Source organism: Corynebacterium sp. AOP40-4SA-5, from assembly GCF_052377355.1.
Lineage (GTDB): Bacteria > Actinomycetota > Actinomycetes > Mycobacteriales > Mycobacteriaceae > Corynebacterium.
This window is the reverse complement of record NZ_JBQSWS010000012.1, coordinates 1-57,671: the sequence shown is the minus strand read 5'-3', so window position 1 is coordinate 57,671 and position 57,671 is coordinate 1. Positions and strand designations below refer to the sequence as shown.

The window sequence follows — 57,671 nt, the reverse complement described above, 5'->3', positions numbered from 1 at the left end:
CCGGGCCGGTCGATCGCGTCGCCGCCGACGCGGACGGTGGCGTCCCCGTTGGCCTTGGCGTCGGCGAGGCGCTGGACGATCTCGTCGCGGGCGTCGATGGAGGACAGCGGTCCGACGTCGGCCTCCGGGTCGTCCCACGCGCCGACGGTCAGGGCACCGATGCGCTTCTCCAGGCCCTCGACCACGCGGTCGTAGAAGCCGTCCATCACGATGAGGCGCTTGGGGGCGTTGCAGGCCTGGCCGGTGTTGTACATGCGGATGCCCACGTACTGGTCGAGGACGGTGTCGAGGTTGTCGTCGTCGAGGACGATGAACGGGTCGTTGCCGCCGAGCTCGAGCAGGGACTTCTTGTAGTTCTCGCCGGCGGTCCTGGCGACCGCTGCGCCGGCGCCCTCGGAACCGGTGAGGGAGACTGCGGCGATGCGCGGGTCGGCGACGAAGGCGTCCATCTGCGAGCCGGAGGCGTAGACGTTCTGGAAGACGTCCTGCGGCAGGCCGGCGTCCTCCAGGATGTCCTGGCAGGCCTGCGAGGACAGTGGGCAGATCGACGCGTGCTTTAGCACCAGCGAGTTGCCGAGCAGGAGGTTCGGTGCCGCCCAGCGGGCGACCTGGTAGTAGGGGAAGTTCCACGGCATGATGCCGAGCAACGGGCCGATCGGGTCCTTGCGTACGTAGGTGTGGCGCGCGCCCTGGGCGGGCAGCTGCTTGTCGGCGAGAAGCTCGTGGGCGTGCTCGGCGTAGTAGCGGTAGATGTCGATGACGATGTCGAGTTCGGCCTTCGCCCAGCCGTCGAGCTTGCCCATCTCACGCCCGATGTAGGACGCGAGTTCGTCCTTCTTCTCTTCGTAGAGGTCGGCGGCGCGGTTCAGCACGGCGGCACGCTCGTCGACGGTGGTGGTCCGCCACTGCCTGTAGGCGGCGGTCGAGCGGTCGAGGATGGCGTCGCGGTCGGCGTCCTCGATCCTCGTGAACGTGTCTTCGGTCTGTCCGGTGGACGGGTTGTTCACACTGAAGTTGCTCATGTCCCCGTTGTACGCGCGGTGGTGGGGGACTGTCACCCAGGCGAGCCGCCGGCCCCGTACCCGGGTAGCTTCGGGTGTCATGGGGGCTACAGAGGATTCCCGCGCAGACGGTTTCTGGTTGGTGTCGGACCTGCATCTGGGCCACGCCAAAGTCTCGGCGCTGCGCGGGTTCCCCGATGTCGCCGCCCATGACCGGGCGATCCTGGACAACCTGCGCGAGGTGCCGGACGGGGCGACACTTATCTGCCTCGGCGACATCTCGGTGCGTGACGACGCCGGGGCGCTGAGGACGTTGGCACAGCTCAAGGCGGAGAAGGACTTCACGATGGTCCTGGTGCCGGGCAACCACGACAGGGTGCATCCCGTGTTCGGGATCGACTCGGTGGTCGAGTGGACGCCGGCGTACCGGCAGGTCTTCGACGTCATCTCCCTGGAGCTGCAGGTCAAGGTGGGCCGCTGGCTGGTGCTGCTGACCCACATCCCGGCTCCCGGGAAGGTGGAGGACGCCCATCTCACCCCGGCGTTGACGCGGTGGGCGGCGCGTGGCGGGGCGACCAGCCGTGACGGGTTCGACTGCACGGTGCACGGGCACACGCATTCGACGGTGGCGGTGAGGCCGAAGAACGTGAACGTCAGCCTCGAGGCCACCGACCTGAAACCAGTGTCATCCGGCCAGCTGCTGGATCTGGTGACCCGCGCGGTGAAATGGAAGCATTGAGGCTGTCTCTAAATGACATTGACGGGATATAAATAGATCGCTAATGGCATAATCAGCACTTCGATTGCTATAGCAGTAGAAATAGGCAGGCGACGCTGCCCTTCATTCGCTTTTAGGCTTGGAACAGGTACCGAGATGAGCCTCGGTACCGTGGCTTTTCGGGCGGTGCGGGATTACATAAATGTTACTCGCAACGCATTCAACTCCGTGGGACGCTCTACGTCGCTTCCTGAGGCGTACAAGGCTTCGCACAGTAAGAGAGAAAGGTTCCAGACCATGAGTGAAATCGCCAAGGACGTCTTCTGCCTGTCAGGCACGGACGTCAACGTCGGAATTCTGCGTGAGGGCAGCGACCTCACCATGATCGACGGTGGGTGGCCCGGCGACGTCGAGGCCATCGAGGAGGCGCTGCGGTCGATCGGGCACAAGCCCGAAGACGTCCGCGCGATCCTGCTGACCCACGCCCACGTCGACCACCTCGGTGCGGTGGACGCGTTCCACCGCCGCTTCGGCACCCCGGTGTACTCCGACCCGGTCGAGGTCCACCACGCCGCACGCGAGTACCTCGAGCAGGCCGGCACCGACGAGGTCGAGCAGGGCCCGATGCCCCAGACCATGGAATGGTGGGAGCGGGTGCAGAAGGTCGGCGCCGAGCAGGACATCAAGATCACCGACGTCCAGCCCGTCGGCGACGGTCCCATGGACATCCCCGGGCGTCCGGTCCCGGTGGCCACCCACGGCCACACCTCCGGCCACAGTGCCTTCCTGGTGCCTTCCGTCGGCGTGATCGCCACGGGCGACGCCCTGGTCACCGGCCACGCCTGCTCGACCAAGCAGGGCCCCCAGCCGTGCCCGTGGTTCTTCAACCACTCCCGCTCCGAGGCCCTCGAGGCCCTGGACCTCCTGGAGGGCGTCGACGCCGACGTCATCCTGCCGGGTCACGGCGACCCGATGAACATGAAGCTCGCCGACGCAGTGAAGGCCGCACGTACCTTCGCAGCAGACACCGGCTTCGACAACCACTAGATCGGAAAGGTCACGTCATGTCACGAATTCCTCTGTTCGACCCGTCCACCGGCACCGAGGAGGAGAAGCGGGTCTACAACCGGTTCCCCTCGAACCTCGTCGCCGGTCTGATGCGCACCACCACCGGGATCACCGACGCCTACCTGGACTACGGCAACTCGTTCCCGAACTCCCCGCTGGACCCGCAGATCCGTGAGATGGTCACCCTGCGCGTCGGTGTGATCTCGCACAGCGACTACGAGTGGATGCAGCACGCCGACAAGGCCCGCTCCGTGGGTGTCACCGAGGACGAGATCAAGGCGATCCAGTCCGGTGACTTCAGCTCCCTGAGCGATGCCAAGCAGAAGGCGATGGAGCTCACCGACGACCTGGTCGCCAACCCCAAGGCCGGCCCGACCTTCGAGGCCGTGGTCGAGGCCCTGGACGAGCAGTCCGCCGCGATCATCACGCTGCTGGTCGGTCACTACATGATGACCGCCCGGTTCCTGATGACCCTCGAGATCCCGCTGGACGACAACCCCACCAGCTGGGACGGAGCGTAGGCCGCACTCGGCCGACGCACAGCCCGCCGCGGTAGCCGCCACCGGCGAAACGCGCAGGCAACCACAGGACGTGGCCCCCGGGAGGACAATCCCCGGAGGCCACGTCCTTCTGCGCGTGCAGCTTCGTGGGACCGCGCCGGATCTGGACCGGACAACGTATGCCCTCGCTGAACGGACACGAACAATCTCCAGGGACCGCATCACCGGCGATGCGGGGGTTGTGGACACGGCGACGATGGAGGAGGTCGACCAGTGGCTGCGCGACGTCCTGTCTCTTCCTGAGCCGTCCTGGGTCCTCGGAACGCCCACCAGCCGGTCACGTTCATGTCCGGGCCCTGCACTAGACTGTCCTACCGTGACTGATCAGACCAGCTCCAGCGCAGCCAGCAGCAACCCCGACACCTCCTCCCGGGCCGACCGGCTCCCGAAGCAGTGGACCCCCGCGGACGTCGAGAACGACCTCTACCAGGGGTGGGTCGACTCGGGTTACTTCCACGCGGACGCCACCAGCGACCGCCCGCCGTTCTCCATCGTGCTGCCGCCGCCGAACGTCACCGGTCAGCTGCACATGGGTCACGCCCTCGACCACACCCTCATGGACTCCATGGCCCGGCGTAAGCGCATGCAGGGCCACGAGGTCCTCTGGCTGCCGGGCTCCGACCACGCCGGCATCGCCACGCAGACCAAGGTCGAGGGCATGCTCAAGGAGACCGAGGGCAAGGACCGGTTCGACTACGGGCGCGAGGAGTTCGTGGACAAGGTCTGGGAGTGGAAGGAACAGTACGGTGGCGTGATCCAGTCGCAGATGCGCGCGATCGGCGACTCCGTCGACTGGGAGCGCGAGCGCTTCACCCTGGACGACGGGCTGTCGCGTGCCGTGCAGACCATCTTCAAGGAGCTCTTCGACCGCGGCCTGATCTACCGCGCCAAGCGCATGGTCAACTGGTCGCCGGTGCTGCGCACCGCCATCTCCGACATCGAGGTCGTCTACTCCGACGACGAGGGTGAGCTGGTCACCCTGCGCTACGGCGACGCCTCCGGCGAGGGCGCGCACGTGGACGTCGCCACCACCCGTGTGGAGACGATGCTCGGCGACGTCGCCGTGGCCGTCCACCCGGACGACGAGCGCTACCGCGACCTCGTCGGTTCCCGCCTGCCGCACCCGTTCATCGAGGGCCACGGCATGGTCGTCATCGCCGACGACTACGTCGACCCCGAGTTCGGTACCGGCGCGGTGAAGATCACCCCGGCGCACGACCCGAACGACTTCGAGATGGGCCGCCGCCACGACCTCGACATGCCCGAGGTCATCGACCAGACCGGCCACATCGCCAACACCGGCACCCGCTTCGACGGGATGGACCGCTTCGAGGCGCGCGAGCAGATCCGCCTGGCACTGGAGGAGCAGGGGCGCGTGGTCAAGCGCATCAGCCCCTACGTGCACTCCGTGGGGCACTCCGAGCGTTCCGGCGAGGCCATCGAGCCACGCCTGTCGGAGCAGTGGTGGGTGAAGGTCGAGGAGCTGGCGAAGATGTCCGGCGACGCCGTCCGCGAGGGCGACACGGTCATCCACCCGGCCTCCCAGGAACCGCGCTGGTTCGACTGGGTCGACGACATGCACGACTGGTGCATCTCCCGGCAGCTGTGGTGGGGCCACCGCATCCCGATCTGGTACGGACCCGACGGCGAGATCGTGTGCTGCGGCCCGGATGACGAGGCCCCCACCGGCGAGGGCTGGTACCGCGAGGAGGACGTGCTGGACACGTGGTTCAGCTCCGCGCTGTGGCCGTTCTCCACGATGGGCTGGCCGGACGCCACCGACGAGCTGGCGAAGTTCTACCCGACGTCCGTGCTGGTCACCGGCTACGACATCCTGTTCTTCTGGGTCGCGCGCATGATGATGTTCGCCACCTTCGCCGATACCGTCGAGGGCTCCGTCCTCGACAACGGTGAGCCCGGCACCACCGCCGACCAGCGTGCCGGACGCCCCCAGGTGCCCTTCACCGACGTCTTCCTGCACGGACTCGTCCGCGACGAGCACGGCCGCAAGATGTCCAAGTCGCTGGGCAACGGCATCGACCCGATGGACTGGGTCCGCGACTACGGTGCGGACGCGCTGCGCTTCACGCTGGCCCGCGGCGCCAACCCGGGAACCGACCTGCCGATCGGTGAGGACTCCGCGCAGTCCTCGCGTAACTTCGCCACGAAGCTGTTCAACGCCACGAAGTTCGCCCTGATGAACGGTGCCCGCGTGCTCCCGGTGGACGGGCAGGACGCCTTCCCGTCCCGCGAACAGCTCACCGACCCGGACCGCTGGATCCTCGACAAGCTCGAGGAACTGCGCGTGCTCGTCGACACCCACCTGGACCGCTACGAGTTCGCCGTGGCCAACGAGGCGCTCTACCGCTTCACCTGGGGCGAGTTCTGCGACTGGTACCTGGAGATCGCCAAGGTGCAGATCCCGCGCGACTGGGACGCCGCCACCGAGGCCGAGCGCACCCGCGGCGAAAACACCCAGCTTGTGCTCGGCCGGGTGCTCGACACCGTCTTCCGCCTCCTGCACCCCTCGATGCCCTTCGTCACCGAGACCCTGTGGACCGTGCTCACCGACGGCGTCGACGGCTACGCCGACAGCCTCGTGGTCACCGACTGGCCCACCGCCGCCAACACCAACGGTGGGGCGCAGACGGACGTCGACGCCGTGCGTCGTCTGGACGACGTGGAGAAGCTCGTCACCGAGGTCCGCCGCTTCCGCGCCGACCAGGGTGTCAAGCCCACCCAGAAGGTGCCGGGACGTTTCGACGCCGCGGCCGCCGACCTCGCCGGGCTCGAGGACGCCGTGCGTTCCATCGTCCGACTCACCGCCCCGGCCGAGGACTTCACGCCGACGGCGTCGGTGGAGCTGCGCCTGTCGGGTGCGACGATCACCGTGGAGCTGGACACGTCCGGCACCGTGGACGTCGCCGCCGAGCGCAAGCGCCTGGAGAAGGACCTGGCCGAGGCCAACAAGGAGCTCGAGCGCGCAGACAAGAAGCTCGGCAACGACAACTTCCTGGCCAAGGCGCCGGAGAAGGTCGTCGCCGAGATCCGTGAGCGTCGCGGCATCGCCGCCGACGAGGTCGAGCGCATCAACGCCCGGCTGACCGACCTGGCAGGGAAGTGACCCCGCAACAGTGACTGACAAGCACGACGAGAACAACGACTTCGGCGAGGCCCAGCTCAACGCCACCGGCCTCGACCTGCCGATCGACCTGTCCGAACCCGCCAACACCGACGACGACGCCGCGAAACTGGCCCGCCCGGTGACCGCCGGCGACCTCGCCGCCCTCGCCGAGGTCGAGGCCGAGCTCAACGAGCGGTGGCCCGAGACCAAGATCGACCCCACCCTCGACCGCGTCCGCCGGCTCATGGACCTGCTCGGCAGCCCGCAGCGTAACTATCAGGCCATCCACGTCGCCGGGACCAACGGCAAGACCTCGGTCACCCGCATGGTCGAGTCGCTGCTGCGCGCCTTCCACCGCCGCACCGGACGGACCACCAGCCCGCACCTGCAGCTGGCCACCGAGCGCATCGCGATCGACGGCACGCCGCTGCACCCGGCGGACTACGTGGCCACCTGGCGTGAGATCCAGCCCTTCGTGGAGATGGTCGACCGCGAGTCCGAGGCCGAGGGCGGTCCGCGGATGAGCAAGTTCGAGATCCTCGTGGCCATGGCCTACGCCGCCTTCGCCGACGCCCCGGTGGACGTCGCCGTCGTCGAGGTCGGCCTCGGCGGACGCTGGGACGCCACCAACGTCATCGACGCCGACGTCGCCGTGGTCACCCCGATCGGGCTGGACCACACCGACTACCTCGGCGACACGCTGGCCGAGATCGCCGGGGAGAAGGCCGGCATCATCAAGCAGCGCTGGGACGCCGACGACCTGCTCACCCCGCCGGACAACGTCGCCGTCATCGCCGAGCAGGAACCCGAGGCCCTCGAGGTGCTGCTGCGCCAGGCAGTGGAGGCCGACTCCTCGGTCGCCCGCGCGGGCGAGGAGTTCGCCGTGGTGGAGTCCGCCGTCGCCGTCGGCGGTCAGAACCTGTCGCTCAAGGGACTCGGCGGGGTCTACACCGACATCTTCCTGCCGCTCTCCGGCGCCCACCAGGCACGCAACGCCGCCACCGCACTGGCCGCGGTGGAGGCGTTCTTCGGCGCCGGTGCCGGACGCATGCTCGACGAGGACACCGTCCGGCGTGGTTTCGCCCAGGTCAGCTCGCCGGGTCGCCTGGAGCGCGTGCGCTCGACGCCCAACGTGTTCATCGACGCCACCCACAACCCGCACGGCGCCAAGGCGCTGGCGCAGGCCGTGGACCGTGACTTCTCCTTCCGACGCCTCGTCGGCGTGGTCTCCGTGCTCGGAGACAAGGACGCCCGCGGCATCCTGGCCGCCCTGGAGCCGGTGCTCGACGAGATCGTCGTCACCCAGAACACCTCCCCGCGCGCCGTCGACGTCGAGGACCTCGCCGAGTACGCCCGCGACGCCTTCGGCGAGGAGCGCGTGCACGTGGCGGTGAACCTGCCCGGCGCCGTGGAACTGGCCGTCCAGCTCGCCGAGGACGACGGTGGCTTCGGCGACAGTCAGGTCTCCGGCGCCGGCGTACTGGTCACCGGGTCGGTCGTCACCGCCGGCGAGGCCCGCACCCTGTTCGGCAAGGACCCGGCATGAGCGGCACCGTGACCGGCACCCTCGTCGCGCCGAAACGCGTGGCGCTGTACCTCGGCTCGGCCACCGGCGACAGCCCGGCCTACCGCGAGGCCACGGTCGCCGTGGTCCGTCAGCTGGCCGAGGCCGGGCACTCCCTGGTCTACGGCGGGGGATCGGTCGGCCTGATGGGCGTGGCCGCCGACGCCGCCCTGGCCGCCGGCATGGCGGTCCACGGTGTCATCACCCGCCACCTCTACGACGGCGAGACCGGCCACACCGGGCTGACCAGCCTGGAGATCGTGGACACCATGAACGAGCGCAAGGAACGCATGGCGTCCACCGCCGACGCCATGGTCACCCTGCCCGGTGGGATCGGCACGCTCGAGGAATTCTTCGAGGTGTGGACCGGCCAGGTGCTGGGCATCCACCACAAGCCCGTCGCCCTGGTCGACGTGGACGACTACTGGGCCCCGCTGCTGGCGATGGTCGACCAGATGGTGGAGCGCGGGTTCTTCTCCGCCGAACACCGCGACAACCTGATCCACCTCACCGACCCTTGCGGACTGGCGAACGCGTTGGACTCCTGGACCCCGGCTACGGCAAAGTGGTCCCAGAAGAGCCACACCGGCACAGGCGAGATGAGGATGCAGTGAGTGAGAACACCACCCCCCTGGGGCCCGCACACGAGATGCAGGTCGACCCGTTCAAGGGGCTGAAGGGGATGATGGCCGGCATCATGCTGATGGAGGCCATCACCGTGCTGCTCGTCCTCGCCGTGGTCGGCGTGGTCGACGACGGGGCGCACGCCACCGTGTTCAACATGACCTACGTCGCCGTGCTCGGCCTGGCGATGGTCGTGGCGTCCTTCCTGCAGTTCCGCCCCTGGGCGGACAAGATGAACATCACCCTGCAGGTCTTCGCCCTGATCGGGGTGGTCGTGCACCCCACGATGCTCTTCGTGGCGATCCTGTTCATCCTCGCCTGGTGGTACACCTACCAACTGCGGGCGAACGTGAAGAGCCGCATGGACAAGGGCCTGCTGCCTGCCCAGCACTACTACGTCGCCGAGGACCGCGACTGATTCGGTCCTCCGCACGTGCGGCGGCGGGTCACACCTCGCCGGCGTGCTCCAGGACGTACTCGTCGATCTCGGTGGTGGGGGCGTCGAGCGGGCCGTCGTACCCGTTGCGCTTGATCCAGGAGGCCACGAACTGGCAGGACGGCACCACCGTGAGTCCCTGATCACGGGTGTCGGCCAGGGCCTCGCGGACCAGCAGGCTTCCCAGCCCACGGCCGGCGTAGTCGTCGGAGACGATGGTGTGGTGGAAGATCCGCTCCGGCCCGTCCGGCGCACCGTGCTCGGTGTCGCGGTCCACGAAGTAGGCTGCGCCGGCGCGGGTGCCGTCGGCGAGGTAGAGCCCGTAGGCGTTGCCCTTCGACCTCAGACGGACGGTGACGGGGTTCCCTTTCTTGTCCGTGAGTTCAGTCATTGTCTCTCCTTGTCACCAGTGTCATCTCGTTCCCGTGTTCTTCCTGTGTCGAATCTATCAGGGAAACGGCGGGGCCGACATGGCCAACCTCGCGGGTAGCATGACCTTTCGATGAATACATATCGACCCGGGGAACGGGTCCTCGCCATGTGCCTGTCGGCCGTCGCCGGCTACGCCGACTCCATCGGCTTCATGTTCTACGGCGGGGTGTTCCTGTCGTTCATGTCCGGCAACAGCACCCGCCTGGCCGTCTCCTTCGTGGAGGACGACGCCGAACTCATGCGCCTGGCGGGACGCTGCATCGTGCTGTTCATGGCCGGGGTCATGCTCGGTGCCCTGGTCCACCGCCTGGTCACCCGCCGGTGGGGACGCTACCGCTCGCGCGAGGCGGTGCTCGCCACCGTCTCGACGATCTTCGTGGCGTCCTGCGCGCTGCTGGCCCTCGACGCCGAGGTGTGGGCGGTGATGCTGCTGTCGGTGGGCATCGGTGCGCTGAACTCCGTCTTCGAACGCGACGGGGAGGTCAGCATCGCGTTGACCTACGTGACCGGGACATTGGTGAAGGCCGGACAACGGTTCGTGGACTCCTTCTTCGGCGGACGCATCTCGGCGTGGGTGTACCCGCTGCTCATGGCACTGTGCCTGTCGGCCGGGGCGATCGTCGGTGCGCTGAGTTTCTTCCACGCCGGGCTGAGTGCGGTCGTGCCGCTCACCGGCTTCCTCGTGGTCGTCACCGTGGTCAACCAGGTGCTGCGCAGTCGCCGGCGACGCCTGGGCTTGCCGCTTTAACTTGTGTTCACCCGTGTTCGGTAGGCTGATGCCCATGACTGAACGCACTCTCATCCTCATCAAGCCGGACGGTGTCGCCCGCGGCCTCGTCGGCGAGATCATCGCCCGTATCGAGCGCAAGGGCCTCACCCTCTCCGCCCTGGACCTGCGTGTCGCCGACCGCGAGACCGCAGAGAAGCACTACGCCGAGCACGCCGACAAGCCGTTCTTCGGCGAGCTGGTCGACTTCGTCACCTCCGCCCCGATGATCGCGGGCATCGTCGAGGGCGAGCGCGCCATCGACGCCTGGCGTCAGCTGGCCGGCGGCACCGACCCGGTCGCCAAGGCCACCCCCGGCTCCATCCGCGGCGACTTCGCCACGGCCGTCGCCGAGAACGTCGTCCACGGCTCCGACTCCCCGGAGTCCGCCGAGCGCGAGATCGGCATCTGGTTCCCGAACCTCTGATCCGCCGCTCCACGGCTCCCCGCCGCGACTCCTACGAGGTCGTGGCGGGGAGTTTTTCGTGCCCGTGCCTGTGTCATGTCAGCTGGGTCATGCCCCAGGTAGGAGAACACCGATTTCCCGACCTGGGGCATGACTCAGCTGACAGGGGCAGTGCCCACCGGTCCGCGCGCGAGGGCGTCGCGTCCGTCCTCGGTCAACGTCACCCACCGCACGACCGTGGTGGCGTCCTTGCGCTCACGCAGGACGACGGCCAGGCCGCGTGCGGTGAGCGAGCGCAGCGCGGCGTCCAGCGTCTCGTCGCGTGAGGCGTCCGGTGAGGCGTCCGACAGGAGCGGGGCGGAGAGGTCGGCGAGGACGTCGCGACGCACCTGGCGTCCCCCGGGGACCGCCTGGGCGGCGTAGAGGGTGGAGGCGACCGCGTCGGTGTCGTCCGACGGGGACCAGTCCGGCTCGGTGGCGAAGACCGTCGACAGTGCGACGTAGCCCTCCGGCCGGGCACCTTCGATCACGAATGCGCGCCAGAAGACCACCAGGCTCACCACCGTCACCACCGCGGCGTAGATCCACCCGACGGTGGCGGAGTCGATCAGCTGACCGATCCACATCAGCACGTAGATCCCGGGGACGGCGAAGGACAGGAACGTGCGCAGCGTCTTGTTCGGGCTCTGAGGCTCCTCCATGGTGCCGCCGACCTCCGCCGGGGAACGGTCGTCGGCACGCATCGGGGCGTACTCGTTGCTTCGCAGTCCCTTCGCCCGCAGCGACATGCCCAGGTACATTGCGCCGATGAGCAGCACCACCGCGGCGAGTGAGAGGGTCCACGGTCCTGCGATGGGGGAGGACGAGGCGCCGACGAAGGTGGCGAACAGCACGGCCGCCACCACGCGCCCGGGGAGGGCGGGGGTGACGGAGTCCTGAATCTGTTGGAGAGTGCGAAATTCGGGGCTCATATAAGCCACCGTAACGTGTTGCACAGCTCGCAGCACGGGGGGCGGTGTGGCGGGGCCCCGTCCGGCGGCCGCAGTGTGCAACAATGTGCGGAGACACGTGCAGCACCCGGGAAGACGGTGTGCTCCGAATGTCGGACAGATTTCTAGGCACGACAACCGTGCAGACAACATCGAATATGAATGCCACGGCGGCACGACCCCGTACGACTCGGGTGGACGACGCGACAGTGTGGCTGCGACCTGATCGGACCGATCACACGCGCCCGCTCTTTTCCCGGGGACCAGTTCCCGGGCCGTCCACCGGGACGTCCTTGACGGGGACGCCGCGACCGCACCACCTCGACGAGAGCGTCGGGACGTGGTGGGCGGTCGCGAACGACGTTCCGTACGTGGCAGGTCAAGAGGAGAAAGCATGGCGAAGACAGGCCAGGAACTTGCCGCAGCTGCGGCAGACGTGAAGGTCGCCGACCTGGGGGAGAAGGTCCGTGTCCACGCACTGGCCAAGGCCCTGGGGATCCCGAGCGCGCAGATGATCACCGTGCTGGGGGAGCATGGTGTGGAGAACAAGCGGGCCGCGTCGACGGTGACCAGTGCCGAGGCGGAGCGGGTGCTCGGCGAGATCGGCAAGGCCGGGAAGGCTGAGAAGGCGGAGAAGGCTCCCGCGAAGAAGGCCCCCGCGAAGAAGACCCCGGCCAAGAAGGCTCCCGCGAAGAAGCGGGCGCCGCGGACGACGGCGACGAAGACGAAGCCTGCCGCTGAGGCCGCTGCCGCGGCAGAGCCCGCGGCAGAACCCGTAGTAGAGCCCGCAGTCGAATCGGCGCAGCCGCCGAAGGAGCAGGCGGCACCGACGCGTCGTCGGGCACGTTCCGGCAAGGTGACGCGCAAGGCCGCGGCCCCCGTCGCACCTGCTGAGCCCGTCGAGGCAGTTGAGCCCCTCGCGGCTGTCGAGCCCGAGGCGAAGCCGGCACAGCAGTCGACCGCGGCAGCGCCGGAGGCATCCGAGACGCCCGAGACGAAGAACACGGGGTCGGCGTCGCGCCGTCGCCGGCGTCGGCGCGTGAGCCGTCCGGCCGGACAGGACGCCGCCATGGACACCAGGGACACCACGGATGGCACGGACACGGCAGACACCGCCGCGACCGAGCAGAAGCAGGAGCAGGCGGCCGCCCCGAAGGCGCAGGCGCCGAAGAAGCGGGCTCCGAAGCAGGCCCCGAAGAAGCAGGCCGAAAAGAAGCAGCAGCCCCAGCCCGAGCCCCAGCCGGAGCAGGTGAAGGAACCGGTGCAGGAGGCCGCGGCGGAAGCACAGCCGGAGGCAGAGGCGCCGCGTCCGGTGGTGCGTCGTCGGATCGTCCGACGTGTCGGTTCGCGCAGCGCGGCGGCCGGTGCGGAGGCACTGCGTCGCGAACGCGAGGAAGAAAACAGCGTCAACAACAGCGGCAACAACGCCGGCAGCAACGCTCCGGCGTCCGACGAGCAGGGCGAGGGGTCGGCGTCCTCCCGTCGTCGTCGCGGCAGCCGTGGTCGCGGCCGGGGCCGCGCCGACCAGCAGGACCAGAACGAGCAGCCCAAGCAGGACCAGCCGAAGCAGCAGAAGCAACAGTCCGCGCAGGACACGCAGCAGGACTCGCAGCAGGAGAAGTCCCAGGAGAAGGCCCCCGAGCAGACCCCGGTCGTCGACGAGCCGGTGAAGCTCAAGGGTTCCACGCGGCTGGAGTCGAAGCGCCGGTGGCGTCAGGAGCAGGGCAACGAGAAGCACCGGGCGGTCACCCGCGCGGAGTTCCTCGCGCGCCGCGAGAACATCTTCCGCTCCATGGTCGTGCGCGACGCCCACCGTCACGACGGCAACGGCTGGACCACCCAGGTCGGCGTCGCGGAGGACGGCTTGCTCGTGGAGCACTTCGTCACCAGCGACGACCAGCAGTCCACCATCGGCAACATCTACCTGGGGCGCGTGCAGAACGTGCTGTCCAGCATGGAGGCCGCCTTCGTCGACATCGGAACGGGCCGCAACGCCGTGCTCTACGCCAGCGAGGTCGACTGGCGCTCCGGGCACGTCCGCGGCCGTTCGCGGCGCATCGAATCGGCGCTGAAGCAGGGAGACCAGGTGCTCGTGCAGGTCATCAAGGAGCCGCTCGGGCACAAGGGCGCCCGGCTGACCAACCGCGTCAGCTTCGCCGGACGCTACCTCGTGTACGTCCCCGGCGGACGCACGCAGGGCATCTCCCGCAAGCTGCCGGAGGCCGAGCGCAAGCGTCTCAAGTCGATCCTGCAGCGCGTGGTGCCCGAGGACGGCGGCACGATCATCCGCACCGCCGCCGAGGGTGTCAGCGAGGAGAAGATCGCCGAGGACGTCGACCGTCTGCACCGCCGCTGGGTGGACATCACCGAGCGTGAGGAGAAGGAGCGCGCCAAGAAGGGCGCCTCCCCGGTGACCATGTACGAGGAGCCGAACCTACTGGTCAAGGTGGTTCGCGACATGTTCAACGAGGACTTCAACGAACTCGTCGTCGACGGCAACCGGTCCTGGCAGCGGGTGCGCGACTACGTGCACCGCATGGCCCCGGACCTGGAGTCGCGCGTGGTGCGCTGGAACCCCGAGGAGCACGGCGGCGACGACGTCTTCGCCGCCTACGAGCTCGACGCGCAGCTGTCCAACGCGCTGAGCCAGAAGATCTGGCTGCCGTCGGGTGGCTACCTGATCATCGACAAGACCGAGGCGATGACGGTCATCGACGTCAACACGGGCAGCTTCGTCGGCTCCGGCGGCAACCTCGAGGAGACGGTCACCAAGAACAACCTGGAGGCCGCCGAGGAGATCGTGCGCCAGATGCGCCTGCGCGACATCGGCGGGATGATCGTGGTCGACTTCGTGGACATGGTGCTCGAGGAGAACCGTGACCTGCTGCTGCGCCGGCTGCACGAGTACCTCGCCGCCGACCGCACGAAGCACAAGGTCTCCGAGGTCACCAGCCTGGGCCTGGTGCAGATGACGCGTAAGCGCCTGGGCGTCGGCCTGGTGGAGACCTACTCCACGCAGTGCGAAACCTGCCACGGCCGCGGCATCATCCTGCACGACGACCCGGTGGAGCACGAGGAGGTCGACGACCGCCAGGAGCGCCGCGACCATGGTGGCCGCGAGGGGCTCAAGCAGGCCCGTCACGAGCAGGAGATCCGCAAGCGCTACGAGGACAGCGCCATCGAGGACGCCCCTGCGCCCGCGCAGGAGGACCAGCACGCCACCGCCGACGCCACCGCTGACGCCACCGCCGAGGTCGCCAAGACCGTGCACGGCACCCACGCGCAGGGCGGTCGCCGACGGCGCAAGGGGTCGGCCCCGGATTCGGGTCCCGAGTCCGTGCAGGACATCGTCGCCTACGCGCTGAGCCGCGCCGGCGAGGAGGACCCGGACGAGCCCAGCGGCTCGGACTACGTGTCTGACGAGGAGTTCAGCGAGTCCGCCGACGACGCCACGGAGCAGCTCCTGCGCGGCATCGTTCAGGACGAACCCGCGCAGGACGTTCCGGCGCAGGACGAGCCGACGCAGGACGCTCCGGCGCCGGTGGCAACGTCGCGTCGCAAGGACCGTCGCGGTCGCCGCGTGGTGCGCCGCGTGGCCCCGGCCGAGCCGGTTGTTGAGCCTGCCGAGCCTGCTGTCGAGCAGGTCGCCGAGGCTGCCGCAGAGACTGCCGGCGACTACGAGTCGGCGAAGGAGGCGTTCGAGCGCTCGCCGCGTCGTCGCCGACGCGTCCGCGGCAACTCCCGCTCCGACGTCGCCCCGCGGCCGCAGGACTACGGTGCCGAGGCGTCCGACGCCGGACGTCCCGCCGAGCCCGCTGAGGCAGTACAGGACGTCGCCGAGTCGTCCTCACCCGAGCCCGCGCGCTCAGCGGTCCCGCAGGTGCGTTCGGACCGCAGGGGCCGACGCCGGGTGGTGCGTAGCGCCCGGTGAATCACCGGCGTGTCGTTCCCCGTCCGGCCCGCACCCTGTGGAAGCGGTGGAGATTTTGTTTTCCCGGGGTAGGGCGGTAGCCTTGCATAGTCGCTGTTCGACCATTGGTCGATCGTGTCCGTCGGCACCCCGGTTACAACCGGGGAGCTACGGTTGCGCCGCACGTCCGGCGCAGAATCGATCGGGTCGGACGCAGTGAAATAAGCAATGAAGTCCAGTCAGATTGCCTTTTCAGGCCGTGTCCCGCCCCGTGCGGGGATGCTCGGTGGAGGGGCGGCCTGAGCCGAGTAGAGAAACAAAGGGGTAGCCCTTCCATGTACGCGATCGTCAAGACCGGCGGAAAGCAGTACAAGGTTGCCGAAGGTGACCTCGTCAAGGTCGAGAAGATCGAGGGAGAGCCCGGTTCGTCCGTGGCCCTCACCCCGGTTCTCCTCGTCGATGGCGCTGACGTCACTTCCGGTGACAACCTCGCCGACAAGACCGTTGCTGCCGAGATCGTCGACCAGACCAAGGGTAAGAAGATCAACGGCATGCACTACCGGAACAAGACCGGTTACAAGCGTCGTTACGGCCACCGTCAGCAGCTGACCGTCCTCAAGGTCACCGGCATCAAGTAAACCCAGCGACCGCTGCGTCCCGCGCGGCGGTACGAGCTTTTCCGAGGAGGGAAAAGACCATGGCACACAAGAAGGGTGCTTCCAGCTCCAGCAACGGTCGCGATTCCGAGTCCAAGCGTCTCGGTGTCAAGCGTTTCGGTGGTCAGCAGGTCAAGGCCGGCGAGATCCTGATCCGTCAGCGCGGTACCTCGTTCCACCCCGGTGAGAACGTCGGACGCGGCGGCGACGACACCCTGTTCGCCCTGAAGGGCGGCGCCGTGCAGTTCAGCACCCGCCGTAACCGTCGTCTGGTGAACATCGTCGAGAACGAGACCGTCGAGGCCTAAACCTCCGGTCACCGCCGTCCGCGGCGGTAGAGCCCCGGGACATCCCTGATGTCCCGGGGTTTTGTTCTGCGCATTGCGCCGTGACCAATGGTGAGGCTATCTTTAGTTCTGATGAACTCACCGAACCTCACAGCATCAGCGGCGGGGATCACCCGCCGTGCCTTCTTCGCCGGGGCCCTCGGGCTCGGCGCCACCGGTCTGCTCGCGGCCTGCGGCAGCGGGGGAGACGGCGGAAGCGGCGACACCCAACCCTCCGGCGCGGCCGGCGGTTCGGAGGATCAGGGGCTGCGCGTCGTCGCGCTGAACACCGGGCAGTTCGAGACCTGCCTCGCCCTCGGCGCCCTGCCCGTCGGCATCGCCCTGGCCAGCTCCGTCGGCACGGTCTCCGACGGCATCCCCGACTTCGTCAAGGACCGCTTCGGATCGCAGTTCGACCTGGACACCGTGGAGTCGGTGGGTGAGCGCCAGGCGCCGGACCTGGAGGCCGTCGCCGCACTGGACCCCGACCTGATCCTGTCCAACAAGCGCGCCGACCCCACCCTGCTCGACCAGCTCGGCCAGCTCGCCGAGGTGGTGCTGTCCAACGGCGGGTCGGAGGAGTGGAAGGCCGACCTCGGGGTGATCGGCGACGCGCTCGGTGTCCCGGACCAGGCCGAGGAACTCCTGGAGAGCTACGAGACCCGAGCCCGTGACTGGGCGGAGCGCCGGGGCAGCGACGGCACGGTGTCGCTGGTGCGCGGCAAGGGCGACGAGTACCTCATGATGGACGCGCGGGCGCTGGCGAGCATCGTGGCAGTCGACTCCGGGCTGACCCGCCCGGAGAACCAGACCTTCGACGACGCCCCGGGCCACGACATCTCCCTGGAGAACGCCGCGGACCTCGACGCGGACTGGTTGTTCTACGGCTTCCCGCAGGGTGCGGCGGACGTGACCTCCAGCGACTCGTGGACCGCGCTGCCCGTGGTGCAGGAGGGGCGTGCCTTCGAGGTGGAGGTCGACCCGTGGTTCCTCAACGCCTCGGTCGTCGCCGCCGACCGGGTCCTGGACGACATGATGGAGCTGATCGGGGATGCCTGACCTGCGGTGCTGAGGCCCGTGTCCGGAGCGGGTGGTAGGATCGTCGGGATTCTCCAACCACCCCTTTTAACCGCCTGAACTGGAGGGCGTCCAATCATGTCACGCTTCGTGGACCGAGTCGTCCTGCATCTGCAGGCCGGCGACGGCGGAAACGGCTGCGCCTCGGTGCGCCGCGAGAAGTTCGTCCCCCTCGGCGGCCCGGACGGCGGCAACGGCGGGCACGGCGGGGACGTGGTCCTGGAGGTCGACCCGCAGGTCCACACCCTGCTCGACTTCCACTTCCACCCGCACATCAAGGCCGAGCGCGGTGCCGCCGGTTCCGGCGACCACCGACACGGCGCCCGCGGCAAGGACCTCGTGGTCCAGGTGCCCGCCGGCACCGTCGTGCTCGACGAGAAGGGCGAGGTCCTCGCCGACCTCACCACCAAGGGGCAGCGCTACGTCGCCGCCGCCGGTGGCCACGGTGGTCTGGGCAATGCCTCGCTGGTGTCCAAGGCACGTAAGGCGCCCGGTTTCGCCCTGCTGGGTGAGCCCGGTGAGATCGGCGAGATCACCCTGGAGCTCAAGTCCATGGCGGACGTGGGCCTCGTCGGCTTCCCGTCGGCCGGTAAGTCCTCGCTGGTCAGCGTGCTGAGTGCGGCCAAGCCGAAGATCGCCGACTACCCTTTCACCACGCTGCAGCCCAACCTGGGCGTGGTCAACGTGGGCCATGAGGTCTTCACCATCGCCGACGTGCCCGGTCTGATTCCCGGTGCGAGCCAGGGCAAGGGACTGGGCCTGGACTTCCTGCGCCATATCGAGCGCACCGCCGTGCTCGTGCACGTGGTGGACTGCGCGGCGCTGGAGTCCGACCGTAACCCGGTCGACGACATCCGTGCCCTGGAGACCGAGCTCAAGGACTACGAGTCTGAGCTGTCGGCGGACGCCGGCCTCGGCGACCTCAGCGACCGCCCCCGGGTGATCGTCCTGAACAAGATCGACGTGCCGGACGCCCGCGAGATGGCCGAGATGATGCGCCCCGAGCTCGAGGAGGCCTTCGGCTGGCCGGTCCTGGAGATCTCCACCGCCACCCACGAGGGCCTGGACCCGCTGCGCTACGCGCTGATGGGGATCGTCTCCGAGCACCGGCGCGCCCACCCCGTCGAGGAGGTCGCCCCGCAGGTCGTCACCCCGAAGAACCTGCGCGGCAAGGGCCGCGGCAAGTTCGCCGACTTCGAGGTCAGCAAGGACCCGGAGTTCGAGGACGCCTACATCGTCTCCGGTTCGAAGCTGGAGCGCTGGATCATCCAGACCGACTTCGAGAACGACGAGGCCGTGGGTTACCTCGCCGACCGCCTGGCCAAGGCCGGTGTCGAGGAGGCGCTGTACAAGGCCGGTGCCTCCGCCGGTGACGAGGTGACCATCGGTGCGATCACCTTCGAGTGGGAACCGCAGACCTCCGCCGGCGTGGACCTGCTGCCCTCCGGGCGCGGCACGGACCGCCGCCTGGACCGCACGGGGCGTTCCACCTCCGACGAGCGCAAGCGTGCCTCCCAGGCCCGCCGCGGCCTGATCGACGAGTACGACTTCGGCGACGGCGAGGAGCCGGACCGCGAGCGCTGGCAGGGCTGATCCCCAGACCGACTTCAGCCTGAGCCTCTTCGGGCCACGCCCAGCCACCCGGACACCCGATTCCGGGGGAGGGTGCGGGGCCCCGCGATGTGGGAGTTTCGTCGGACGTGTCCGAGTTCCCTCCCGTTGCGGGGCCCCTTCGCCCGTCTCGTGGCGAGGAACGGTGCCACTGGTCCATAATGAAAGACATGTCTGACACCACTGATGCCTCTGACATGTCCGCAGAGCCCACGGTATTTGAGTACCCTGCGCCCCTGGAGTTCGGGACGGATGCTGTGCATCAGCCCGGTCCCGTCATCCCGGCGACCTCCAAGGAATTCCCGGACGCCGAGGTCAGTGAGGATTCCCCGGCCTACGGCCACCACTCCGACGTCCGTGAGACGATCCGCACCGCCAAGCGTGTGGTCGTCAAGATCGGTTCGTCCAGCCTGACCGACGAGACCGGCCTGGTCAGCCCGGACCGGATCGACGTCATCGCCGACGCGCTGGAGGCGCGCATGGACCGCGACACCGACGTGATCGTCGTGTCGTCCGGCGCCGTCGCCTGCGGCATGGGCCCGCTGGGCCTGGCGCAGAAGCCCACCGACCTGGCGACGAAGCAGGCCGCCGCGGCGTCCGGCCAGGTTCTTCTCGCCCAGGAGTGGGCCCGCAGCTTCGCGCGGTACGGACGCTCCGTCGGTCAGGTGCTGCTCACCGCCTCCGACGCGGCGCGGCGTGACCGCGCGCGCAACGCGCAGCGCACCATCGACCGGCTGCGCCAGCTGCGCGCCGTGCCGATCGTCAACGAGAACGACACGGTGGCGACCTCGGAGATGCGCTTCGGCGACAACGACCGTCTGGCGTCCCTGGTGTCCCACCTGACCTACGCCGATGCGCTGGTGCTGCTCTCCGACGTCGCGGGCCTCTATGACCGCAACCCCGCCGAGCCGGACGCCCGCTTCATCGCCGAGGTGCGTACCAGCAAGGACCTGCGCGGCGTCGTCGCCGGCGACGGGGGACGGCTCGGCACCGGCGGTATGGCGGCGAAGGTGTCCGCCGCCCGGCTGGCGTCGCGCGCGGGCATCCCGGTGCTGCTGACGTCCACCGAGAACATCGGCGCGGCGCTGGACGAGGCCATGGTCGGCACGTGTTTCTGGCCGCGGGAGGACCGCCTGTCCGCCTGGAAGTTCTGGGTGCTCTACGCCGCCGACTCCGCCGGCACGCTGCACCTGGACGCCGGTGCGGCCGCGGCGATGGAACGCCACAGCTCCCTGCTCGCCGTGGGCGTCGCGCGGGTGGACGGTGCCTTCACCTCCGGCGAGGTGCTGGACATCGTGGGCCCGGACGGCGACCTCATCGGCCGCGGCGAGGTCAACTACGACTCCGCGACGCTGGAGGGCATGGTCGGCAAGTCGACCGCGGACCTGCCGGAGTTCGCGCAGCGTCCGGTGATCCACGCCGACTACATGGCGACGTACTCGAACCGTCAGTCGCGGGTCTACGGCGCGACGAGCTGACCCACCGCCTGAGCCGGTCACCCAGATTGTTGAACAATCTGGGTGATTTTTGTGTGCCGGTCACGTAACCTTGGGTGTCATGACCGACGCGAACACCGCCCAGAACCCGTCCACCGCCACCGCCACCTCCGGCGACACCGCCGGGCTGACTCCCGTGCGCGCCGCCGAGCGCGAGGAGGTTCTCGCCAAGGCGCAGAAGGCCCGCGAGGTCTCCCAGCGTCCCGCGCTGACCACCACGCAGAAGAACGACCTGCTCCTCGCCGCCGCCGACCGCCTCGTCGCCGAGACCGACTCCGTGCTCGAGGCCAACGGCCGCGACATCGACGCCGGACGGGAGCGCGGCATGTCCGAGTCCCTCATCGACCGCCTCAGCCTGGACGCCGCCCGCGTGGAGGGCATCGCCGGCGGCCTGCGCCAGGTCGCCGACCTCGCCGACCCGGTGGGGGACGTGGTGCGCGGTTCGCGTCGTCCCAACGGCCTGGAGATGCGCCAGGTCCGCGTGCCGCTCGGCGTGATGGGCATGGTCTACGAGGCCCGCCCCAACGTCACCGTCGACGCCTTCGGCCTGGCCGTGAAGTCCGGCAACGTGCCGCTGCTGCGTGGCTCCAAGTCCGCACAGAACTCCAACGCCCGCCTCGTGGAGATCCTCCAGGACGTGTGCGAGGAGCACGGCCTGCCGCGCGAGACCGTGCAGCTGCTTCCCTGCGAGACCCACGACTCCGTCCAGGACCTGATCACCGCCCGTGGCCTGGTCGACATCGTGATCCCGCGTGGCGGCGCGGGCCTGATCAACGCCGTGGTCACCGGTGCGACCGTGCCCGCCATCGAGACCGGCACCGGCAACTGCCACTTCTACGTGGACGGCTCCGCCGACGTCGACGAGGCCATCGAGCTGGTCATCAACGGTAAGACGCGCCGCTGCTCGGTGTGCAACGCCACCGAGGTCGTGCTGCTCGACGCCGCCCTGCCCGACGAGGACAAGAAGCGCGTTCTGACCTCCCTGCAGGACGCCGGGGTCACCGTGCACGGCGAGGTCTCCGAGCTCTCCGCCCTGGGCGTGGGCGACGTGGTCCAGGCCGAGGAGAAGGACTGGACCGACGAGTACGGCTCCTTCGACATCGCCGCGGCGATCGTGGACGGGGTCGAGGCCGCGGTCGCCCACATCACCCGCTACTCCACGGGCCACACCGAGGCGATCAGCGCTACGGACTACAAGGCCACGAAGTACTTCGAGCAGAACGTGGACGCCGCCGCGGTGATGATCAACACCTCCACCGCCTGGACCGACGGTGAGATGTACGGCTTCGGCGCCGAGATCGGCATCTCCACCCAGAAGCTCCACGCCCGCGGGCCGATGGGCCTGCCGGAGCTGACGAGCACGAAGTGGATCGTCAACGGCGAGGGCCAGGTCCGGCCCTAGCTAGCTGTACTTCCCGCGGGCGGCGCCCCCTCCATGCGGAATAGTCGCCCGCCCAGGTAGGGAATCGGGGTGAAATGCTGCCTGGAGGGGTGATCGCTCTGAAGCGGGGGCCGGGCCGAGTGGGGGAGAGCGGCACGGCCCGTGGGGAGCGGCGAGTTCGCAACCCCGGAGGTTGGTGTGACTGACCTCCGGGGTTGCTGTCTGCGCGGGGAGGGGAACGCCCGAGTCGCCGCCCGCGGTGCAGTGCTCCCGCGCGCGCCGGCCGTCTCCGCCGACAGCCCCCGCCGCCTCGGTCCCGGGTGCGGAATAGTCGCCCGCCCAGGTAGGGAATCGGGGTGAAATGCTGCCTGGAGGGGTGATCGCTCTGCAGCGGGGGCAGGGGAGAGTGGTGAAGAGGGTCGCGGCTCGTGGACAACGGCGACGGGACAACCCCGCGAGGTTGGTGTGACGGGCCTGAGGGGCGGCTCTCTGTAGGATGCCTTGCATGACGAAACATTCTCGGGAGACTCTCACCGTGATGGTACTGACCGCCACCCTGGTCGCCGCCATCGTCACTCCGGCGACGGCCCAGGCAACACCCCAGTGCCCGTCGGTGGTCACCCTCGCCGCCCGCGGCAGTGAGGAGGAGGAGACGTACGCGCCCGAGGCGTCCAACGGGTTCTCCAACGGGTACGAGGGCGAGACGCTCCACCGCTTCCTCACCTACGCCAGCGCCACCCACCCGGGCCTCTTCGCTGCAGGTGAGAGCACCGTGCTGGCGGTCGACGCCGAGCGTTACCCTGCACGGTTCCCCGTCGGGGAGGCCGGCGAGGACCCCGGCCCGGCGACGATCGTCTCGGGTGTGGGCCTGTTCGTCGACTCCATGGCCCGCGGGCTGCCCGGCGGCATCGAGATGGTCGAGGAGTACGAGCGCGAGTCAGGCTGCCGGCCGGAGTACGTGGGCCTGGGATATTCGCAGGGTGTCGCGGCGCTCGCCCCGGTGCAGCACGTGCTCGCCGCGCAGGGTCGGCTACGTGGCGCGGTGTACCTGGGCAATCCGTTCCACCGCGCCCCGGAGCTCATCGGCGGCGGGGCGATGGCGGATGTCCCGGTGCACAGTTTCTGTCTGCCGGACGACTTCGCGTGCGACACGGGCCCGCGCGCGGTCGTCGCCGCGTTGCAGGACGACGAGGGCGCCGGTGCGCACGACACCTACTTCCGCGACGCCGTAGTGGACCCGGATGCGGCAGGCCCCGGTGAGCGTGAGGCGGCGGACGTCCTCGCCGGCCTCGTCACGGCCACCCGATGAACAGCCCGGTAGAAGTCAGTGGATGAAGAGCACCAGCGGGCCGGAGTACAGCAGTGCGGCCATGATGCAGGCCACGGTGACGCCCAGGTGCAGCGGCATCTCGCGCATGCCGACCTTCTTCGGCGGCCAGGGCGTCCCCGCTGCGGCGGACGCTGGCACCGCCCGTGAGCGCCACAGCGCTGCGGCGAAGACGACCACCGCGAGCAGCCAGGCGGCCCAGTGCACGTGGTTGACGAACAGCGTCGCCGCCACGGCGAGCAGGGCGGCGAGGTGGTAGATCTGTGATCCGAGCAGCCAGGCACGGTCGCCCTTCTTGCGGATCATGGTCTTGACGTAGGGCACGGTGCCCACGGTGTACAGCAGCAGCCACAGGAAACTCACCCACACCGCCGCCGGCAGCGCGTCGACGACGTCCGGCGTGAACAGGTTGGACGTCCACGTCACCCCGCCACCGACGGGGGAGGACGCCCCGAGGGCGATCGTCGCGCCGACGGGCACGATGAACGCCGAGGCGGCCGTGGTCGCCACGCCGGACGCCAACGACCGGGGCGTCCCCCGCCATGTCTCGTACACGGCGATCGCGACGAGCGGGCCGAAGACGAACACCCACCACAGCAGGTGCGGCTGCAGCAGCAGTGCGGCGAGGCCGGCGAGAGCGGCGAGGGTCCCGTAGACCAGCGCGGGCGTGCGCGCGCGGCGGCGCATCGTGGGGTTGCGCGAGCGCATGAACAGTCCGATGGCGAAGAACGCCAGGTAGCCGACGGTCCAGGCCACCGTCACCGCCAGGAAGGTCAGGGCCATGCCGGCGGTGCCGTGCAGCCCGTCGCCGAGGTTGGCCGGGGTGAGCGTGTCCCAGATCTTCAGGCACCAGAACAGTGCGATGACCGGTGGGACCACCACCATCGGCCATGCGCCGTGCTGGTTGGGGATCCACGGGTTCAGTCTCGTCGCCATGGGGAAATGATATCGCGGTGAGATACGTTCGTCGTGCTTTCTTTCGTACCTGGGTTACCCGTAGCATGGGCGGACGTGAGCCAGAACCGCCGACCGGAACAGCGTCCGGAACATAGTCCGGAACACCGTCCCGACCGTTTCCCGGACAAGCCGCCGGAGCGTATCGGGGTGATGGGTGGCACGTTCGACCCGATCCACAACGGGCACCTCGTCGCCGGCAGCGAGGTCGCCGACCGGTTCGGGTTGGACGTGGTGATCTACGTGCCCACCGGACACCCGTGGCAGAAGCGCGACAAGGTCGTCACCGCCGCGGAGGACCGGTACCTGATGACCGTCATCGCCACGGCGGCGAACCCGCAGTTCCTGGTGTCGCGCGTGGACATCGACCGGCCCGGGGCGACGTACACCGTGGACACGCTCAAGGACATCCAGCGCCGCTACCCGGACGCCGAGCTGTACTTCATCACCGGGGCGGACGCGCTGGAACGCATCGTGACCTGGCGTCACTGGGAGGACGTGTTCAACCTCGCGCACTGCGTGGGCGTGACACGTCCCGGCTACGACCTGGCGGACGCCGGGGAGGCGCTGCGCAGCCAGGTCGACTCCGACCGGTTGAGCCTGGTGAACATCCCGGCGATGGCCATCTCCTCGACGGACATCCGCGAGCGCGCGCAGGACGGACGCTCGGTCTGGTACCTCGTGCCCGACGGGGTGGTGCAGTACATCGGCAAGACCGCGCTGTACCGGCGCGGCAACAAGGACAGCCACGGCGGGCTGCCGTGGGCGGTGTCGGACCCGGAGGACCTGGGGGAACTGGGGGACCCGGCAGATCCCGACGCGGACGTGGAGCCGGACGTGGACTGGAACCCCGAGGAGGACGGCGACCGCTTCCCCGACGGCTGGTTCTGAGCCCCTGCGGCAGGTCGCCGGGTGCCTGATGCTGCGATCCGACGTCCGGCTTGTAGAATCACTGGCGGAAAACATCTGACCTCTACCCCCATGAAGGATCCGGCACCACGTGACCGCTAGCTCCGACGCCATCAACCATGCGGGCATCGCCGCCCGCGCCGCCGCCGAGCGCCTCGCCGAGGACGTCGTCGTACTCGACGTGACCTCCCGAATGCCGCTGGCGGACTGCTTCGTGCTGGCCACCGGCGACAACGAGCGCATGGTCAACTCCATCGTCGACGAGGTGGAGGAGAAGCTCGCCGAGGTCGGCGTGAAGGCCCGCCTGCGCGAGGGCCACCGCGACAACCGGTGGGTCCTGCTGGACTACAGCACCATCGTGGTGCACGTCCAGCGCCGCGAGGAGCGCGAGTACTACGCCCTCGACCGCCTGTACCGCGACTGCCCGACCGTGGAGGTCGAGGGTGTGGAGCAGGCCGACCGTGGCTTCTGGGCCAGCGACGTCAGCGCCGAGGAGATCGACGCCGACGACCCCTTCGCCGCGCAGAGCGTCGCCGACCTGCCGCTGGCGGGCCCGGCACCCGACGAGGACGAGCTCTAGGAACCGGTGACCGTGTCCCCGGGGGTGTCCTCCCAGGTCCAGGGGACACGTCTGCCCGAACGCAGGCTGATCCTGATCCGCCACGGGCAGACCGAGTTCAACCTGGCCGGACGTATGCAGGGTCAGTTGGACACGCCGCTGACCACCGCAGGACGCGCCGAGGCCGAGGCCGCCGCGGCGGAGCTGGGCACCTGGCCGATCGGCACGGTGGTCAGCTCGGACCTGCAGCGTGCCCGCGACACCGCCGCCCTGCTCGCCGAGGCCCTCGGCATGGGCTACACCACCGACGCGCGGCTGCGCGAGACCGACCTCGGTGACTGGTCCGGCAAGGCCCACGAGGACGTGGACGCGGTGTTCCCCGGCCAGCGTTCCCACTGGCGGCTGAACCCCACGTGGGCACCGCCGAACGGGGAGACCCGCCTGGAGGTCTCCGACCGTGCCTCCGAACTCGTCGACGAACTCATGGCCGACGACGCGTGGGACGCCGGGACGGTGATGCTCGTCGCGCACGGCGGTACCATCGCCGCGTTGACCTCCCGCCTGCTCGGCATCCCCACGGAGCACTACCCGATGTTCGGTGGCCTGGGGAACGCACGCTGGTCGCAGCTGGTCGCGCGTCCCACCGTGGATCTTGGCGACCCGGCCCTGTGGCGCGAGCCCCGCTGGTTCCTGGAGGGGTGGAACGTGGGCGTTGCGGCGCCGAGGCCGGTGGCCGTGGTGAACGCGGACGAAGGTGAGGTGACCGGGCGATGAGCGTACTGGTGGTCACCGACTCGTCGGCGTGCCTGCCTCCGGCGTTGGCCACGGAGTACGGCATCACCGTCCTGGACTTCCACGCCGAGGGCGAGGGGGAGGACGAGACGACGGCCGGACTCGGGGCACTGGAGCTCACGGCCTGTTACGCCCGGCTGCTGGAACGCGGTGGGGACGACGGGGTCGTCGCCCTGCACATCTCCAAGGAACTGTCCGGCACCTGGTCGTCTGCGTCGCAGGCCGCCGCCGTGCTCGACGGGCGGGTTGAGGTCATCGACACCATGTCCGGTGGCATGGTCATCGGGCAGGCGGCGATCGCCGCGGCACGCTGCGCCGACGACGGTGGTTCGCTGGACGAGTGCCGCGGGGTCGCACAGCACGCCATCGACACCGGCCAGTTGTGGCTGTTCGTGAACCGGCTGGACACCCTGGCCCGCGGTGGACGTCTCACCGCAGGTCAGCGACTGTTGTCCACGGCGTTGGCGATCAAGCCGATCATGCACCTGGCCGGTGGACGCCTGGAGCTCGCGGCGAAGACCCGTACCCGCTCGAAGGCGATGGAGCGCATGGTGACCCTCGCCGCCAACGCCTACCGTGGCGTGGCCGAGGGGTTGCTGCCGGCGGAGGAGCTGGAGGATTCGGAGTCGGACGGCCCGGAAGGCTCGGAGGGCTCGGAGGGCTCGGAGGGAGCGGCGTCCCGGGATCCTGCCGCGACGGTCGCTGCATCGGAGGCCGACGAGGTCACCGCCACGGTGGACACGGACGGTGCCGACAGCGCGGATGATGTTGACGGTGTTGATGCTGCTGGCGATTCCGATGATTCCGATGAAGCCGTGTCTCCGTCCGACGATGACTCCGCCGGGAATGACGAGGTCGTGGAGGACGCCGGCACCGGGGAATCCACGGAGAAGCCCGAATCCGACGATGCCTCGGAGCGTCCCCGAATCTTCAGCTTCGGTGGCCGAGACAAGGCGGACAAGGAGAAGGCCGACAAGCCTGACAAGGCCGAGAAGACAGACAAGGCAGAGAAGCCGGAGAAGGCTGAGTCCGAGCGTTCGCGGTCCCGGCGTCGTGGCGAGGACCTCGTTCCGCTGGTCGACCTGCCCCGCGTGCCGATGCACCTGGCCGTGCACCACCGTGAGGCGGAGGAGGCTGCCGAGCAGTTGCGCGCGAACCTGCGTGAGAAGCTGCCGGACTGCGTGGTGATCTCGGTGGTGGACATCTCCCACGCGATGGCGGTGCACACCGGCCCCGGGGCACTCGGGGTCTCCCTGGTCCAGGACTAGCTCAGGACTAGCTCAGGACTTGTCCCGCACTGCCCCTCGTCCGTACGTGAAATAGTCGCCCTCCCAGGTAGGAAAACAGCCAGAATCGCTGCCTGGGAGGGTGATCGCTCTGCAGGGGGGGGGCGGACCGGCGGGCAGCGCGGGGATTTCATCCACAGCCCCCGGGTTGTCCACAGCGTCCTGGGGCGATGGGAGGAACCGGGGCAGCTGGTGTCCGGGCATGCACTTACATGGTGACCCATGGGCGGAGACGCAGAGCACAGGACACCGGCATCACGCCGGCGAGGCGGCACACGGCAGGCGGTGGCTGACAGGGTGGAGGCCCTGACCCAGCCGGTGCCGGGCCATGAGCTGGCGGATGTCCGGTTCGAGCGTCGGACCGTGATCGGTCCTAGGTCCGCCCGGATCATGATGGCGACGGTCGCGGCTCTGGTGGTCGTGGTGGGAGGGGTGATGCTGGTCAACGACAGGGACGGTGGCGGCGCCGGCGACGATGCCCGGGGGGACGTCGTGGCAGGACTGTCACCAGGGGAGGACAAGGAGGCGGGAGTGCCAGGGGTGTCGGGGGTCGCCGGGGTAGAGCCGGCGGGGGACACCGGGGGAACTGGCGCGGACGGGGACGGTGACAGGGACGGCGCCGCAGGTGTGGGGCCTGTGGTGGTGTCGGTGCAGGGGTTGGTGCACCGGCCGGGTCTGGTCACCGTCGACGCCGGGACCAGGGCAGGTGAGGTGATCGACCGCTCGGGAGGGGTCCGGGGGGACGGTCGTGTGGAGGGGATCAACCTCGCCGAACCCGTGGTCGACGGCATGCAGATCGTGGTGGACCCGGAGGGCTCGCGGGTGCTGTACCCGGGGGAGCGCGGCGAACCCGCGCAGCAGCAGTCACCGCAACAGGCACAGCAAGAACAGAACCGACAGCAAGAGGGCCAACCAGGCGGCACGGACAGCGCCGGCCTGGTGAACATCAACACCGCGGACGCGACCGGGCTGGCCACGTTGTCCGGGGTGGGCCCGGCGACGGCGGAGGCGATCGTCGCCTGGAGGGAGGCGAACGGGTCCTTCGGTGCGGTGGAGCAGTTGATGGAGGTCAAGGGCATCGGGCCGGCGAAGTTCGAGGCGTTGCGTGACGGCGTCACGGTCTGACTGGTCGGTCAACCCCGACCTCACTCCGCACCCGGGGTCGGGCACGCCGTGGTCGGCCAGGGACCGTGATCCGGTCAGCCCGGACGTGGTGCGTGCACGTCGGGGCCCAGATCTGCGTCTGGTGCCGTTCGCGGTGGCGGTGTGGTTGGCGGTGACGCTGACGATCGTGGTGCGCACCCCGTGGATCGCCGCAGGTCTGCTCGTCGCCGCCGGTGTGGCGGGGGCGGGTGTGGTGTGTCTGGGGCCGTTTCGCCCCGGGGCGTCGGTGGCGGAGGACCGGCCACGGGTGGTCGTGCGCACGTGTGCGTTGGTGGCGGCGGTGGCCGCGGCGTGGTCGGGCCGGGCGTCCTGGCTGGTGGCGCGGGTGGACCGCCATGAGTTGCGTGGCACTTCGACGCGCCTGGCGCAGGACGTGGAGCTGGCGACGGCGCCGAAGCGGCTGCCGGGCGGCAGCGTCCTGCTGAATGTGCGCGTGGAGGAGCTGGGCACGGTGCCGGTGTTCCTCGACGCCCGCGACGTGGAGCCGGCGGTGTTGTCGTGGCAGCCGGGGACGACGCTGGCGCTGCAGGCGGTGGCGTCGGGGACGCAGGACGCGGCGATGGTGCCGCTGCGGCTGTCGGCGTCCGGCGTCCCGCAGGTCGTCGCCGCGCCGGACGGTCTGGCCGGGGTGACCGCGCACCTGCGCGCCGGGTTGGCGCAGGCGGCGCAGGGGCTGCCGGGTGGCACCGGTGACCTGGTGCCGGGCATGGTCGTCGGCGACGTGAGCATGCAGGATCCGGTGGTGCGCGAGCAGTTCCTGGCCACCGGGCTCACCCATCTCACGGCCGTGAGCGGCGCCAATCTCGCCATGGTCACGGGCAGCGTGCTGGTGCTGGCGACGGCGATGGGCTGGCCGCGGTGGACGCGCTACGCGGCCGCGGCGTCCTGCCTGGTGGCGTTCGTGCTGCTGGTGGGCCCGGAGCCGAGTGTGCTGCGGGCCGCGGTGATGGGTGCGGTGGGGTTGGTGGCGGCGTTGTCGGCGCGTCGGGCGCACGGGTATGCGGCGTTGTCGGCGGCGGTGGTCGTGCTGCTGGCGGTGGATCCGGGCCTGGCGGTGGAGTACGCGTTCATTCTGTCGGTCGCGGCGACGGCGGGGATCGTGGCGTTGGCGCCGCTGGTCGCCCGCCGGATGCTGCAGGGCTGGACGCGGCGCAGGACGGCCCGGCGGGGGCGTCACCATCCGCCGGCGCGGTGGCAGGCGATGCTGGTGGGCCTGGTGGCGGTGAGTCTGGTGGCGGACGTGGTCACCGCCCCGGTGATCGTGCAGATGACCGGGGTGGTCTCCCCGACGGCGGTGCTGGCCAATGTGCTGGTCGGGGTGGCGGTGCCGCCGGTGACGGTGGTGGGCATGCTCGGCGCGCTGCTGGCCGGGGTGCACGTCGGCGCGGCGACGGTGGTGCTGTGGGGCGCGGCGCTGCCGGCGTGGTGGATCCTGACCGTGGCGGCACGGTTGTCGCAGGTCCCGGTGCTGCACACCCCGGGCGGCATGGTGGCTGCGGCGGTGCTGGTTCTCGTCGCGGTGGCCGTGGTGACGGTAGTGGTGTCGGCACGCTGGCGGCGTGCGGCGCTAGTGGTGGTGCTGCTCGCCGCGCTGGCCACGGTGGCCGGTGTGCGCGCCGGTGTCTTGTCGACCGGGCCTTATGCGCAGGACACGGGGGCGGACGTGCTTCAGCGGGTGTGGGCGGACGATCTGGGGGACGTGCCGTGGACGGTGGGCGTGCGGATGGCGTCCGGGACGCCGGAGATCCTGCGACGTGACGGCGGGAGCGACGCGCCGGTGGTCGTCCTCGCCGACGAGGACGCGGTGCTGCTGCACGAGTACCGCCTGAACGCGCAGGCGTCGCCGCAGCGTCCTGACCTGTACGTGGCCACGGCGTGCGGGCGCAGCCGCGGGATGCCGAGCCGCACGCCCGCCGGCGTGCCGGTGGCGTTCCCGTGCAGGGACGGGACGGTGGTGCTCGGGGAGGACGGACTGTACGCGGACGGGAGTCCGTGAGGTGGGGTATGTTCGGTGTGGACGTGTTTGTCCCTGAAACCAGGAGGATGGCCGTGACCACGACTGCGTACTACTCGTTCCACCACAAGAATGACGACCACCGGGTGCGCCTGGTGCACGAGATCGACACCGTGACCGGGCAGCCGCTGCTGGAGAAGCAGGAGTGGGACCGGGTGAAGGCCGGGGGGAACCGGGCGGTGAAGGAGTGGGTCGACGAGAAGATGTCGGCGTCGGACGTGGTCATCGTGCTCGTCGGCGGCGAGACCGCGGGACGGCACTGGGTGCGTCACGAGATCGAGCAGGCGTGGGAGGACGGCATACCGCTGCTCGGGGTGCGGATCCACGGGCTGGCAGGTGCCGAAGGGGAGGTGGGAGAAGAAGGGGAGGACCCGTTCGGGCGCGTCGACGGGGTGCACGGCGTGCCCCTGTTCGACCCCACGCAGCGCGACGAGCACGGGGAGATCGACTCCGCGGCGACGCTGGCCACGCTGCGGGAACGGCTGCCGGAGTGGGCGGGCCAGGGGGTCATCGGGGCGTGAGCCGACGGCCGTGTCCGGGGCGGCCGATAGGATGGGCCGCATGGCAACGAGTCCCCGTCCCCCCGCACCGGTGAACCTCATCGTCGGTGCCGACAGCTTCCTCGCCGAGCGTGCCCGTCACCGCATCGTCGCGGCGACCCGGGCGCACGCCGGCATCGACGACCTGCCCGTGGACATGCGCAAGACCTCCGAGCTCAACGCCGGTGAACTCGCGGAGCTGCTGAGCCCGTCGCTGTTCGCCGAGGACCGGATCGTGGTGGTCACCGGCGTGGAGGAGGCGGCGAAGGACTCCGTGGCGATGATCGAGATGGCGGTGTCCGACCCCGCGCCGGGTGTGGTGCTGATCCTGCAGCACACGGGCAAGGGGCGTCAGAAGGCGTTGGCGACGAGCCTGCCGAAGAAGGGGTCGAAGGGTGCGGTGGAGGTGTTCTCCGCCGCGGAGCTCAAGGGGCGGGAGCGTCAGGGGTTCGTGGAGCAGGAGTTCCGTGACCTCAAGGTGCGTGTGACCCCGGACGTCACCGCAGCGGTGCTGGACTCGGTGGGCACCGACCTGCGCGAGCTCGCCAGCGCGATCAGCCAGCTCGTCGCCGACACCGACGGGCAGGTCACCGAGGATGCGGTGCACCGGTACTACCAGGGCTCGGCGGAGGTGTCGGGCTTCGACGTCGCCGACCTGGCGATCGCCGGACGCGCCGACCAGGCGCTCGGCTCGGCGCGCCGGGCGTTGCAGCTCGGGGTGCCCCCGGTGCTGCTGGCCTCGGCGTTGTCCGGCGGCATCGACGACATCGCCCGGGTGCACGGGGCGCGGGTGAATCCGCGGCAGCAGGCCGGGGAGTACGGCATGCCGCCGTGGAAGCTGGAGAAGACGGTGCGTTCGGCGAGGTCGTGGAAGGCGTCGTCGGTGGCGGCGGCGGTCCAGATCGTCGCGGAGCTGGACGCCGGGGTGAAGGGGCATGCCGCGGACGCGGACTGGGCGGTGGAGGACGCGGTGCGGCGGATCGCCGAACTCGCCCGGGGGTGAGCTGTCTCACCCCCGGCGCCGTGGTGACCGTGGGGGTGGCCGGTGGCGTGACCGGGGTTGTCGCCATCGGCAAAATTATGTTCGCACAGTGATGTTTTCAGAGTGGTCGTCAGGGGCGGCCGGGGGCCATACCGTGGTCGGGGTCAGTCCGGTGTGACGTACTCCACAGAGCACCGTGGAAACCGTGACGTGACACTTCAGGCTCTCCAGCATCTTACGCGAACGAAAGGACGGTTCATGACCGCCACATCCACCGCCGCAGATCTCGACCAGCAGGTCCAGACCTGGCTCACCACCTTCGCAGACGCCCTGAACACCTCCGACCCCGACGCCGCCGCAGAGGCGGTCTCCGGGATGTTCGAACCCGACGGCTTCTGGCGAGACTTCGTGGTCTTCACCTGGAACCTGCACACCGCCGAGGGGGCCGACTCCATCGCCGACCTGGTGCGGGAGAACAACGACCGCGTCGGTGCCACGGACCTCGTCGTCGAGGACGCCACCGACGAGGGCGACGGCGTCACCCGCGGCACCGTCACCTTCACCACCCCGGTGTTCAAGGCCCGGGCGATCGTGCGGCTGCGTGACGGCAAGATCTGGACGTTGCTGACCTCCGCGCGCGAACTCCTCGCCCGCCCCGAGCCCAAGGGGACCAACCGTCCCAAAGGCGTGGAGCACGGCCCGGACGCGCACAAGCTCAACTGGGCCGACAAGCGCGCCCGCCGGCAGGAGCGACTCGGCTACGAGGACCAGCCCTACGTGCTGATCGTCGGCGGCGGGCAGGGCGGCATCGCCCTGGCCGCCCGGCTCAAGCACCAGGGTGTGCCCACGCTGGTGGTGGAGAAGTCCGAGCGTCCCGGCGACCAGTGGCGCGGGCGCTACCACTCCCTGTGCCTGCACGACCCGGTCTGGTACGACCACCTGCCCTACCTGCCGTTCCCGTCGACCTGGCCGGTGTTCACACCGAAGGACAAGATGGGCGACTGGCTGGAGCACTACACCGGCATCATGGACCTGGACTACTGGGCGAAGACCACCTGTGAGCGGGCGTCCTACGACGAGGCGTCCGGCACCTGGGAGGTCGTGGTCTCCCGCGACGGCGAGCAGGTCGTCCTCAACCCGACCCAGCTGGTGCTGGCCACCGGCATGTCGGGTGTGGCGAACAAGCCGTCCCTGCCGGGGGAGGAGGAGTTCCGCGGGGAGATCCGCCACTCCTCGGAGCACCCCGGCGGCGAGGCGGACAAGGGCCGGCGTGTGGTGGTGCTGGGTGCGAACAACTCCGCGCACGACATCTGCAAGGACCTGTACGACAACGGCGCGCACCCGGTGATGATCCAGCGCTCCTCCACCCACATCGTCAACTCCGACGCCTTCATCAAACACGTCACCTCCCCGCTGTTCTCCGAGGAGGCCGTGGAGTCCGGCATCGACACCGACACCGCCGACATGCTCTTCGCGTCGATGCCCTACAAGCTGCTGCCCGCCGGGCAGAAGCAGGCCTTCGACGCCGTGCGTGAGGAGGACGCCGAGTTCTACAAGGGCCTGGAGGACGCCGGCTTCATGCTCGACTTCGGTGAGGACGAGTCCGGCCTGTTCCTGAAGTACCTGCGCCGCGGCTCGGGCTACTACATCAACGTCGGCGCCTCCGAACTCGTCGCCGACGGGTCGATCGAGCTGCACTCCGGGGTCGGCATCGAGCGCTACACCGCCGACGGCGTGGTGCTCACCGACGGCACCGAGCTGCAGGCCGACGTGGTCGTGCTGGCCACCGGCTACGGGTCGATGAACGGCTGGGCCGAGATGCTGATCAGCCCGGAGGTCGCCGACAAGGTCGGCAAGTGCTGGGGCCTGGGCTCCGACACCGCCAAGGACCCCGGCCCGTGGGAGGGCGAGCTGCGCAACATGTGGAAGCCCACCCAGCAGGACAACCTGTGGTTCATGGGCGGCAACCTGCACCAGGGACGCCACTACTCGCGTTACCTGGCGCTGCAGCTCGCCGCCCGCCACGAGGGGCTGGACACCCCCGTGTACAAGCTCGCACCGGTGCACCACACGTCCTGAGTGTGCGGCGCTGGCGCGGGGGACGCGCCGGCGCCCGCGCGGCGAGCGCTACCGCGGCGCCTCGGCGAGCTCCGTGGAGCCGTCGAGGTGCGAGTTCAGCTCGTCGCGCGGTGTCGTGGAGACCCGGTGGATGATGTCGAGCACCCGCTCGTAGTGCGCCGAGGTGTTCTTCAGGAAGGACGTGTGGTCCTCGCCCTTGAGCATGATCAGCTTCGCGTTGCCGCCGTCACGGCTCACCGCCTCCACGTAACGCTCGGAGTTCTGCGGGGACACCAGGCCGTCGTCCGTGCCGTGCACGGCGGCGACGGGGATGTGCCGGTTGATGTTCTGGATCGGGTCGATGCTGTCGTAACGCTCCGGCATCTCGGCGGGCGTGCCCTTCATCGCCTCCACGATGTTCTCGTCGCCGTGCTCGGCGGACCACACCAGGTCCAGCGGGCCGGACAGGGAGACCACGCGGTTGGGGGTGAACTTCGGGTCCGCGCCGAGCTGCCCGGTCTCCAGGTCGCCGCGCGTGCCCGCCCAGGCGGCGAGCTGCGCGCCGGCGCTGTGGCCCACCACCGTCTCGTCGTCGATGGTGATCTGCGGGTAGTTCTCGTCGATGGTGGGGACGAAGTCCAGGGCGTCGGCCACGTCGGTGAAGGTCTGCGGCCAGCCGCCACCCTCGCTGACGTCGCGGTACTCCACGTTGAGCACCGCCATCCCGCGCGACGCCAGGTCCGCGGCGATGTGGCGCGAGCCCGGCGCCCCGCCGTGCCACGCTCCACCGTGGATGAACACCACCAGCGGGACGGAGTCCTCCTCCTGCGTCCCGTCCTGCGCTCCGTCGGCGCCGCCGGGCAGGTAGAAGTCCGCCCAGTTCTGCGTGGGGTCAGGGTCGCCGTCGCGCACCGGGTAGAGGAAACGTTCGACGAAGCCCTCGGCAATCTCGTCGGACGGCACGTCGGTGGCCACGGTCGGGGCCGTTGCGTCCGACGCGTCCGCAGCGTCCGACGTCGTTGTGCTCGCGGTGGTGCTCGCGGCGCCGGTGGAGGACGCACCGTCGTCACCGGAGTCGGTGCTGCACGACGTCAGGGCGCCGCCCAGCGCGGCGACGTCGAGGACGGAAACGACGGACGAGGCACGTCCGGCACGGCAATTGCGGGGAAGGGGTAGGGACACGGCGGAATCACTCCTCGAAGGTCAGGGTGTCGGTCCTGAGCTTACTGTGCCCCGGCGCCCGCGGTCTCGGCGATGATGTCGAGCAGACGCGGATAGTGGCGCGACGAGGACTGCAGGAACGACAGATGGTCGGCCCCGTCGAACAGGACGAGCTCGGCGCGTCCGCCGACGTCGGTGACCGCGTCGACGTAGTGCTCCGAGTTCTCCTGCGGGACGAGGTCGTCGTCGGTGCCGTGCACGGCGACGACCTGCACCTGCGGGTTGATGTTGCGGATCGGGTCGATGGAGTCGTAGGCGTTCGGCAGTTCATCGGGCGTGGCCTCCATCGCCTCGACGATGTTGTCGTCGCCGTTCTCCGCCGCCCACACCAGGTCCAGGGGCCCGGCCAACGACACCACCCGGGTGGGGGAGAACGCCGGGTCCGCGCCGACCTCGTCCTCGCTCAGGCGGGAGCGTGAGGCGGCCCAGGCGGCGAGCTGACCACCGGCGCTGTGCCCGACGACGGTGGCGTCCTCCGTGTCGAGCTGCGGGTAGTTCTCGTCGATGGCGGGGACGTGGTCCAGGGCGTCTGCCACGTCGGTGAACGTCCCGGGCCAACCGCCGCCCTCGCTGACGCCGCGGTACTCCACGTTGAGCACCGCCATCCCGCGCGCGGCCAGGTCCGAGGCGATGTGGCGCGAACCGTGCGCCCCACCGTTCCAGCCGCTGCCCTGCAGGTAGACGACCAGGGGGACGGAATCCTCGGTGACATCCGTGGCCTCTGTGTCCGTCGCTTCAGCGTCGTCGGTGTCGGGCAGGTACAGGTCCGCCCAGTTCTCCTCCGGGTCGGGGACGCCGTCGCGCACGGGGTAGACGATCCGCTCCACGAAACCCTCGGCCACCTCGTCCTGCGGCACCTCGGCGACCACGTCCAGCCCACTTCCCCCGCCCGTGCCGACGGCGGGAGGGGCCTCGGCGGAGACGCCACCGTCGGTGCCACAGGCGGTCAGGCAGGACGCCCCGGCGATGGTGCCGAGCAGGCCGAGCACGGCCGTCGCGACGGCGCGCTGGCTGCGCCGTTGCTGTCGTGTCACCGCAAACGCCTCTCGTGGTGGTCAGTGACCTCCGGAGTTTACCGGATCAGTTTCCCTGCGTCGTGGAGTCGTTTGACGATCTCCGCGGCGAAGACGCTGGTCTTCACGTCCACGCCGGTGACCTTGCGGTACTCCGCGGCGATCTCCGTCCACGAGTGCTGCGCGGCGAGCGTCCTGAGCTGTGCGAACCGCGGTTCGCTGAAGCAGTCGACGGCACTGACGTCGGCGAAGGTGTCGACGATGAATGAGGCGGCGTTTCGGGCGGCGCCGGGTGCGGGGATGACTTTCCCGATATCCAAATTCTTACTCCCGATTCGTTTTATCGGTCCCGTCGAAGACCTATAACAACTACTCTTCGACTGTAACGATGCAGACGATTCCATGAGACAGATTCGGTGACCCACCCATGACAGACAACCACGATGGTGCCGGTGCTGCCGGCGCCAGCCCGGTGACCAGTGACACGGTGGACATCACCGTCGCGAACGCGGACCCCGCGCTCTTCAACGCCGACCTCGCGCCCATCCCGCGCAAGTACCGCAAGTGGGGTGCCTTCGAGATCTTCAACGTCTGGACCAACGACGTCCAGTCCCTCGCCGGCTACACCCTGGCCGCCTCCCTCTTCATCGGCGCCGGCATCAGCGGCTGGTACGTCTTCGCCGCGATCGTGCTGGCCGGGGTGATCGTCAACTGGCTGGTCAACCTCTCCGGTGCACCCAGCGTGAAACTCGGTGTGCCCTACGCGGTGATGGCACGCATGTCGATGGGCGTGCTCGGCGCCAGGTTCCCCGCCCTGGTCCGCGGCGTGGTGGCGATCTTCTGGTACGGCGCGCAGACCTACTTCGCCTCCACCGCGGTGGCGTTGGCGATCAACGCCATATTCGACTCGCCGCAGTCCGGGGAGTTCCTGGGGATGAACGCGGTGTCCTGGATCTCCTACGTGATCGTGGCGATCCTGCAGGTCGCCCTGTTCAGCCGGGGTATCGACGCGATCACCAAGTTCCTCAACTTCGCCGGACCCGCGGTGTACGCGGTGATGGTGGTGCTGCTGATCGTGATCTGGGTGCGCGCCGGTTCCGAGATGCTGCCGGCCGTGGGCTCGATCTTCAACAGCGACGGGGTCACCGGCTGGGGGACCGTCTCGGCGTTCGCCGGCGTGGTGGGCACGATGGTGGCCTACTTCTCCGCGGTGATCATCAACTTCGGTGACTTCTCCCGGTTCTCCAAGTCGGAGAAGTCCATGCGGCTGGGCAACTTCACCGGCCTGCCGTTGTCGCTGGCCTTCTTCACCTTCCTCGCCCTGTTCATCACCGCCGGTGCCTACGTGGTCTTCCAGGACGGCCAGGGCACCCCGATGGACAACCCCTCCGACATCATCGGCCAGGCGGACTCGGTGATCCTGTCGATCATCGCCGCGGCGACGTTCCTGGTGGCCACGGTGGGTGTGAACCTGGTGGCGAACTTCATCCCGCCGGCCTACGACATGGCCAACCTGGCACCGTCGAAGATCAGCTTCCGGATGGGCGGGATCATCACCGCCGTGCTCGGCTTCATCATCGGCGGCCTGTGGGTCGCGGTGATCGAGGACATCGGACTGCCCACCTTCGTGGACACCCTCGGCGCGATCCTCGCACCGCTGTACGGGGTGCTCGTCGTGGACTACTACGTGATCCGGCGCAAGCAGGTCGATCTCACCGACACCTTCAGCCTGGACCCGAACGGCCCGTACTTCTACCGCAAGGGCTGGAACATCAAGGGGCTGGTGGCCGTCGCCCTGGCCGCGGTGTTCGCGGTGGCCACGGTCTGGTGGTCCGCGCTGGAGGACCTGTCCGGCTTCGCCTGGCTCATCGGCGCCGCCCTCGGCGGGCTGCTCTACTACCTCGTGATGCTCGGCGACCCGACCCGCACTACCCGCGGTTCCGGAACGCCTGCTGCCCGGTGAGTGCCTGACCGATGCTGAGCTGGTGCATCTCGGCGGTGCCCTCGTAGGTCAGCACCGACTCCAGGTTGTTGGCGTGGCGCAGGGGGGAGTACTCCAACGTCACGCCGGACGCCCCGAGCAGCGTGCGGCACTGCCGGGTGATCTCCAGGGCGACGCGGGTGGAGTTCAGCTTGCCCACGCTGACCTGGTGGGGCTTCAGCTCCCCGGCGTCCTTGAGTCGGCCCAGGTGCAGGGCCAGCAGGAAGGACTTGTCGAGCTCCACGGCCATGTCCGCCAGCTTCGCCTGGGTGAGCTGGAAGGAACTCAGCGGACTGTCGAACACCTGTCGGGTGGACACGTAGTCCAGGGTGGTGGCCAGGGCATCGTGCGCAGCACCGAGCGCACCGAAGATGATGCCGAAGCGCGCCTCGTTCAGACAGGTCAGCGGTCCGCGCAGCGACTGGACGCCGGGCAGGCGGCGTTCCTCGGGCACCCGGCAGTCGTCCAGCACGATCTCCCCGGTGACCGAGGCGCGCAGGGAGAGTTTGCGGGGGATCTCCGGAGCGCTGAAGCCTTCGGTGTCGGCGTCGATGATGAAGCCGGAGTAGCCGCCCTCGGTGCGCGCCCAGACGACGGCGACGTCGGCGACCGGGGCGTTGGTGATCCACATCTTCGTGCCGTTGAGGATCCAGTCGCCGGTGGCGGTGTCGCGGGTGGCGTGGGTGCGCATATTGGCAGGGTCGGAACCCGCATCCGGTTCGGTCAGCCCGAAGCACCCCACAGTGGTGCCGGCGGCCATGCCGGGCAGGTAGTGCTCCTTCTGCTCCTCCGAACCCCAGTGGTGGATGGCGAACATCGCCAACGAACCCTGCACCGAGACCAGCGAGCGCAGCCCGGAGTCCACGGCCTCGATCTCCATGCAGGCCAGTCCGTACTCGGTGGCACTGGCCCCGGCGCAGCCGTAGCCGTCCAGGTGCATGCCCAGCACCCCGAGTTCGCCGAGTTTCGGTGCGAGCTCGTCGACGGGCAGGGTGCCGTCCTCGAACCAGGTGCCCACCTGCGGTGCGAGTTCACGTCCGGCGAACTCGGCGACGGTGTCGCGCAGGAGCCGTTCGTCGTCGCTGAGCAGGGAGTCGGCGGAGATGAGGTCGAGTGGTGAGGTGGGTCCGGTGGTCATCGGTGGTGTTCTTTCCGTTCAGGTGCTCATGGCCGGCTCATGTCAGGGACACGTCCAGCACCGTGCCGAGCAGCGGCAGGTGGATGAGGATCGCGGCCGGTGGCTGGCCGTCGATGTCGGTGAGCGCGTGGTGGTAGGTGTGCATCTGGCCGAGGTAGGTGGAAACCACGTGCCCGACCGGATCCCCTCCAGGATAGGTCTTGTGGTCGACGATCACCCGACGCCCGTCGTCCAGCGTGAGCAGTTCGTCCAGCCAGCCCTGGGCGCGCTGGTGGTCGGGGTTCGACCAGGCGAAGGGGACCTCGGTGGCGCTGGACGCACCCGGGTACGTCGAGGCCAGCCACCGGGTCCACCGCTCGCCGGCCTCGACGACCCGGTCGGCGTCCACCCGGTCGCCGACACCCCAGCTGCCCACCAGCCGGGTGGCGGTGCTGAGCTTCTGCTCCTCGCTGAGGTGGGTCAGCGGGGCGGCGAGGTAGGCGTGGATGCAGTCGCCGACCTTGTTCCAGTCCTTTCCACCGCCGGTGACCAGTGCGGGGCCGAGGTCGGCGACCTCGGTGACGGTGGCGCCGGACGCCACGGCGTCGGTGGCCTCCACGCCGCTGGGGGCGAACGTCGCCGGCAGCAGGTCGAGCGGCGTCGGGGCGTCCTGCCGGTGGGCGTCCAGCATCGCCGCACGCGGCGTCGGGGCCGCCTCAGGGGAGACGGTCTGCTCACCGGTGTCGGCCGCGGAGGCCTCGATCTCGCGGACGGGGCAGTCCAGCAGCCCGGCGAGCTGCTCCTCCTGCAGGTCGGCCTCGGCCAGCGCCTTCCACCTACCCACGGCGGAGTACGGGGCGAGCACCGTGCGTGTGCGCGAGCGGGTCATGGCGACGTAGAGGACGCGCTGCTCCTCGATCATGTCGGAGCGTCGGCGGACGGCCTGGGCGTCGGTGTCGGTGAGCAGTTCCTTGACCGTGCTGACCGCGGTGATGGTCGCCGGCCAGAACCGCAGTTCGCGTCCGGCCAGCGGCAACTCCATCGTCAGCGAGGTGGTGGGCTGCACCCACACGCCGGAGGGGGTGAAGCGGTCGCGCATGTCCGGCAGCGCCACGACCACGGTGTCCCACTCCAGGCCCTTGGATTGGTGGATGGTGTCCACGAACACTGCGCCCGGGTCGGCGGTGGGGGTGGAGACCGCGTCTTCCGAGAGCAGGTGCTCCAGGAAGCCCGCGGGGGTGGACGGCTGGCCGGCGGACTCCGCCTCACCGGTGTAGTCCTCCACCGCGCGCAGCACGCCGAGCACCGCGCCGGTGCGCTCGGTCGGCTCCGACCAGATGGCGATGCGTCGGCGCAGGTCGAGTGCGTCGATCACCGCACTGACGACGTCGGCGACGGGCACCTCCGACAGGGTGGGACGCAACCGGCGCAACGGCTCCAGGGTGTCGTCCTGCGACCAGGTGGCGAGGGTCTCCCAGCGTTCCTCGCGGGTGGCCAGGGAGGTCAGCGTGGCGAACCAGTCGCGGTGGGCGGGGTGCTCGTCGAGGAAGGTGACCAGCTCGATGAGGGCCTGGGTGTCGCGGTCGTCCAGCAGCCAGGCCAGGGCGGCGCCGACGAGCTGGCCCTCGCGGGTCTGCGACAACGGTGTGCCGCCACCGGTGCAGGGGATGCCGCGTCGGCGCAGTTCGGTGCGCAGCTCCGCGGCGTGGGTGTTGTTGCGCACCAGCACCGCCCGGCCCTTCGCCGGCACGCCCTCGGAACGTTCCAGGGAGGAGAGCCCGGTGGCGATGCGGGCGAACCAGGTGTCCTTGTTCTTGCGGGACTTCTCCACCGGGGCCCACAGCACGGCCGCCCCGCCGGAGCGTTCCTCCGCCAGGTGCTCGGGCACGGTGATGGTCACGTTCTGCTCGGGGAAGAGGTGGCTGAACAGCCGGTTCGACAGGCCCAGGGGTTCGGCGTGGGTGCGCCAGGAGTGCGACAGGGTCTCCGAGGTCCCGGCCAGCCCGGCCGGGTCGGTGATGGTGCCCACCGCGGCGTCCATCAGTGCGGGGTCGGAGCCGCGGAAGCCGTAGATGGACTGCTTCGGGTCACCGACCCAGATGACCTCCTCGACGAGGGCGGCGAGCTCGGTGAACAGGGCGAGCTGCAGGGGACTGGTGTCCTGGAACTCGTCGACGACGAGGATGCGGTAGCGCGCGGCCAGGGTCTCACGCACCGCGGTGGTGGTCGCCTGGGGCACACCCTCGCCGCGCAGCAGCCGCAGGGTGAGCTGTTCCTGGTCGGTGAAGTCGATGAGCCCGAGGGCGTTCTTGTACTCGGCGTAGGCGTCCAGACAGGATGCCGCGGTGTCGAAGACCAGCCGGATCAGTGCGTCCAGGTCGGCGCGTAGTGCAGGGTCGGCGGCGATGTCCTCGGCGGAGATCACCTCGCCGTAGGCCTCCTTGATCGGTTTGGTGGGCGCGTCGACGCCAAGGACCTTGCCCTCGGCGGTGCGAAGCCAGTCCTTCCAGGGGATGCTGGCGCGCTCACGGCGCACGCGCCGGGCGAAGCGGTCCAGGTCGGCGAATCGGGACTGCAGGCTGGTGGCGGAGCGTTTGGCGATCAGCCCGGACTCGATGTCGGCGCGCAGCTGGTCGGGGATGCGCTGGGCGGCGCCGGCGAGCAGGGCGCGGGTGTCGACCGGTGTGGCTGCGGCGTCGCTGTCCGGTGCACCGGCACCGTCGAGCGCGGCGTGCAGTTCGGCGATGCTGGACTCGGCGAAGCCGGCGAGCTTGTCGGCGGGGATGTCGTTGGCGCGGGCCTGCTCGGTGACGGTGTGCACGGTCTTCGCCCAGTTCACCCCGGAGCTGAAGTAGCTGCCGTCGGAGTCGTCGTCGTAGCCGGTGCGCGCCAGCAGGTCACGGTGGTCGGTCTCGGCGTCGGCGATGATGCGGTCGGTGGCCAGACGGAAGGCGTCGCGCTGGGACTGCTCGGTGAGTACGGAGAGCTCGGGGGAGCGTCCGGCGTCCATGGCGAAGTCGGTGAGCACCCGGCCGGTCACGGAGTTCACCGTGCCGATCAGCGACGTCGGCAGGGCTGCGGCCTGCTCGAGCAGGCCGTCGTCGACGAGGGTGGTGCGGATGCGTTCCTTGAGCTCTGCCGCCGCGGCACGCGTGAAGGTCGTGGCGATGATCTGCGAGGGACGGTAGGGGTGGGTGCCGTCGGCGTCGACGCGGCGCAGCCGTTCGGTGAGCAGTTCGGTCAGCCGGTAGGTCTTGCCGGAGCCCGCGGAGGCCTTGATGATGGTCCAGGTTGTCATGAGAAGTCCCCCGTGGCGCCGGTGATCAGCGGGTAGTCGGTGTACTTGGCGTTCTTCTCGGGGAAGAAGCCAGTTGTGCGGGCCGCGGCAAGTTCGCGCTCGTAGGCCCCGGTGGCGTCCTCGTCGAAGGGGGAGACCGGGGTGGTGTTCTTCTTCGGCTTCTCGAACGCCTGCCAGTCCTCACGGTTCACGAGGTTGCCGAGGTCGGTGACGCGCCCGGCGGAGAGGTCGTCGAGGATGTGGTTGAGCCCGGTGACCGCCCGGTCCCAGAGTTCGTCGGTGTCGGCCGCGCCGGTGTCGGACGGTTCGACGGTGAGCGTCTCCTCCGCGCCGAAGCGCTCGTCGGTGGTGTCGAGGCGGTTGTCGCGCAGGTTGAAGTAGGCGACGGGGATCTCGGCGAGGCGCTGCGGCGTCTCGTCCGGAGACGCGGTGTTCTCGGACGCGACCGAGGCGGCGTAGACGGCGAGCTGCAGGGCGGTACCGTCCTGCACCGCGTCGCGGTACTTCTTGCGCGCGAAGGTGTACTTCAGGTCGATGACCCCGGGCGTGCCGTCGGCCATGACCACGTCCATGTCGCGCAGCCCACCGAGTTCGAGCTCGGTGCCGTCCGGTCCGTGGCTGCCGGCCAGCGCGGTGGTGAAGGACGCCTCGACCGCTCGGATGGCCACGCCGGCCTCGGCGAGGGTGGTGAACAACCCGGCGATGGACTGCTCGGCCAGGGCGAGGGTGGTGCCGAGCTCCCGGCTGCGCCCGGGCATCTGCAGTTCGGCGGCGTACCAGGGCAGCAGGCGGCGTAGCTCGGCGGCGATCTCGTCGCGGCTGGCGAGGATCGTGACGGGTTCGCCGGCGTTGTCGTCGAGATGCCGGTTGACGATGTTCTCCACCACCGTGTGCAGCCATGTGCCCACCATCTGGTTGCCGCTGGGGATCGTGGCCAGCCCACCGGCACGGATGCCCAGGCGGCGCTCCAGCAGCCACTCCAACGGGTGGACCAGCAGCTTCTCCCACTGCGAGAAGCTGATCCGGGTGGGCAGCAGGTGCTCACCGGCGGCGACGGCCCGGGAGATCGGGTCGGGCACGTCGATGGTGACAGGTTCGGGCACCGTGCGGTGGGCCTCGGGGAGCTCCGCGGCACGGGTGGCGGGCTCACGGCCCTGACGGTGCAGGTCGTCGATGAGGAAGGTCAGCGCCGGGTGCTGCGAGGCGGCCTCCCCGTTGATCGAGGCCACGGTCAACGCGGTGACCGAGTGACGTCGGCGCAGGGCGCGCAGCTGGGAGTCCAGGGCCAGCCGGGCCTCGGCCTCCGGGTCGGGCAGGATCACACCGGCCGCAGTCAGCCACTCCAGTTCGGCGGGGCGCACACGTGCCCGGGGCGTGGCGGAGGTGTCCACCGGCAGCCACCACACCACCGGGGCACTGCCGGTGCCCAGGTGTGCGGGGTCGGTGACCACGTCGGCGACCTCGTCGGCGCGGGCGTTCATGCTCAGTCCACCGGTGGCGGTGAACTCCGTGATGACCTGGTCGAGTTCTCTGGCGGACACCCGCTCGCCGAGTTGTTCGAGCAGCTCGCGCAAGGGGGCGATGCGCCCGCCGACGTCGGAGGAGACCGACTGCCCGCGGCCCTGGGAGGTGAACTGACGCTGCAGCCACTCCAGGTGGGCCGACACCTCGGCGGTGTCGTAGCCGGCGTCATCAGTGACGAGCGGACGCCGCCGAATCAGCTCGTCGAAGTCGGTGATCTTCTCCACCGCGGTCGGCTTGTCCTCCACGGCGGCCAGGGCCTCGGTGACGGCTGTGTCCCAAGCAGGCCCACCGACTCCGGGTTGCTGGTTGAGCGCGCCGACGAGCCGGGAGCGCAGCGCGCCGGGGACAAGGGAGGAGGTGGTGCCGTCCACGGTGATGCTGGTGTTCAGCAGGTCGACCAGGGCGTGGATGTCGTGCGGGGTGGTCATCGCCCGCAGGAACAGCGGGATCACCTGCGCATAGGACGACGCCTCCCGCGCCGCGACCCCCAGCGGGGCCTGCCCGGTGCGCACACGTTCGCGGTCCAGCAGGTCCGTGGAGTTCCCGGCGACGACAGTGTGGCGCGTGGAGGAGTCGGCGAGATCCTTCAGCAGCCGCGCGGCGACGGGGGAGGCGTCCCACACCGTGTCCGCGGTGACCACGGTGAGTTCGTCCAGTGGTTCAGGTGCCGGCAGTTCGGTGACCTCCACACCGAGTGCGTCCAGGTTGCCCAGGATGCGCCGCCACACCGGCGGCAGGTCGGCGAGCTCACCGTCGACGTCGACCTGCTCGATACCCAAGGGCCAGGAGCTGGCGGACGCCACCAGGTCGCCCAACGCCCGATCGACGTCGCGCAGCAGGTCAGCCGTCCCCGGGGCCCAGCCCGGTTCCTCGGTGAGGGTCTTCTCCACGGCGGCGAGCACGCACAGACGCCGGGGTGCGCTGGGGTCTGCTGCACCGTCCCAACCGGCACGCACCAGTTCATCGCGCCAGCCCAGCAGCTCACGCGCCACCGTCCACGGGTCGGCGTGGAAGCTCGCCACCGGCCAGCTCTTCAGGTCGGCACCGGCGAGCACCCGGGTGAGCACCGCGCGGTAGGCGGCGATGCGCATCGGCTGGTCGCTCTCCGGGGCGGAGAGTGCCAGGCGGGTGGCGAGGATGTCGGTGAGCTGTGCGGGGCCGGTCGTCACGGAGCCGAGGCCGCCGGTGGTGGCGGCGGCGTCGACCCAGCGGGCGCCGTCGAAGCCCCAGCCGAAGGTGATGTGCATGCAGTGGTTCCTTAACGCGATTCAGGTGTCTCCGACATGCTAGCCGGTGGGACGGACATGAAATTCTGGGTGCGGATAAGAGGAGGTCAGGAGTCCTTCTTCTGCCTGGACTTGATGAAGATCCAGGAGGCAGCGACGAAGATGATGATGAAGACGGTGGTCAGCCAGAAAGGCACGGTTGAGCTACTGGATGGCAGTAGCTGGACGAGTCCTGGCACGGCGAAGACGATGGCCAGGACGCCGAAGGCGCGGTTCTGAGTGCTCTCATTCCTTGCTCGCAGATCTTCGGCGTTCTGCCGCTCCGTCTGCCGTTCGGCGTCGTCCTCACGGCGTTGCTTCTCCTCGCGGCGCACGTCCGCCTCACGCTGCTGTGCTTCGCGTTCCGCCTGGTTGCGGATCTCGCGGTCGAGCTCGATCTGACGCGAGTTGAACTGGGTCGTGTAGACCGCCTGCCGCAGCTCGAGTTCGTCCTTGACGTCGGCGTAGCGCCGGCCGGCTCCGGTGGCCTCGCGCAGCGACGTCATGAACTCCGTCTCGAACTCGCGGTCGGGGACGGCGTCGAACCACAGGCGGTCGCGGAAGCGTACGAAGTCGGACTGGATCAGTTGGAAGGTGTTGAGGTCGGAGGTGAGTGCGTGAGCCTCATCATCCGGAGCGGAGCACGGCGTGCTCGGGCGTCCCGAGGACGCGGTGGAGAACTTGATCGCGCGCAGCCGCTCGCTGACATTGGACAGCATCGAGGTGGAACGGTGGACCAGGATCGCAAGGTCGACGAACCGGGTACTGGACAGCATCCACGGCCGGCAGTCCTGGCGGGACGCCAAGGCGTTTCGGACGATGCAGGTTCCACTCGCCGTCGGAAGCATGGTCCAGTACTCGTAGCGACTGCGGTCCGGGGTGCCCTCGACATCACCGGAGTACCGCGGGATGCCTTCGGCGAAGTCGTCGGCGCCGGAACCGAGTTCCCAGGCCCACATGTCGAGTTCCCTCCACGCCCACTCCTCGTCCTCGGCGATGTCACCGAATAGTCGCGGTTGCGGATGGTCGCTGTGGCCGGGAATGGCGCACACGGTGCGCAGAGGCTGGTTGCTGCCCATCCCGCGCCAGACCGGGATCTCCTTGTCTTCACCGGGCAGGGTGGTGATCGGCGTGAGCACGTCGGAGTTCCTGTATCCGCCGTTCAGCCACCCACCTTTGTGGACGGTGGCGGAGAACGTGCGGTTTTCGTCAGCTTCCAGGGATGGGAAAGGTAGGCCCTCATTGAGGGCAGTGAGCGCCTGCTCGACGAAGAAGGGCAGCAACCGGACACCAGGATGGTTCCGCTTCTTGCTCCTCCACGGTGCCCGGAGATTGTCGGAGCCGCACTCGGTGTTGCCGTCCCAGTCTTCGATATCGACGACATTCCGTGAGCGGTGGAGCGACTGTGAGATTCTCTCGAGTGTCGGACCATCGCAGTTTTCCGCCACGACGTGGAGGACCAGGAAGTCGTGGGCGAGTTCACCGGCTTCCGACGAACGGAGTTCCTCGTGGAAGCGGTGGGTGACCATGCCCCTGTACTGCAGGAATTCGGCGCAGACCAGACTCACCGACGGATCCGCGGCACGACAGGACCCATCCGTGTCTGCATCGAGGATCCGGTACTTCGAGGTCGGGTGTGCAGGCTGTCCGTCCTCGCGGAGGTGCGTACCGGGCGAAGAAGCCTTGTAGGTGTCCGCGTCGAACATGAAACGGTGGCAACGAACATCATCGGTGGGGGCGGCGTGATCTCCGCCGGAGACGACCGCCCCCACGTTCCTGGAGACCGCGCCCTTGGAAGGGATTCCCTCGTCGACGGCGGAGCTGCCGACGGTCTGGCCGAGCGGGCCTTTGAACCTGGCGCTGGCGGACTGGTGGAACGTCCGCGGATTGTGGTCGTAGGAGGTGTCGCCGTCGCGATTGTAGTCCGGTGGGACGAATCGGCCGTCGATCTCGATGGGGGTCGTGATCGTCTGGATTCCCCGGAACCGGCCGGGGATCCAGGACGGACCGAGGTCGATGAACCTGTCGGCGGTGAGTGCCGGCGGGAGGCCGCGTGCGGGGAAGGGCAGAGCGATGCTGAAAACAGCGGCTCTCCAGTCAGGCAGCTCGGCGACGTCGTAGGAGTCGTCGAGCCCGAGTCGCATTCCGTGACGCAGGAAGTCCTGGTCGTAATCGTTGGTCTTCCCTGAGCTCCGTGCGGGTTTCGACTCCGCCGTGCCGGATTCCACCATCACCATTCTCCCTGTTCCCTCATTTCTTCGGATGTTGTATCTGACTAACGTTCTCATGCCCGGACCGCGATTGCCGGGCGAATGAGGAGTACTCCCCGGAAGTAGGTACGAAGATGATCAGAAAAGGATACTGTGCGTAACCATGGCAAAGAGTACTGAATATCAAGGTAAAGACCAGGGTAAGGACGTCGAGGTCAGCGTCGGAGGGAAGGGCGACTACTACGTCTACGCGTTGTCACGGCGTCCGGTGGAGGAGGGGTTCGACCTGCGGAACATCTTCTACGTGGGCAAGGGGAAGGGTAACCGGTGGAAAGCGCACTTCAAGGAGACGCTGGCGGACCTGCGACGGAAGCAGGACGATCCGGACGTGGTGCTGAGCCGGAAGAAGGAGGCGATCAGCGAACTCTACGAGACCGGTGGGGACGAACTCGACATCGAACGCCATGCCTACCTGGTCGAATGGGGGCTTTCGGAGGCAGAGGCCCTGCGCACCGAGGCGCTGGTCATCAAGATGATGAAGACCTACGGCAATGAGCTGACCAACATGGTGTCCGGCCACCATGAGGCCGAGGTTCTCATGCCGGCCGGTGAGGTTCGACGCTTCTACGCTGCGGAGAAGGAGCACGTGGAACGGTTGAACTCGGCCGAGTTGGCGGACTTCGCTCCCGGTGGTCCGCGCGCGGAAGATTGCGTCTGCGTGGTCGTGAAGGGCAGCAACGACGACAAATCCTTCAGGGAGGACGAGCTTGTCGAGGGACTTGGCGAGACCGGGTTCCAGACGGCATACGTCGGCGAGAAGGGCGAGACCCCGCGTCGAGGCTGGGATCCTCGCTGGCCCTGGAGCGACGAGGAGGCCCGCGAACGTGCCCGGCACTACTGGACTGCCAAGCCCGAGAACGCCGTGGTTCTCAAGGAGATCGCCGACGAGGGACGACTGCAGCTCGCCCTGGCCATCAAGGATCCGCGGGCCAAGGAGACTGTCATCCGCTACATCTGGGAAGTCGACGACACCGAGGAGCCGTGGCTCTGGTACCCATACGGCGACAACGACGCCGGCAAGGTGGGCTTTCCCCTGGGCAGGTCATACGACGAGTCCGAGGATCCCTGGCTCGGTAAGGCTCTGGTGCAGGGGGAGAAGGACTGGTCGATCTTCGTAAACCGACAGTCCGGTATCTGCTACGTCAGTTTCGAGGACTGACCCCGGCAGAGCCGCACCAGCACAGCAGAAAACCCCGCCTCCGGTGTGAACCGGGAGCGGGGTTGACGGCGTGCGCGAAAAGCGCTGACTAGCCCTCGAGCTTGTTCAGCTGGGCAGCCAGGCCGGACTTCTTGTTCGCGGCGTTGTTCTTGTGGATGACGCCCTTGGTGGCGGCCTTGTCGTACAGGCGGCTGGTGGCGCGCAGCTGTGCGGTGGCGGCTTCCTTGTCGCCGGCGGCGATCGCGGACTCGAACTTGCGGGTCTCGGTACGCAGGCGGGAGCGGACGGCCTGGTTGCGCTGGCGGGCGGCCTCGTTGGTGAGGACGCGCTTCTTCTGCTGCTTGATGTTAGCCATGGGGCTTACCTCTTTCTGAACGGTGAATCGGTGATCGTTCGCCACTTCCACCCGGGTGAGCCGTGCACACGGTCTCTGACAACCAGCCCAAGGTCCTGCCGGTTGCGGTGCACACGCCGCGAGTGGTCGCGGGTCAACCTGACGAACACTACCAGTTCACCGCGGACCGCCGAAATCAGCGGCAACCATCATTCCAGTCCGTTCAGCTCACGCACCTCACGGCTCGTTCAGGTCGCGGGTACGCCGGTCGTCCGCCGGCGGGTACACCATGCGCTGCGGCATCGCCCCGGTCAACAGGGCCTCGATCTCCGCGGCGGCGTCCATCACCGCGCGCCACCGGAACTCCTTCGGCAGCCGGTCCACCGAGCCCAGCAGGCCGGAGTCCGGCAGGTAGGGGATCAGTCCGGCCCGGGCGATGGCCACCATGCCGGCGGTCATCGCCTCCTGCGCCTGGACCTCGGTGAAGTGCCGGCTGGTCATCAGGTCCGGGTCCACCAGACGCGACGGCAGCCACCAGTGGCTCGTGGTCGGCATGTCCGGCGGCCACGGCATCGCACTGTCCGACCAGGTCCGCGGATCCGACCACACCTGCGGGGCATGGGCCAGGAAGATGTGCCCCAGCACCTCGGCGACCACCGCCAGGGACTCCGGCGCCCCCGGCCCGCCCAACTCCCGGGCCAGGCGCAGCACGTACCAGGCGGAGGCGGTGTCCAGCTCCACCGGCGGGACGGAGCCCGGCAGGGCGGTGTGCACGTTGAGGGTGAAGGGGCCGGTGCGTTCGACCTGCACGGGATCGTCCTGCATCTCCACGACCATGCCGATGCCGCGCAGCTTCTCCAGCAGCGTGGGCCACACCTCCGCGGTATCCAGGGGGGTGGTCCCGCCCTGCCGGTAGCCGGAGTCCTCGATGTCGGCGATGAGGTCGATGTCCAGCACGTAGGTCTCCGACAGGGAGACCCGCGCGGCACCGTCGGCGGCTCGGTAGCCGTTGGAGTAGGCCTCGATTTCCGGGACGAGACGGGCGGTGCGCGCGGTGTCGGTGGCGTTGTGCCGGTAGCGCGAGCGGTAGCGGCGGAAGATCTGCATCGTCGCCTCGATGGCGTCGGCCAGTGGCAGGTCGCGTTGGCGCACGGCGAAGTCCAGCAGCACGGGCACGGTGGCGTGGCGTTCACGCGCGTTGCGCAGGCTCCACAGCTCGATCTCGAGGGCCTCGAAGGGTGTCATGCCGGATGTCATCGTGTGTTCGCCTGCCTTTCTGTTTTGCAGACGATAGGACACGTGGCTACCAGGGATCTCCGGCCTTTTCGCCGTGTTCGTTCCACAGTCCCGAACACCCGCGGCGGTGCGTGCCCACCAGGTGGGTGTCCACGATGCCCACGGCCTCCATCAGTGCGAACATGGTGGTGGGCCCCACGAACACGAAGCCCTCCTTCTTCAACGCCTTCGACAGCGCCACGGACTTCGGCGAGGTCGTCGGCACATCCTCGGCGCGCTGCGGCACCGGGGTGCGCGCAGGACGGAAGGACCATACGAACTCTGCCAGTCCGGTGCCGGGCCCGTGGCGTCCGCGCAGGGCGACGGTGGCCCGCGCGTTGGTGACCGTGGCCCGGATCTTGCGGGCGTTGCGCACGATCGCGGCGTCCTGCAGCAGTTCCTCGACCCGGTCCTCGCCGAAGTCGGCGACGGTGTCCGGGTCGAAGCCGGCGAAGGCGGCGCGGAAGGCGGGGCGTTTGGCCAGGATCGTCGCCCAGCTCAGCCCGGACTGGAAGGCCTCCAGGCTGATGCGTTCGAACAGGCCGCGTTCGTCGGTGACGGGCACGCCCCACTCGGTGTCGTAGTAGTCGCGCAGCAGGTCGGACGCCTCGGCCCACGCCGGACGCACCGGTTCCATTCTTCTACCCCTTCAGCCCGGTCTGACGCAGCGTGATGTTCAGCCGGCCGTGGATCTCCAGGTCATAGGGCCCGGTGTTGGGGTACACCTTGGTCACGCCGTGATAGTTCTGACGCGCGGGCCCACCGAAGACGAACAGGTCGCCGGACGCCAGCCACAGGTCGGTGTAGGGGCGGTTGCGGGTCTCGGCGTTGCCGAAGCGGAAGCGGCAGGTGTCGCCGATGGACAGCGACACCACCGGCCCGTCGGAGCGCTCGTCGGCGTCGCGGTGCATGCCCATCTTCGCCGCGTCGTGATAGTGGTTCACCAGGGCGACGTCCGGAGTGTAGGACGCCGCGAGCGCGGCGTCCCCCGTCGTCTCCACGACGGCGCGCCGTCCGAGTTCCACCAGCCAGTCCGGCACGGGCAGGACGGGGGCGTTGTTCACGTCGACCGCACGGCGGGTGTAGTGCCCGGGCGTCCAGTGCCAGCCGAGGCAGAGCATGGACACGCTCATCGGGTTGCCGTGGATGCGCGGGGAGTGCGGCGGGACGGGGCCCTTGGCCCACGCGGCGTACTGGGCGACGATCCAGCGCTGCTGGGCGATGTCCAGCCAGGCGGAGCGGTGGTGGGCGCCGTCCGGCAGGTCGGAGGCGGGGGCGTGCAGGTCGAACAGGGTGGGTTGGTCAGTCATCACGACCATCCGTAGCTGCGGCGCAGGGCGTTGGCCAGGCGCTCGTAGCGGCGTTCGGGCATGGAGACGCCGCGGCGCTGGATGGAGGCCTCGGGGATCTCGATGGTGCGGTCGGCCCGGGCCCAGCACTCGTTGCCGCGCGGGTCCCACAGGCCGGCGCCGATGGACACCCAGTTGTCGTCCTCGGCGTGCTCGGGGTTGGAGCTGATCAGCATGCCCAGCAGGGTGTGGCGGTTGCGGCCCACGACCACGCAGGCGCGCAGTTCCGGGGTGGATTCCCGGTTGGGCAGCACGTGGTACCAGACGACCTCGCCGGGGTCGGCCTGTCCGTCCATGTCGGGGGCGTAGATCACGGGGCGGGCGTGGTCCTGGGTGGGTGTGGTGACCGTGACGGCGCGCACCGCGGTCTCGGTGTGGGACGACTGGTCGAGGCCGAGGTTGGCGTGCAGCTCGGCCAGGCCCGCGTCCAGGTGGCCGCTGTGGTGGAAGTAGCGCTCGATGACGCGGCGCAGGGGATTCCGGGCGGAACTCATGGGAACCACTCTAGCGTGGGGGACGGACGTGGAAGCAGGGCAGTCGAACAGCCAGGTGGGAGGGGTTTCGGCGTGGGGTTGGCGGTGGGTTCGGTCCGTGCGGTACGAGTCGCATCCAGGCTGCGCCCAGGGCGTCGTGGGCTCGGTCATGAGCCTGGCAGGATGCTGTGTTTCAATGAAGTGCGATATATGATCATAAAATTACTTGGAGAAAACTAACTATAGTGCCGATCGTTGCCCTGACCTGTATGTCTATCGCAGCCTGCGGCGGTGAGTCTGAGGCAGAGGAAGCTGTGACGTCCACTGTGACGTCTACCGTCACGGAGACAGTGGAGCGTACGACGACCGTCACGGAAACCACCGAGGCCGAGCCAGAGCCGACCCGGACAGCGGAAAGCGCTGCGGAAGAGCCTGCGGCGAGCACGAGCGGATCCGCAGGGACCTTCGGTTCGGGGCCCCAGCTGGTCGGGAGCGACATCCAGCCGGGAACCTACAGGAACAGCGACAGCAGCAACATGTGCTACTGGGAGCGACTCTCGGGGCACAGCGGGGAAATCGACGACATCATCGCCAACGAGCTGACGGAGAGTCAGTCTGTCGTGACAATTGCCCCCACGGACGTCGCTTTCAGCTCCACAGACTGCGGGACCTGGACTCTGGTCGAGTAGCCCCGCACTCCGGAGAGCCGGCCGCTCCTATTCGTTGACCGGGTTGTTCCGCAGCCAGTCCAGTACCTGCTCTGCGTGCGTGTTCGGCGGGAAGATCGGGTAGAAGACGTACTCGATCACGGCGTCGCGGACGATGAGGGTGAGCCGGGAGTAGAGGCGCGTGTGCCCGGGTGCGGTGAACGTCGGCAACCGTAGTTCGTCCGCGAGCGACATGGACTGATCAGACAGCATCTCGAACGGCAGCGCCAGGCGCGATACGACCTCGTCCTGGTAGCCGGGAGTCTGGCTGGAGAGACCAAAGACCTGGTTGACGCCGAGATCCTGTAGCGATGAGAAGTGGTCGCGGAAGCTACACGCTTCGGTGGAGCACCCGTGGGCCCCGGGGATGTTGTCCCAGCCATCGGGAAGATCTTCGCCAGGTCGTCCGGTCAGTGGGTAGAGGTAGATCACGGTCCTCCCGGTGCCGAGATCTGCGAGATCGACATGGCGGTCGCCGCTCGTCGGTAGGAGGACGGACGGCATGGCGGTACCGGGGAGGTGTGTGGCTGCGCCGTCGTCCTCAGGTACAGGAAGATCCTGGGGGAGTGAGGTGAAGTCTGTCATGGTGGTTCCTTCGGTAGGTGCTGGAGGCGATGCAGTTTCCGTACCAGCGGCGCTGGTGTCCAGCCGGCGTTGAAGCTTGTGCCGACGGGTGGTGAGGGAGGCGATGGTGCGATCGAGCTCGGCGATGGTGTCCCGGTAGACCGCGAGTGAGGACACGCATTCGTCGCCGCTGGCGTGACCGAGGTCCAGACAGTCGATGAACGGTGCTGCCTTGCTCGGGGCGATGCCGAACTCGCTGAGTTCGCGGATCTCGATGACGATCCGGACGTCGTGGTCGTCATAGTCCCGGTAGCCGTTGCTGAGGCGTGTGGGGCTCAGAAGGCCGATGCGCTCGTAGTAGCGCACCGCCTTGACCGTGACGCCGGTGAGCCGGGCGAGTTCGGTGATTCTCATCAGGTACCTCCGGAACCAACGCTAGACGTTGACCCCGAGGGTAAGGTCAAGCCGCTGCGGCGGCGAGCACTCCGTCGGTGCACGGTCCGTAGGCATCACAGCACCAGAGCCAGGGGCCGGACAAGGTAGGCTCGACACGTTCGGCATCAAACCACCAGGAGGACGACACCCATGGCCCCCAAGCAGAAGAACTACGCCCGCGAGACGTTCACTGACCCCTCGCGGATCCGGAACTTCTGCATCATCGCGCACATCGACCACGGCAAGTCCACGCTGGCCGACCGCATCCTGCAGATGTCCGGTGTCATCGAGGACCGCGACATGCGCGACCAGTACCTGGACAACATGGACATCGAGCGCGAGCGGGGCATCACGATCAAGGCGCAGAACGTGCGTCTGCCGTGGGTGCCGAAGACCTGCGCGCACAAGGATGAGGAGCTGGTGCTCCACCTCATCGACACTCCCGGTCACGTGGACTTCACCTACGAGGTCTCCCGCGCACTGGAGGCGTGTGAGGGCGCGATCCTGCTGGTGGACGCCGCCCAGGGCATCGAGGCGCAGACGCTGGCGAACCTGTACCTGGCGATGGAGAAGGACCTGGAGATCATCCCGGTCCTGAACAAGATCGACCTGCCGGCCGCGGACCCGGACAAGTACGCGTTGGAGATCGCCAACATCATCGGCTGTGAGCCGGAGGAGGTTATGCGGATCTCGGCGAAGACCGGTGAGGGCATCCCGGACATGATCGACAAGGTCTGTGAACTTGTGCCGGCCCCGGAGGGCGATCAGGACGCACCGGCACGCGCGTTGATCTTCGACTCCGTCTACGACATCTTCCGCGGCGTGGTCACCTACATCCGCATGATGGACGGGACGCTGGAGCCGCGCCAGAAGATCCAGATGATGTCCACCGGTGCCTCACACGAGGCGCAGGAGGTCGGCATCATCTCCCCGAAGCCGGAGAAGGCCAAGGGCCTCGGTGTGGGCGAGGTGGGCTACATCATCACCGGCGCGAAGGACGTCCGCCAGTCGAAGGTGGGTGACACGGTCACCTGGGCCGTAAACGGGGCAACGGAGCCGCTGACGGGTTACCGCGAGCCGACGCCGATGGTCTACTCGGGTCTGTTCCCGATCTCTGCGAACCAGTACCCGGAGCTGCGTGAGGCGATCGAGAAGCTGCAGCTGAACGATGCCTCCCTGACCTTCGAGCCGGAGACCTCCACTGCACTGGGATTCGGTTTCCGCTGTGGCTTCCTGGGACTGCTGCACATGGAGATCACGCGTGACCGCCTGGAGCGCGAGTTCGACCTGGACCTGATCTCTACGGCGCCGTCGGTGGTCTACCGGGTGGTGGGAGAGGACGGCACGGAGATGCACGTCCAGAACCCGTCTGACTGGCCGGAAGGCAAGCTCAAGGAGATCTGGGAACCCATGGTGGACCTCACCGTGATCGTGCCGGAGGAGTTCCTGGGCGGGACGATGGAGCTGTGCCAGTCCAAGCGCGGACAGATGAAGAACATGGACTTCCTGTCGACGGACCGTGTGGAGCTGCGCTACCGTATGCCGCTGGGCGAGATCGTGTTTGACTTCTTCGACATGCTGAAGTCCAGGACGAAGGGCTATGCGTCGCTGAACTACGAGGAGAATGGCGAGCAGGAAGCTGATCTCGTGAAGGTTGACATCCTGCTGCAGGGGGAGCCGGTGGATGCGTTCAGCGCGATCGTGCACCGGGACCACTCGCTGCACTACGGCAACAAGATGACGAAGAAACTGAAGGAGCTCATCCCGCGCCAGCAGTTCGAGGTGCCCGTGCAGGCGGCGATCGGCTCGAAGGTGATCGCGCGTGAGAATATCCGCGCTCTGCGTAAAGATGTGCTTTCCAAATGCTACGGTGGTGACATCTCCCGCAAGAAGAAGCTGCTGGAGAAGCAGAAGGAAGGCAAGAAGCGCATGAAGTCCATCGGGTCAGTCTCGGTCCCACAAGAAGCGTTTGTTGCTGCGCTGAGTACTGACGAAGGATGACGAGGCTTCGAGGGTAGTTTCCATCTCGGAATGGAGAGGGATCTGAATAATATCAAAGAATCGATCGGCGAGTCATATGTAGTGAATCGTCCGCGGGGGATATTGAAGTTTTGCGTACGTTCAGACAAGAGTGTGTGGATGGGCCTGAGTGAGAGGCGGTTCATCAGCTCGCGCAAGGGCCCTTTATATACATATTCAGAGCGCAGTACATTATTTTTTAACATTACCCAAAAATCTACGAAATTTGGTTTAGTTCTATTTGGTCCGGCTGCGATGATATTTGTCAGCAGTTCTTTGGTCGACTGGGGTGTGACTACTACTTCTCTTTCTGTAATAATAAATCTCCTAATCCCGCTCCCGTATATCGCGGTTTCTTTTCTGGAATGCCTGTCGATGAGGGCCGTTCTGGTGAATCGCAAAGATGATGGGATGGGGGGTATATACGCCCTCTGCGAATCGGAAAGGCAAACAATAGTTGCTCAAGGTCGCAGTGCTGTCACGCGATTTTGTCCAGCCGCGATCTTCGGATTTCTCTTCAGTATCTTCTCTTCTATGTATCTACCTTTTGACGCTTTCATTGATTTAAACTGGAAAGCGGTATCAGCATCCCGCCCTCTCGAGTTTATAGAAATTCGAGATCTTCACATTCTCATCCTCAAGGCAGTCAGTATAATTCTCGGTCTGACATGGACGTATTTAAGTATCGTAAAATCTCCCGTGTCTGGTGCGGTTAGGATAATATCCTGAGGCGAAGCGGATTTCCCTTTGGTGGGTGAATGAAATGAGGTCAGCGTCCTCAGCTGTATAATTAGCCACTGTTCCTAAGTTTCATCGAATTAGTGGCTCTTCGCGATACGGAGTGAATAGATGAGGGCGGGGCTGCTGCGGTGTGGCACAACATACAGAGGCCCTTGCCGGTACAAGATGAGAGTTGCGAAGCCATCATCCGAGCGGAA

47 protein-coding genes (1 of these 47 running past the window's edge) are annotated in these 57,671 nt (G+C 68.4%); 30 read left to right on the top strand and 17 right to left on the bottom strand.

The genetic code is table 11. The features are described 5' to 3' along the window. Window positions 1–1,022: the 5' portion of an NAD-dependent succinate-semialdehyde dehydrogenase gene (locus tag ACT3S3_RS08955; protein ID WP_301441738.1), read on the bottom strand. 361 nt of this gene lie to the left of the window's left edge; only the first 1,022 of its 1,383 coding nucleotides appear in the window; it begins with the start codon at window positions 1,020–1,022; the stop codon falls past the left edge of the window. A gap of 79 nt (window positions 1,023–1,101) precedes the next feature. Between ACT3S3_RS08955 and ACT3S3_RS08950 the strand changes: the two genes are divergently transcribed. From ACT3S3_RS08950 to ACT3S3_RS08920, 7 genes are all read left to right on the top strand, one after another. After that, the gene (locus ACT3S3_RS08950) at window positions 1,102–1,740 is read left to right on the top strand and encodes a metallophosphoesterase (RefSeq protein ID WP_301441737.1); all 639 of its coding nucleotides are present in this window, start codon (window positions 1,102–1,104) and stop codon (window positions 1,738–1,740) included. Window positions 1,741–2,016: 276 nt separating this feature from the next. Continuing rightward, window positions 2,017–2,766, top strand: coding sequence for an MBL fold metallo-hydrolase (locus ACT3S3_RS08945; RefSeq protein WP_301441736.1), 750 nt, complete (start codon window positions 2,017–2,019; stop codon window positions 2,764–2,766). Window positions 2,767–2,783: 17 nt separating this feature from the next. After that, window positions 2,784–3,308: a carboxymuconolactone decarboxylase family protein gene (locus tag ACT3S3_RS08940; protein WP_301441735.1), complete on the top strand. Its 525-nt coding sequence runs from the start codon at window positions 2,784–2,786 to the stop codon at window positions 3,306–3,308. Between the two features lie 355 nt (window positions 3,309–3,663). Continuing rightward, complete coding sequence (locus ACT3S3_RS08935) at window positions 3,664–6,471, top strand: valine--tRNA ligase (protein ID WP_301441734.1); 2,808 nt, start codon at window positions 3,664–3,666, stop codon at window positions 6,469–6,471. A 10-nt stretch (window positions 6,472–6,481) separates the two neighbouring features. Then, complete coding sequence (gene folC, locus ACT3S3_RS08930) at window positions 6,482–8,017, top strand: bifunctional tetrahydrofolate synthase/dihydrofolate synthase (RefSeq protein ID WP_441578879.1); 1,536 nt, start codon at window positions 6,482–6,484, stop codon at window positions 8,015–8,017. Then, on the top strand, window positions 8,014–8,649 hold the full coding sequence (locus ACT3S3_RS08925; RefSeq protein ID WP_301441732.1) for an LOG family protein: 636 nt from the start codon (window positions 8,014–8,016) through the stop codon (window positions 8,647–8,649). Before folC ends, ACT3S3_RS08925 begins: the two co-directional genes overlap by 4 nt. Further along, window positions 8,646–9,077, top strand: coding sequence for a DUF4233 domain-containing protein (locus tag ACT3S3_RS08920; protein ID WP_444626686.1), 432 nt, complete (start codon window positions 8,646–8,648; stop codon window positions 9,075–9,077). The genes ACT3S3_RS08925 and ACT3S3_RS08920 overlap by 4 nt, the downstream gene beginning before the upstream one ends. Window positions 9,078–9,105: 28 nt before the next feature. Here ACT3S3_RS08920 and ACT3S3_RS08915 read toward each other — a convergent pair whose 3' ends face one another. Beyond that, window positions 9,106–9,486, bottom strand: a complete 381-nt coding sequence (locus ACT3S3_RS08915) for a GNAT family N-acetyltransferase (RefSeq protein WP_301441731.1) — start codon at window positions 9,484–9,486, stop codon at window positions 9,106–9,108. A gap of 111 nt (window positions 9,487–9,597) precedes the next feature. Between ACT3S3_RS08915 and ACT3S3_RS08910 the strand changes: the two genes are divergently transcribed. Further along, complete coding sequence (locus tag ACT3S3_RS08910) at window positions 9,598–10,275, top strand: YoaK family protein (RefSeq protein WP_301441730.1); 678 nt, start codon at window positions 9,598–9,600, stop codon at window positions 10,273–10,275. Between the two features lie 34 nt (window positions 10,276–10,309). After that, window positions 10,310–10,720: a nucleoside-diphosphate kinase gene (gene ndk, locus ACT3S3_RS08905; protein WP_301441729.1), complete on the top strand. Its 411-nt coding sequence runs from the start codon at window positions 10,310–10,312 to the stop codon at window positions 10,718–10,720. Between the two features lie 134 nt (window positions 10,721–10,854). Here the strand turns inward: ndk and ACT3S3_RS08900 are convergent, their stop codons facing one another. Further along, window positions 10,855–11,670: a hypothetical protein gene (locus ACT3S3_RS08900; RefSeq protein WP_301441728.1), complete on the bottom strand. Its 816-nt coding sequence runs from the start codon at window positions 11,668–11,670 to the stop codon at window positions 10,855–10,857. A 412-nt stretch (window positions 11,671–12,082) separates the two neighbouring features. On the opposite strand from ACT3S3_RS08900, the gene ACT3S3_RS08895 reads away from it, so the two are divergent. From ACT3S3_RS08895 to ACT3S3_RS08860, 8 genes are all read left to right on the top strand, one after another. Continuing rightward, window positions 12,083–15,619 (top strand): translation initiation factor IF-2 N-terminal domain-containing protein, encoded by a 3,537-nt coding sequence (locus ACT3S3_RS08895; protein WP_444626684.1) that lies wholly within the window; start codon window positions 12,083–12,085, stop codon window positions 15,617–15,619. 314 nt (window positions 15,620–15,933) lie between these two features. Then, window positions 15,934–16,236, top strand: coding sequence for a 50S ribosomal protein L21 (gene rplU, locus ACT3S3_RS08890; protein ID WP_301441726.1), 303 nt, complete (start codon window positions 15,934–15,936; stop codon window positions 16,234–16,236). 59 nt (window positions 16,237–16,295) lie between these two features. Then, window positions 16,296–16,562, top strand: a complete 267-nt coding sequence (gene rpmA, locus ACT3S3_RS08885) for a 50S ribosomal protein L27 (protein WP_038549531.1) — start codon at window positions 16,296–16,298, stop codon at window positions 16,560–16,562. Window positions 16,563–16,673: 111 nt separating this feature from the next. Next, window positions 16,674–17,639 carry an ABC transporter substrate-binding protein gene (locus ACT3S3_RS08880; protein ID WP_444626682.1) on the top strand — a complete coding sequence of 322 codons (966 nt, stop codon included), beginning with the start codon at window positions 16,674–16,676 and terminating at the stop codon, window positions 17,637–17,639. A 96-nt stretch (window positions 17,640–17,735) separates the two neighbouring features. After that, window positions 17,736–19,250, top strand: coding sequence for a GTPase ObgE (gene obgE / locus ACT3S3_RS08875; protein WP_441579616.1), 1,515 nt, complete (start codon window positions 17,736–17,738; stop codon window positions 19,248–19,250). A 188-nt stretch (window positions 19,251–19,438) separates the two neighbouring features. Continuing rightward, window positions 19,439–20,746: a glutamate 5-kinase gene (gene proB, locus ACT3S3_RS08870; RefSeq protein ID WP_441579617.1), complete on the top strand. Its 1,308-nt coding sequence runs from the start codon at window positions 19,439–19,441 to the stop codon at window positions 20,744–20,746. A 79-nt stretch (window positions 20,747–20,825) separates the two neighbouring features. After that, window positions 20,826–22,166: a glutamate-5-semialdehyde dehydrogenase gene (locus tag ACT3S3_RS08865; RefSeq protein WP_301441723.1), complete on the top strand. Its 1,341-nt coding sequence runs from the start codon at window positions 20,826–20,828 to the stop codon at window positions 22,164–22,166. A 484-nt stretch (window positions 22,167–22,650) separates the two neighbouring features. Next, complete coding sequence (locus ACT3S3_RS08860) at window positions 22,651–23,454, top strand: hypothetical protein (RefSeq protein WP_301441722.1); 804 nt, start codon at window positions 22,651–22,653, stop codon at window positions 23,452–23,454. Between the two features lie 15 nt (window positions 23,455–23,469). Here ACT3S3_RS08860 and ACT3S3_RS08855 read toward each other — a convergent pair whose 3' ends face one another. Then, window positions 23,470–24,408 carry a YwiC-like family protein gene (locus ACT3S3_RS08855; protein ID WP_441579618.1) on the bottom strand — a complete coding sequence of 313 codons (939 nt, stop codon included), beginning with the start codon at window positions 24,406–24,408 and terminating at the stop codon, window positions 23,470–23,472. A gap of 171 nt (window positions 24,409–24,579) precedes the next feature. Between ACT3S3_RS08855 and nadD the strand changes: the two genes are divergently transcribed. From nadD to ACT3S3_RS08810, 9 genes are all read left to right on the top strand, one after another. Further along, window positions 24,580–25,317, top strand: coding sequence for a nicotinate-nucleotide adenylyltransferase (nadD, locus tag ACT3S3_RS08850; protein WP_441579621.1), 738 nt, complete (start codon window positions 24,580–24,582; stop codon window positions 25,315–25,317). 109 nt (window positions 25,318–25,426) lie between these two features. Then, entirely contained in the window at window positions 25,427–25,915 is a 489-nt protein-coding gene (gene rsfS, locus ACT3S3_RS08845) for a ribosome silencing factor (RefSeq protein WP_301441720.1), read from the top strand. 6 nt (window positions 25,916–25,921) lie between these two features. Next, window positions 25,922–26,668, top strand: a complete 747-nt coding sequence (locus ACT3S3_RS08840; protein ID WP_301441719.1) for a histidine phosphatase family protein — start codon at window positions 25,922–25,924, stop codon at window positions 26,666–26,668. Continuing rightward, window positions 26,665–27,954 (top strand): DegV family protein, encoded by a 1,290-nt coding sequence (locus tag ACT3S3_RS08835; RefSeq protein ID WP_441582098.1) that lies wholly within the window; start codon window positions 26,665–26,667, stop codon window positions 27,952–27,954. The genes ACT3S3_RS08840 and ACT3S3_RS08835 overlap by 4 nt, the downstream gene beginning before the upstream one ends. 303 nt (window positions 27,955–28,257) lie before the next feature. After that, on the top strand, window positions 28,258–29,097 hold the full coding sequence (locus ACT3S3_RS08830; RefSeq protein WP_441579619.1) for a ComEA family DNA-binding protein: 840 nt from the start codon (window positions 28,258–28,260) through the stop codon (window positions 29,095–29,097). Beyond that, entirely contained in the window at window positions 29,078–31,132 is a 2,055-nt protein-coding gene (locus ACT3S3_RS08825) for a ComEC/Rec2 family competence protein (RefSeq protein WP_301442041.1), read from the top strand. Before ACT3S3_RS08830 ends, ACT3S3_RS08825 begins: the two co-directional genes overlap by 20 nt. Window positions 31,133–31,185: 53 nt before the next feature. After that, on the top strand, window positions 31,186–31,671 hold the full coding sequence (locus ACT3S3_RS08820; protein ID WP_441582100.1) for a TIR domain-containing protein: 486 nt from the start codon (window positions 31,186–31,188) through the stop codon (window positions 31,669–31,671). A gap of 31 nt (window positions 31,672–31,702) precedes the next feature. Continuing rightward, window positions 31,703–32,692: a DNA polymerase III subunit delta gene (gene holA / locus ACT3S3_RS08815; protein ID WP_441579167.1), complete on the top strand. Its 990-nt coding sequence runs from the start codon at window positions 31,703–31,705 to the stop codon at window positions 32,690–32,692. A 237-nt stretch (window positions 32,693–32,929) separates the two neighbouring features. After that, entirely contained in the window at window positions 32,930–34,750 is a 1,821-nt protein-coding gene (locus ACT3S3_RS08810) for an NAD(P)/FAD-dependent oxidoreductase (protein ID WP_301442044.1), read from the top strand. A 48-nt stretch (window positions 34,751–34,798) separates the two neighbouring features. Here ACT3S3_RS08810 and ACT3S3_RS08805 read toward each other — a convergent pair whose 3' ends face one another. The 3 genes from ACT3S3_RS08805 to ACT3S3_RS08795 are packed head-to-tail and all read right to left on the bottom strand — an operon-like array spanning window position 34,799 to window position 37,283. Then, window positions 34,799–35,911 carry an alpha/beta hydrolase family protein gene (locus ACT3S3_RS08805; protein ID WP_441579168.1) on the bottom strand — a complete coding sequence of 371 codons (1,113 nt, stop codon included), beginning with the start codon at window positions 35,909–35,911 and terminating at the stop codon, window positions 34,799–34,801. Window positions 35,912–35,952: 41 nt separating this feature from the next. Then, on the bottom strand, window positions 35,953–36,984 hold the full coding sequence (locus tag ACT3S3_RS08800) for an alpha/beta hydrolase family protein (RefSeq protein WP_301442046.1): 1,032 nt from the start codon (window positions 36,982–36,984) through the stop codon (window positions 35,953–35,955). A 38-nt stretch (window positions 36,985–37,022) separates the two neighbouring features. Continuing rightward, entirely contained in the window at window positions 37,023–37,283 is a 261-nt protein-coding gene (locus tag ACT3S3_RS08795; RefSeq protein WP_301442047.1) for a hypothetical protein, read from the bottom strand. Window positions 37,284–37,390: 107 nt separating this feature from the next. Between ACT3S3_RS08795 and ACT3S3_RS08790 the strand changes: the two genes are divergently transcribed. Further along, the gene (locus tag ACT3S3_RS08790; RefSeq protein WP_301442048.1) at window positions 37,391–38,926 is read left to right on the top strand and encodes an NCS1 family nucleobase:cation symporter-1; all 1,536 of its coding nucleotides are present in this window, start codon (window positions 37,391–37,393) and stop codon (window positions 38,924–38,926) included. Here ACT3S3_RS08790 and ACT3S3_RS08785 read toward each other — a convergent pair. From ACT3S3_RS08785 to ACT3S3_RS08770, 4 genes are all read right to left on the bottom strand, one after another. Further along, window positions 38,892–40,082 carry an acyl-CoA dehydrogenase family protein gene (locus ACT3S3_RS08785; RefSeq protein ID WP_301442049.1) on the bottom strand — a complete coding sequence of 397 codons (1,191 nt, stop codon included), beginning with the start codon at window positions 40,080–40,082 and terminating at the stop codon, window positions 38,892–38,894. The two genes, ACT3S3_RS08790 and ACT3S3_RS08785, sit on opposite strands and share 35 nt — an antisense overlap. Before the next feature lie 37 nt (window positions 40,083–40,119). After that, complete coding sequence (locus ACT3S3_RS08780) at window positions 40,120–43,359, bottom strand: UvrD-helicase domain-containing protein (protein ID WP_301442050.1); 3,240 nt, start codon at window positions 43,357–43,359, stop codon at window positions 40,120–40,122. Then, complete coding sequence (locus ACT3S3_RS08775) at window positions 43,356–46,130, bottom strand: PD-(D/E)XK nuclease family protein (protein WP_301442051.1); 2,775 nt, start codon at window positions 46,128–46,130, stop codon at window positions 43,356–43,358. Before ACT3S3_RS08775 ends, ACT3S3_RS08780 begins: the two co-directional genes overlap by 4 nt. Window positions 46,131–46,216: 86 nt before the next feature. Further along, window positions 46,217–48,379 carry a hypothetical protein gene (locus ACT3S3_RS08770; RefSeq protein WP_301524849.1) on the bottom strand — a complete coding sequence of 721 codons (2,163 nt, stop codon included), beginning with the start codon at window positions 48,377–48,379 and terminating at the stop codon, window positions 46,217–46,219. Window positions 48,380–48,521: 142 nt separating this feature from the next. Between ACT3S3_RS08770 and ACT3S3_RS08765 the strand changes: the two genes are divergently transcribed. Then, on the top strand, window positions 48,522–49,577 hold the full coding sequence (locus tag ACT3S3_RS08765) for a GIY-YIG nuclease family protein (protein ID WP_301442053.1): 1,056 nt from the start codon (window positions 48,522–48,524) through the stop codon (window positions 49,575–49,577). 88 nt (window positions 49,578–49,665) lie between these two features. On the opposite strand, the gene rpsT is transcribed toward ACT3S3_RS08765, so the two are convergent. From rpsT to ACT3S3_RS08740, 5 genes are all read right to left on the bottom strand, one after another. Beyond that, on the bottom strand, window positions 49,666–49,932 hold the full coding sequence (gene rpsT, locus ACT3S3_RS08760; protein WP_301442054.1) for a 30S ribosomal protein S20: 267 nt from the start codon (window positions 49,930–49,932) through the stop codon (window positions 49,666–49,668). 216 nt (window positions 49,933–50,148) lie between these two features. Next, window positions 50,149–51,156, bottom strand: a complete 1,008-nt coding sequence (locus tag ACT3S3_RS08755) for a hypothetical protein (RefSeq protein ID WP_301442055.1) — start codon at window positions 51,154–51,156, stop codon at window positions 50,149–50,151. Window positions 51,157–51,214: 58 nt separating this feature from the next. Further along, entirely contained in the window at window positions 51,215–51,823 is a 609-nt protein-coding gene (locus tag ACT3S3_RS08750; protein ID WP_441579169.1) for a DNA-3-methyladenine glycosylase I, read from the bottom strand. Window positions 51,824–51,827: 4 nt separating this feature from the next. Beyond that, the gene (locus ACT3S3_RS08745) at window positions 51,828–52,496 is read right to left on the bottom strand and encodes an alpha-ketoglutarate-dependent dioxygenase AlkB family protein (protein ID WP_301442057.1); all 669 of its coding nucleotides are present in this window, start codon (window positions 52,494–52,496) and stop codon (window positions 51,828–51,830) included. After that, window positions 52,496–53,029 (bottom strand): type II toxin-antitoxin system PemK/MazF family toxin, encoded by a 534-nt coding sequence (locus tag ACT3S3_RS08740; protein WP_441579170.1) that lies wholly within the window; start codon window positions 53,027–53,029, stop codon window positions 52,496–52,498. The genes ACT3S3_RS08745 and ACT3S3_RS08740 overlap by 1 nt, the downstream gene beginning before the upstream one ends. A 224-nt stretch (window positions 53,030–53,253) precedes the next feature. Here ACT3S3_RS08740 and ACT3S3_RS08735 point away from each other — a divergent pair, with 224 nt between their 5' ends. Beyond that, a complete protein-coding gene (locus ACT3S3_RS08735) occupies window positions 53,254–53,697 on the top strand; it encodes a hypothetical protein (protein WP_441582102.1) in 444 nt (147 codons plus the stop codon). Window positions 53,698–53,724: 27 nt separating this feature from the next. Here the strand turns inward: ACT3S3_RS08735 and ACT3S3_RS08730 are convergent, their stop codons facing one another. Next, a complete protein-coding gene (locus ACT3S3_RS08730; RefSeq protein WP_441579172.1) occupies window positions 53,725–54,693 on the bottom strand; it encodes a MerR family transcriptional regulator in 969 nt (322 codons plus the stop codon). A gap of 171 nt (window positions 54,694–54,864) precedes the next feature. Between ACT3S3_RS08730 and lepA the strand changes: the two genes are divergently transcribed. Beyond that, on the top strand, window positions 54,865–56,715 hold the full coding sequence (gene lepA, locus ACT3S3_RS08725) for a translation elongation factor 4 (protein ID WP_444615092.1): 1,851 nt from the start codon (window positions 54,865–54,867) through the stop codon (window positions 56,713–56,715). The last annotated feature ends 956 nt before the right edge of the window (window positions 56,716–57,671 follow it).

What these genes read in the sequence shown, in the direction of transcription:
- ACT3S3_RS08950 (WP_301441737.1), top strand. Translation starts at nt 1,102, where the DNA reads ATGGGGGCTACAGAGGATTCCCGCGCAGACGGTTTCTGGTTGGTGTCG.
- ACT3S3_RS08945 (WP_301441736.1), top strand. Translation starts at nt 2,017, where the DNA reads ATGAGTGAAATCGCCAAGGACGTCTTCTGCCTGTCAGGCACGGACGTC.
- ACT3S3_RS08940 (WP_301441735.1), top strand. Translation starts at nt 2,784, where the DNA reads ATGTCACGAATTCCTCTGTTCGACCCGTCCACCGGCACCGAGGAGGAG.
- ACT3S3_RS08925 (WP_301441732.1), top strand. Translation starts at nt 8,014, where the DNA reads ATGAGCGGCACCGTGACCGGCACCCTCGTCGCGCCGAAACGCGTGGCG.
- ACT3S3_RS08915 (WP_301441731.1), bottom strand. Translation starts at nt 9,486, where the DNA reads ATGACTGAACTCACGGACAAGAAAGGGAACCCCGTCACCGTCCGTCTG.
- ACT3S3_RS08910 (WP_301441730.1), top strand. Translation starts at nt 9,598, where the DNA reads ATGAATACATATCGACCCGGGGAACGGGTCCTCGCCATGTGCCTGTCG.
- ndk (WP_301441729.1), top strand. Translation starts at nt 10,310, where the DNA reads ATGACTGAACGCACTCTCATCCTCATCAAGCCGGACGGTGTCGCCCGC.
- ACT3S3_RS08900 (WP_301441728.1), bottom strand. Translation starts at nt 11,670, where the DNA reads ATGAGCCCCGAATTTCGCACTCTCCAACAGATTCAGGACTCCGTCACC.
- ACT3S3_RS08895 (WP_444626684.1), top strand. Translation starts at nt 12,083, where the DNA reads ATGGCGAAGACAGGCCAGGAACTTGCCGCAGCTGCGGCAGACGTGAAG.
- rplU (WP_301441726.1), top strand. Translation starts at nt 15,934, where the DNA reads ATGTACGCGATCGTCAAGACCGGCGGAAAGCAGTACAAGGTTGCCGAA.
- rpmA (WP_038549531.1), top strand. Translation starts at nt 16,296, where the DNA reads ATGGCACACAAGAAGGGTGCTTCCAGCTCCAGCAACGGTCGCGATTCC.
- ACT3S3_RS08880 (WP_444626682.1), top strand. Translation starts at nt 16,674, where the DNA reads ATGAACTCACCGAACCTCACAGCATCAGCGGCGGGGATCACCCGCCGT.
- obgE (WP_441579616.1), top strand. Translation starts at nt 17,736, where the DNA reads ATGTCACGCTTCGTGGACCGAGTCGTCCTGCATCTGCAGGCCGGCGAC.
- proB (WP_441579617.1), top strand. Translation starts at nt 19,439, where the DNA reads ATGTCTGACACCACTGATGCCTCTGACATGTCCGCAGAGCCCACGGTA.
- ACT3S3_RS08865 (WP_301441723.1), top strand. Translation starts at nt 20,826, where the DNA reads ATGACCGACGCGAACACCGCCCAGAACCCGTCCACCGCCACCGCCACC.
- ACT3S3_RS08860 (WP_301441722.1), top strand. Translation starts at nt 22,651, where the DNA reads ATGACGAAACATTCTCGGGAGACTCTCACCGTGATGGTACTGACCGCC.
- ACT3S3_RS08855 (WP_441579618.1), bottom strand. Translation starts at nt 24,408, where the DNA reads ATGGCGACGAGACTGAACCCGTGGATCCCCAACCAGCACGGCGCATGG.
- nadD (WP_441579621.1), top strand. Translation starts at nt 24,580, where the DNA reads ATGGGTGGCACGTTCGACCCGATCCACAACGGGCACCTCGTCGCCGGC.
- ACT3S3_RS08835 (WP_441582098.1), top strand. Translation starts at nt 26,665, where the DNA reads ATGAGCGTACTGGTGGTCACCGACTCGTCGGCGTGCCTGCCTCCGGCG.
- holA (WP_441579167.1), top strand. Translation starts at nt 31,703, where the DNA reads ATGGGCCGCATGGCAACGAGTCCCCGTCCCCCCGCACCGGTGAACCTC.
- ACT3S3_RS08810 (WP_301442044.1), top strand. Translation starts at nt 32,930, where the DNA reads ATGACCGCCACATCCACCGCCGCAGATCTCGACCAGCAGGTCCAGACC.
- ACT3S3_RS08790 (WP_301442048.1), top strand. Translation starts at nt 37,391, where the DNA reads ATGACAGACAACCACGATGGTGCCGGTGCTGCCGGCGCCAGCCCGGTG.
- ACT3S3_RS08785 (WP_301442049.1), bottom strand. Translation starts at nt 40,082, where the DNA reads ATGACCACCGGACCCACCTCACCACTCGACCTCATCTCCGCCGACTCC.
- ACT3S3_RS08780 (WP_301442050.1), bottom strand. Translation starts at nt 43,359, where the DNA reads ATGACAACCTGGACCATCATCAAGGCCTCCGCGGGCTCCGGCAAGACC.
- ACT3S3_RS08775 (WP_301442051.1), bottom strand. Translation starts at nt 46,130, where the DNA reads ATGCACATCACCTTCGGCTGGGGCTTCGACGGCGCCCGCTGGGTCGAC.
- ACT3S3_RS08770 (WP_301524849.1), bottom strand. Translation starts at nt 48,379, where the DNA reads ATGGTGGAATCCGGCACGGCGGAGTCGAAACCCGCACGGAGCTCAGGG.
- ACT3S3_RS08765 (WP_301442053.1), top strand. Translation starts at nt 48,522, where the DNA reads ATGGCAAAGAGTACTGAATATCAAGGTAAAGACCAGGGTAAGGACGTC.
- rpsT (WP_301442054.1), bottom strand. Translation starts at nt 49,932, where the DNA reads ATGGCTAACATCAAGCAGCAGAAGAAGCGCGTCCTCACCAACGAGGCC.
- ACT3S3_RS08755 (WP_301442055.1), bottom strand. Translation starts at nt 51,156, where the DNA reads ATGACACCCTTCGAGGCCCTCGAGATCGAGCTGTGGAGCCTGCGCAAC.
- ACT3S3_RS08750 (WP_441579169.1), bottom strand. Translation starts at nt 51,823, where the DNA reads ATGGAACCGGTGCGTCCGGCGTGGGCCGAGGCGTCCGACCTGCTGCGC.
- ACT3S3_RS08745 (WP_301442057.1), bottom strand. Translation starts at nt 52,496, where the DNA reads ATGACTGACCAACCCACCCTGTTCGACCTGCACGCCCCCGCCTCCGAC.
- ACT3S3_RS08740 (WP_441579170.1), bottom strand. Translation starts at nt 53,029, where the DNA reads ATGAGTTCCGCCCGGAATCCCCTGCGCCGCGTCATCGAGCGCTACTTC.
- ACT3S3_RS08730 (WP_441579172.1), bottom strand. Translation starts at nt 54,693, where the DNA reads ATGAGAATCACCGAACTCGCCCGGCTCACCGGCGTCACGGTCAAGGCG.
- lepA (WP_444615092.1), top strand. Translation starts at nt 54,865, where the DNA reads ATGGCCCCCAAGCAGAAGAACTACGCCCGCGAGACGTTCACTGACCCC.